General features: G+C 51.1%; 45 protein-coding genes and 4 tRNA genes (1 of these 49 running past the window's edge). 15 read left to right on the forward strand and 34 right to left on the reverse strand.

Annotation, left to right across the window (positions count from 1 at the left end):
• The 6 genes from ACIDE9_RS11015 to ACIDE9_RS11040 all read right to left on the reverse strand — a co-directional run.
• A protein-coding gene (locus ACIDE9_RS11015; protein WP_411994817.1) for a flagellar hook-length control protein FliK crosses the window boundary here: on the reverse strand, positions 1–39 show its 5' portion. 1,044 nt of this gene lie to the left of the window's left edge; only the first 39 of its 1,083 coding nucleotides appear in the window; it begins with the start codon at positions 37–39; the stop codon falls past the left edge of the window.
• Positions 40–96: 57 nt separating this feature from the next.
• The gene (locus ACIDE9_RS11020; protein WP_019882553.1) at positions 97–429 is read right to left on the reverse strand and encodes a flagellar protein FliT; all 333 of its coding nucleotides are present in this window, start codon (positions 427–429) and stop codon (positions 97–99) included.
• A 1-nt stretch (position 430) separates the two neighbouring features.
• Positions 431–934 carry a flagellar export chaperone FliS gene (gene fliS, locus ACIDE9_RS11025; protein WP_194754288.1) on the reverse strand — a complete coding sequence of 168 codons (504 nt, stop codon included), beginning with the start codon at positions 932–934 and terminating at the stop codon, positions 431–433.
• Positions 935–1,015: 81 nt separating this feature from the next.
• Complete coding sequence (fliD, locus tag ACIDE9_RS11030; protein ID WP_411994819.1) at positions 1,016–2,695, reverse strand: flagellar filament capping protein FliD; 1,680 nt, start codon at positions 2,693–2,695, stop codon at positions 1,016–1,018.
• 33 nt (positions 2,696–2,728) lie between these two features.
• The gene (locus ACIDE9_RS11035; RefSeq protein ID WP_194754286.1) at positions 2,729–3,073 is read right to left on the reverse strand and encodes a flagellar protein FlaG; all 345 of its coding nucleotides are present in this window, start codon (positions 3,071–3,073) and stop codon (positions 2,729–2,731) included.
• A 72-nt stretch (positions 3,074–3,145) separates the two neighbouring features.
• Positions 3,146–3,943, reverse strand: a complete 798-nt coding sequence (locus tag ACIDE9_RS11040; RefSeq protein WP_411994821.1) for a flagellin — start codon at positions 3,941–3,943, stop codon at positions 3,146–3,148.
• Positions 3,944–4,435: 492 nt separating this feature from the next.
• Here ACIDE9_RS11040 and aepX point away from each other — a divergent pair, with 492 nt between their 5' ends.
• From aepX to ACIDE9_RS11070, 6 genes are read left to right on the forward strand one after another with little or no spacing between them, the layout of a single operon-like run.
• Positions 4,436–5,734, forward strand: a complete 1,299-nt coding sequence (gene aepX / locus ACIDE9_RS11045) for a phosphoenolpyruvate mutase (protein WP_411994823.1) — start codon at positions 4,436–4,438, stop codon at positions 5,732–5,734.
• Between the two features lie 9 nt (positions 5,735–5,743).
• Positions 5,744–6,922, forward strand: a complete 1,179-nt coding sequence (gene aepY, locus ACIDE9_RS11050) for a phosphonopyruvate decarboxylase (protein ID WP_411994825.1) — start codon at positions 5,744–5,746, stop codon at positions 6,920–6,922.
• On the forward strand, positions 6,915–7,910 hold the full coding sequence (locus ACIDE9_RS11055) for an aminotransferase class V-fold PLP-dependent enzyme (RefSeq protein WP_194754283.1): 996 nt from the start codon (positions 6,915–6,917) through the stop codon (positions 7,908–7,910). The genes aepY and ACIDE9_RS11055 overlap by 8 nt, the downstream gene beginning before the upstream one ends.
• Entirely contained in the window at positions 7,907–8,320 is a 414-nt protein-coding gene (locus tag ACIDE9_RS11060; protein WP_194754282.1) for an adenylyltransferase/cytidyltransferase family protein, read from the forward strand. The genes ACIDE9_RS11055 and ACIDE9_RS11060 overlap by 4 nt, the downstream gene beginning before the upstream one ends.
• The gene (locus ACIDE9_RS11065) at positions 8,317–9,015 is read left to right on the forward strand and encodes a class I SAM-dependent methyltransferase (protein ID WP_411994826.1); all 699 of its coding nucleotides are present in this window, start codon (positions 8,317–8,319) and stop codon (positions 9,013–9,015) included. The genes ACIDE9_RS11060 and ACIDE9_RS11065 overlap by 4 nt, the downstream gene beginning before the upstream one ends.
• A gap of 6 nt (positions 9,016–9,021) precedes the next feature.
• On the forward strand, positions 9,022–10,413 hold the full coding sequence (locus tag ACIDE9_RS11070; protein ID WP_411994828.1) for a tetratricopeptide repeat protein: 1,392 nt from the start codon (positions 9,022–9,024) through the stop codon (positions 10,411–10,413).
• A gap of 168 nt (positions 10,414–10,581) precedes the next feature.
• Here ACIDE9_RS11070 and ACIDE9_RS11075 read toward each other — a convergent pair whose 3' ends face one another.
• Together ACIDE9_RS11075 and ACIDE9_RS11080 are read right to left on the reverse strand one after the other, a co-directional pair.
• On the reverse strand, positions 10,582–18,060 hold the full coding sequence (locus ACIDE9_RS11075) for a tetratricopeptide repeat protein (RefSeq protein ID WP_411994830.1): 7,479 nt from the start codon (positions 18,058–18,060) through the stop codon (positions 10,582–10,584).
• A gap of 288 nt (positions 18,061–18,348) precedes the next feature.
• Positions 18,349–18,597 (reverse strand): helix-turn-helix domain-containing protein, encoded by a 249-nt coding sequence (locus tag ACIDE9_RS11080; protein ID WP_194742221.1) that lies wholly within the window; start codon positions 18,595–18,597, stop codon positions 18,349–18,351.
• Positions 18,598–18,990: 393 nt separating this feature from the next.
• Here ACIDE9_RS11080 and ACIDE9_RS11085 point away from each other — a divergent pair, with 393 nt between their 5' ends.
• Entirely contained in the window at positions 18,991–19,191 is a 201-nt protein-coding gene (locus ACIDE9_RS11085; protein ID WP_194754279.1) for a hypothetical protein, read from the forward strand.
• Between the two features lie 4 nt (positions 19,192–19,195).
• Here ACIDE9_RS11085 and ACIDE9_RS11090 read toward each other — a convergent pair whose 3' ends face one another.
• From ACIDE9_RS11090 to ACIDE9_RS11135, 10 genes are all read right to left on the reverse strand, one after another.
• Positions 19,196–20,113: a YihY/virulence factor BrkB family protein gene (locus tag ACIDE9_RS11090; RefSeq protein ID WP_411994832.1), complete on the reverse strand. Its 918-nt coding sequence runs from the start codon at positions 20,111–20,113 to the stop codon at positions 19,196–19,198.
• A gap of 183 nt (positions 20,114–20,296) precedes the next feature.
• Positions 20,297–20,383, reverse strand: a tRNA-Leu gene (locus tag ACIDE9_RS11095).
• 77 nt (positions 20,384–20,460) lie between these two features.
• Positions 20,461–20,536, reverse strand: a tRNA-Gly gene (locus ACIDE9_RS11100).
• 18 nt (positions 20,537–20,554) lie between these two features.
• Positions 20,555–20,628: transfer RNA gene (locus tag ACIDE9_RS11105), tRNA-Cys, on the reverse strand.
• 61 nt (positions 20,629–20,689) lie between these two features.
• Positions 20,690–20,765 (reverse strand) — tRNA-Gly (locus ACIDE9_RS11110).
• Between the two features lie 106 nt (positions 20,766–20,871).
• Positions 20,872–21,453: a CDP-diacylglycerol--glycerol-3-phosphate 3-phosphatidyltransferase gene (gene pgsA / locus ACIDE9_RS11115; RefSeq protein ID WP_411994834.1), complete on the reverse strand. Its 582-nt coding sequence runs from the start codon at positions 21,451–21,453 to the stop codon at positions 20,872–20,874.
• A 43-nt stretch (positions 21,454–21,496) separates the two neighbouring features.
• Positions 21,497–23,296 carry an excinuclease ABC subunit UvrC gene (gene uvrC / locus ACIDE9_RS11120; protein ID WP_411994836.1) on the reverse strand — a complete coding sequence of 600 codons (1,800 nt, stop codon included), beginning with the start codon at positions 23,294–23,296 and terminating at the stop codon, positions 21,497–21,499.
• 90 nt (positions 23,297–23,386) lie between these two features.
• Complete coding sequence (locus ACIDE9_RS11125) at positions 23,387–23,743, reverse strand: hypothetical protein (protein ID WP_411994837.1); 357 nt, start codon at positions 23,741–23,743, stop codon at positions 23,387–23,389.
• 39 nt (positions 23,744–23,782) lie between these two features.
• Positions 23,783–23,962, reverse strand: a complete 180-nt coding sequence (locus ACIDE9_RS11130) for a tautomerase family protein (protein ID WP_411994838.1) — start codon at positions 23,960–23,962, stop codon at positions 23,783–23,785.
• 31 nt (positions 23,963–23,993) lie between these two features.
• Complete coding sequence (locus tag ACIDE9_RS11135; RefSeq protein WP_411994839.1) at positions 23,994–24,752, reverse strand: cation diffusion facilitator family transporter; 759 nt, start codon at positions 24,750–24,752, stop codon at positions 23,994–23,996.
• Positions 24,753–24,838: 86 nt separating this feature from the next.
• Here ACIDE9_RS11135 and ACIDE9_RS11140 point away from each other — a divergent pair, with 86 nt between their 5' ends.
• Positions 24,839–25,675 carry a 23S rRNA (adenine(2030)-N(6))-methyltransferase RlmJ gene (locus ACIDE9_RS11140; RefSeq protein WP_411994841.1) on the forward strand — a complete coding sequence of 279 codons (837 nt, stop codon included), beginning with the start codon at positions 24,839–24,841 and terminating at the stop codon, positions 25,673–25,675.
• Positions 25,676–25,682: 7 nt separating this feature from the next.
• On the opposite strand, the gene ACIDE9_RS11145 is transcribed toward ACIDE9_RS11140, so the two are convergent.
• Positions 25,683–26,801, reverse strand: a complete 1,119-nt coding sequence (locus tag ACIDE9_RS11145) for a DUF2914 domain-containing protein (protein WP_411994843.1) — start codon at positions 26,799–26,801, stop codon at positions 25,683–25,685.
• Between the two features lie 421 nt (positions 26,802–27,222).
• Between ACIDE9_RS11145 and ACIDE9_RS11150 the strand changes: the two genes are divergently transcribed.
• Positions 27,223–29,289: an ATP-binding protein gene (locus tag ACIDE9_RS11150; RefSeq protein ID WP_411994844.1), complete on the forward strand. Its 2,067-nt coding sequence runs from the start codon at positions 27,223–27,225 to the stop codon at positions 29,287–29,289.
• Between the two features lie 23 nt (positions 29,290–29,312).
• Here ACIDE9_RS11150 and ACIDE9_RS11155 read toward each other — a convergent pair whose 3' ends face one another.
• The 13 genes from ACIDE9_RS11155 to ACIDE9_RS11215 form a co-directional block, all read right to left on the reverse strand.
• Positions 29,313–30,281 carry a crotonase/enoyl-CoA hydratase family protein gene (locus ACIDE9_RS11155; protein ID WP_411994846.1) on the reverse strand — a complete coding sequence of 323 codons (969 nt, stop codon included), beginning with the start codon at positions 30,279–30,281 and terminating at the stop codon, positions 29,313–29,315.
• A gap of 218 nt (positions 30,282–30,499) precedes the next feature.
• On the reverse strand, positions 30,500–33,079 hold the full coding sequence (gene acnB, locus ACIDE9_RS11160; protein ID WP_411994847.1) for a bifunctional aconitate hydratase 2/2-methylisocitrate dehydratase: 2,580 nt from the start codon (positions 33,077–33,079) through the stop codon (positions 30,500–30,502).
• Positions 33,080–33,284: 205 nt separating this feature from the next.
• The gene (locus ACIDE9_RS11165; protein ID WP_411994849.1) at positions 33,285–33,608 is read right to left on the reverse strand and encodes a hypothetical protein; all 324 of its coding nucleotides are present in this window, start codon (positions 33,606–33,608) and stop codon (positions 33,285–33,287) included.
• Between the two features lie 90 nt (positions 33,609–33,698).
• Positions 33,699–35,204 carry a fumarate hydratase gene (locus ACIDE9_RS11170; RefSeq protein WP_411994851.1) on the reverse strand — a complete coding sequence of 502 codons (1,506 nt, stop codon included), beginning with the start codon at positions 35,202–35,204 and terminating at the stop codon, positions 33,699–33,701.
• Positions 35,205–35,229: 25 nt separating this feature from the next.
• A complete protein-coding gene (locus ACIDE9_RS11175) occupies positions 35,230–36,879 on the reverse strand; it encodes an acyl-CoA synthetase (RefSeq protein WP_411994853.1) in 1,650 nt (549 codons plus the stop codon).
• Positions 36,880–37,095: 216 nt separating this feature from the next.
• A complete protein-coding gene (locus ACIDE9_RS11180; protein ID WP_194742162.1) occupies positions 37,096–38,226 on the reverse strand; it encodes an HpcH/HpaI aldolase/citrate lyase family protein in 1,131 nt (376 codons plus the stop codon).
• Positions 38,223–38,510 carry a succinate dehydrogenase assembly factor 2 gene (locus ACIDE9_RS11185; protein ID WP_194754266.1) on the reverse strand — a complete coding sequence of 96 codons (288 nt, stop codon included), beginning with the start codon at positions 38,508–38,510 and terminating at the stop codon, positions 38,223–38,225. Before ACIDE9_RS11185 ends, ACIDE9_RS11180 begins: the two co-directional genes overlap by 4 nt.
• Before the next feature lie 9 nt (positions 38,511–38,519).
• On the reverse strand, positions 38,520–39,281 hold the full coding sequence (locus tag ACIDE9_RS11190; RefSeq protein WP_194754265.1) for a succinate dehydrogenase iron-sulfur subunit: 762 nt from the start codon (positions 39,279–39,281) through the stop codon (positions 38,520–38,522).
• A gap of 1 nt (position 39,282) precedes the next feature.
• The gene (gene sdhA, locus ACIDE9_RS11195; protein WP_411994856.1) at positions 39,283–41,073 is read right to left on the reverse strand and encodes a succinate dehydrogenase flavoprotein subunit; all 1,791 of its coding nucleotides are present in this window, start codon (positions 41,071–41,073) and stop codon (positions 39,283–39,285) included.
• Between the two features lie 10 nt (positions 41,074–41,083).
• Positions 41,084–41,437, reverse strand: a complete 354-nt coding sequence (gene sdhD / locus ACIDE9_RS11200) for a succinate dehydrogenase, hydrophobic membrane anchor protein (RefSeq protein ID WP_194754263.1) — start codon at positions 41,435–41,437, stop codon at positions 41,084–41,086.
• A 1-nt stretch (position 41,438) separates the two neighbouring features.
• Positions 41,439–41,837, reverse strand: coding sequence for a succinate dehydrogenase, cytochrome b556 subunit (gene sdhC, locus ACIDE9_RS11205; protein ID WP_411994858.1), 399 nt, complete (start codon positions 41,835–41,837; stop codon positions 41,439–41,441).
• 12 nt (positions 41,838–41,849) lie between these two features.
• On the reverse strand, positions 41,850–43,052 hold the full coding sequence (locus tag ACIDE9_RS11210) for a malic enzyme-like NAD(P)-binding protein (protein ID WP_411994859.1): 1,203 nt from the start codon (positions 43,050–43,052) through the stop codon (positions 41,850–41,852).
• Between the two features lie 146 nt (positions 43,053–43,198).
• Positions 43,199–43,933, reverse strand: coding sequence for a GntR family transcriptional regulator (locus ACIDE9_RS11215; RefSeq protein ID WP_194742225.1), 735 nt, complete (start codon positions 43,931–43,933; stop codon positions 43,199–43,201).
• A 185-nt stretch (positions 43,934–44,118) separates the two neighbouring features.
• Here ACIDE9_RS11215 and ACIDE9_RS11220 point away from each other — a divergent pair, with 185 nt between their 5' ends.
• From ACIDE9_RS11220 to ACIDE9_RS11245, 6 genes are all read left to right on the forward strand, one after another.
• Positions 44,119–45,000 carry an HpcH/HpaI aldolase/citrate lyase family protein gene (locus tag ACIDE9_RS11220; RefSeq protein ID WP_194754260.1) on the forward strand — a complete coding sequence of 294 codons (882 nt, stop codon included), beginning with the start codon at positions 44,119–44,121 and terminating at the stop codon, positions 44,998–45,000.
• Positions 45,001–45,011: 11 nt separating this feature from the next.
• Positions 45,012–46,070, forward strand: a complete 1,059-nt coding sequence (locus ACIDE9_RS11225) for a MaoC family dehydratase (RefSeq protein ID WP_411994861.1) — start codon at positions 45,012–45,014, stop codon at positions 46,068–46,070.
• Positions 46,071–46,072: 2 nt separating this feature from the next.
• A complete protein-coding gene (locus ACIDE9_RS11230) occupies positions 46,073–47,071 on the forward strand; it encodes an HpcH/HpaI aldolase/citrate lyase family protein (RefSeq protein WP_411994863.1) in 999 nt (332 codons plus the stop codon).
• A gap of 23 nt (positions 47,072–47,094) precedes the next feature.
• Entirely contained in the window at positions 47,095–47,970 is an 876-nt protein-coding gene (prpB, locus tag ACIDE9_RS11235; RefSeq protein WP_292780795.1) for a methylisocitrate lyase, read from the forward strand.
• Positions 47,971–48,004: 34 nt separating this feature from the next.
• Positions 48,005–49,174, forward strand: coding sequence for a 2-methylcitrate synthase (gene prpC, locus ACIDE9_RS11240; RefSeq protein WP_411994865.1), 1,170 nt, complete (start codon positions 48,005–48,007; stop codon positions 49,172–49,174).
• A 144-nt stretch (positions 49,175–49,318) separates the two neighbouring features.
• Positions 49,319–50,779, forward strand: a complete 1,461-nt coding sequence (locus ACIDE9_RS11245) for a bifunctional 2-methylcitrate dehydratase/aconitate hydratase (protein ID WP_411994866.1) — start codon at positions 49,319–49,321, stop codon at positions 50,777–50,779.
• Positions 50,780–50,823: 44 nt separating this feature from the next.
• On the opposite strand, the gene ACIDE9_RS11250 is transcribed toward ACIDE9_RS11245, so the two are convergent.
• Together ACIDE9_RS11250 and ACIDE9_RS11255 are read right to left on the reverse strand one after the other, a co-directional pair.
• The gene (locus ACIDE9_RS11250) at positions 50,824–53,787 is read right to left on the reverse strand and encodes a DUF6701 domain-containing protein (protein WP_411994868.1); all 2,964 of its coding nucleotides are present in this window, start codon (positions 53,785–53,787) and stop codon (positions 50,824–50,826) included.
• Between the two features lie 216 nt (positions 53,788–54,003).
• A partial coding sequence (locus ACIDE9_RS11255) for an Ig-like domain-containing protein (RefSeq protein ID WP_411994869.1) occupies positions 54,004–57,369 on the reverse strand: 3,366 nt, incomplete at its 5' end.

The following is a 57,369-nucleotide window of genomic DNA, read 5'->3' on the forward strand; positions in this document are numbered from 1 at the left end:
CGTGCCTTCGACCGGCATGATCGAAGAAACTGCACGCAAGCTCTCTGTTTCACTCGCGATAATACGTTGTGAGAGAACTTGCGGGATCGGTAACATCTATATCACGTCCGGGGGGATGCGTGCATGTAACTGCGCATCAAAGATCATGTCGGTGATGCGGTGCATCACCGGATAGAGCAAATTTCTGATTTCACCATCATCGGCCAAAATCTTCTGAACCAGTGCCTGCTTGCGTGCATTGAGTTCTGGCGTCAATGCCTGAGATTCGAGGCGCATGGTTTGCTCCAGGCTTTTAACCACTTCGAGTTTAAGCATATAAGACTGCTCCAGCTCGGTGACTTTTTCCCAGGCATCCTTGCGTGCCGCAATCAGCATCTGCTCCATCAATTTTGCGGCAGATTCGTAAGTATTAATCAGTGCTTGTGACATCTTAGGCTCCGGCTGTGGCCAAACGGTTAACTTGCCCCATCTGTTGCAATTCATTTGTTTTCTGGGCGACCATCTGGCCCAAAGACATATCCGCTTGCACTGGACGCGCCATTGCTGACTTTTCCAGTGTTTCCCACGCGCTCTTTAATTCCATCAGTAAATGTTGAATTTCTTGTACTTTTTTGACATCCTGACGCACGCTGGCTTCCATCAGCGTACGTGTCATGTATTGATAAAGCTGGTCAAGGTTTTGTGCGATGTTGCCACCCGCGCGCTTGTCCAGGCAGGCACGCAAGCCGCTATCGACGATGGTGACTGCTTGTGTCAGGTATTCGCCTTTTTTGGCAATATCGTGCTGAGCCATCGCTTGCTGGGCATGAATGCAGGCCGAAATTGCACCGTCATACAGCATGACGATCAGTTTCAATGGGCTGGCATCTACCACACCGGTTTCCAACCCTACGCTTGCATAAGCATTGACACCTAATTTTTTCATCCCGAACATTTTTGACTCCTGAATTCTGCTTTAAAGCGTATGGTTTACGATAATTTGCCAGCCGCTCGCTACAGACATCTACCGCTTCAACTAACTGTTAGCGCTAATCGCGGCCAGTTGTGAAGTCAGGTTACTGCTGGTGCTCTGTAAGCTACTGAGCAGTGCATCCAGTTTTGCATACTGGGCGCGGTAACGTGCTTCAATGGCGGGCAGCTTGGCACTTATATCATCGGCCTTTTTGTTCAAATCTTTAATGGAACTTGAAATACCATCTGTTTTTGTTGTCAATGCGCCATCGGTATCTAACCAGCCGTCCAGCAAGCTGCTGAGCTCGCCTGCCAGCCCTTTGCTAAAGGTGACAGTGCCACGACTGCCAGTCGCAGTCCCAGTGACGCTCAGTTGCAATCCATAGCTGCCATTGCCGATCACACCAGTAAGTACAGAACCAGTGGTATTGGCCGTCACACCGTTAATCGTACCAATCGCATTGACACCATTACCGCCCAGTTGCGAGATATTCACCGCATAGGTCCCAGAGGCCGTATCATCCTTGCTGCCTAGAAAAGTCACCTGCGGATCGGTAGAGGTCGCCGACGGCGAGAACAATTTGGCCACATCACCGACGTTGTTGGTAATGGCTTTTTGTAGTTTAGTGCTATCCAGCGATAACGACCCATCCGAGCCCATGCTGACGCCGATATCGCTCAGGGTTTTATAAGTGGTCGCTGTAGGCGAAGAAGCCGATAACATCGACTTTAACTTGACCATGATGTTGCGCGCCGTTGAATCGCCCAGCAAGGCACCATTGGAGGTCGACCCCGCCGACACAAACTTGGTCAGGTTGCGCATACTGGTATTCAGCGCGTTATAAGCATCGACAAAGCTTTGTACCGAGCTTTGTATGGTATCCGTGTCTGTCCCCACACTCAGCGTATTGCTGGCCGAGGTGACCGTCTTCAGCGTCAAAGTGACGCCCTGAATCACATCAGAGACCGTATTACTGGCCTTACTGATACTCATGCCATCGACCGTCAGCAAAGCGTTCTTCGCTGCGGTCATTTGTGTCATGTTATTGCTACTGGCCAGCGGATCATAGGCGAGCGCAGACAAGCCGCCAGTGTCGGTGTTGTTACCATCATCATCGGCTACCGATATTTTGAGGCTATTCACCTCGCCGGTATCTTTAGACGTAATCACCAGGCGATTACCGGTACCGTCATTAACAATAGAAGCCGAGACAGACGCATTTTTTGCATTGATCGCATCACGGATACCTGCCAGCGTATTGTTGCTGCTGGTGATGTCTATCGTGATATCGGACTTATCGGCATTCGCTGTAAATGAGGCAGGCGTGCCGCCATTGGCAGCAGTGTAAGTACCGAAAGAGATGGTGAGTTTGCCGGTGCCTACAATATCGGTCGCGCTGCTGTAAGCAGGCGATGCCAGTTTTTGTGAGGTCGCCAGTTGCGTGACTGACACACTATAGTTACCAAGCACGGCGGTGCCGTTGGCGGTGGCGCTGATACTGGTCGCATCACTCGCGGTCACCGATTGCGCATTAAACTTGGCAGCGGTGGCCAATTTGTCGACGGCCGTTTGAAACGTACTTAGCCCGCTCTTGAGCGTGCTATAGGCTGACAGCTTGGTATTGTAAGACGATATTTTGGTTTTAATATCGGTAATGGGTTGCTGTTCCGCCTGCATCTGGGCAGTGACCAATGAGTCAATAGGCAGGCCAGATGCGCCAGTAGAGGATACAATCGATGCCATTTCTTAATCTCCCAACCGAATTAAAACGCAATATCAGGCTGTCTGTCGTACCACCAGCCCACGTAATTTATCCAGCGTTTTACTGATGGCAAGGACTTCTTCATTGGGAATCTGGCGTAATACCTTTTGTGTTTCGGTATCCACCACTTTCACAATGATACGGTCACTGTCATCATCGATAGAAAACTCTATCGTTTGTAACGCTGGTGCTACATACTCATTTAACTTTTTGACTGCACCGCTAATCGCGGCTTTGTCATTCACATCGGCAGCAGCTTTATCAGCAGCTGATTCAGCATATTTCACCAGTTTCAAACTACTGGCTGCCTGTACACCCTGCAAACTACCGCCTACACCACTAACAAATGAATCACTCATGATGTTGCTCCTTTTACCTAGGCCAAATCCACAGGGTCTAGGCCTGTGGATTTAGCGTTACCGAATGATGTATTAGCCTCTCAGCAATGTCATCACTTGGTTAGGCAACTGGTTCGCTTGAGCCAGCATCGCAGTACCAGCTTGTTGCAGAATCTGTGCACGTGTCATCTTGGCTGTTTCTGAAGCGAAGTCAGCATCAGTGATACGTGACTTGGCAGCTGACATGTTCTCAGACGCTACACCCAGGTTGCTTACTACTGAAGCAAAACGGTTTTGGTAAGCACCCAATGTCGCACGGCTGGTGTTCACTGTGGTCAGTTGTGCGTCAATCGCTGTAATCGCAGATGATGCAGCAGCAGCTGAAGACAGGGAACCGGACAGAGAAGCCGCTGCAACAGAAGACACACTAATCGTATCGCCACTGTCAGCACCAATCTGGAAGTTGTAACCAGCACCGAATGCTGCCTGGCCGTTAAACTTGGTTGCAGTACCCAAACGAGTCAGTTCTGACTTCAGTTGTGAGAATTCTGTATCCAGGTTTGCACGGTCACCAGAGCTGTAGGAACCGTTAGCTGCTTGTACAGCCAGTTCACGCATACGTTGTAAGGCATCAGTTGCGCTGCTCAAGCCACCTTCTGCAGTTTGCAGGAAAGAAATCGCGTCGTTAGCGTTACGTGTTGCAACATCCATACCGCGAACTTGTGAGTCCATACGTGTTGCAATCGCCATACCAGCCGCGTCATCTTTAGCGCTGTTAATACGCAGACCAGAAGACAAACGTTGAATGGAAGTGTTCAGGCTGCTTTGTGAAGCGGTCAAGTTACGTTGTGCGTTCAAGGAAGCCAGGTTGGTGTTAATTACTGAAGCCATGTTAAATCTCCTTTAGAGTCGTATATCCAGTTAAGTGTCAAATCGTCATGTTACTTTCAACGTTGATCGCTATTTACCACTTAATGTTTGCTATCTAGCGTTGTTAGTTGTGTTATCGACCGCTTGCGAAATTTCTTTAATACTTATTGCAAATTTCTTTTTTCGATCAATCATGCACTTGAAACTATTTACGACCCCTCCACTAAAATCTTTAGCCTTTAATCAAGAACTGCACAAAATTGTTTACATCAATCTATTCTATAAAAGAATGTGCCTTCACCATTAACCGAGCTAAATAGAGAATCAGTCTTAATTCCGCTTTTAAAGCACACCGCTTCCAGGCCTTGTTCATGACCGCTCTATCACACAAGATATAAGGCCGGTTTTCCGCGTTTATCTGCAAATCATTCTTAGGCGTTGCCAACGATAATCAGGCTATCCAATTCGCATACCTTATATAAAGGTATTCAAAAGACTACGAAGGAGTTTTGCATGGCATCCGTTTATGTAGGTATGACTGTAGATATTCTGCACCATGGCCATATCAATATTATTGAACAAGCCAGAAAGTATGGCGACGTCACCATCGGTCTGTTATCCGACGCTGCAGTCGCGGACCATAAACGCCTGCCCTACCTCACCTACGAACAACGCAAACAGATTGTCAGCAATATCCGCGGTGTGGTGAATGTGGTGCCGCAGGAAGAATGGGACTACGCTCCCAACCTGCTCAAATACAAACCAGACATCATGGTGCATGGTGACGACTGGCTGGAAGGCCCATTGGTGCCCTACCGTGACCGTGCGCGTGCGGCACTGGCCGAATATGGCGGCCACCTGATCGAGATTCCTTATACACGTGGCGTATCTTCGAATGAAATGCTCGGCCAGATCCAGGCATTGGGTACCACACCGGATATCCGCCGCCGCACTTTGAAAAGATTGCTGACCGTCAAACCGATTTCACGTTTTATTGAAGCACACAACCCGATCTCGGCGCTGATTGCCGAGCATGTGACGGCACAACGTAATGGCAAGACCTGCCAGTTCGACGGCTTCTGGTCTAGCTCACTGACCGACTCTACCGCCCGCGGCAAACCCGATATTGAAGCGGTTGAGATCAACAGCCGCCTGTCTAATATTAATGACATCTTTGATGTCACCACCAAACCTTTAATTATGGATGCCGACACCGGCGGCAAACTGGAGCACTTTGAACTCAATGTGCGCAGCATGGAACGCCTGGGTATTTCCGCCACCATTATTGAAGACAAGATCGGTTTAAAAAAGAATTCCTTATTTGGCAACGAAGTGCCGCAATTGCAGGACGAGATTGAGCCTTTCTGCGAAAAAATCATGGCAGGCCGTGCTGCACGCGTCAGCGATGACTTTATGGTGATTGCACGTATTGAAAGCCTGATCCTGGAAAAAGGCATTGCCGATGCCGTCAAACGTGCACAAGCCTATGTCGGCGCTGGCGTCGATGGCATCATGATTCACAGCCGCCAGAAGGCCCCGGACGAAGTGTTCGAGTTTGCCAAAATCTTTAAATCAGAATTCCCGACTACTCCTTTAGTCTGCGTACCAACCAGCTACAACAAGGTGACAGAGGAAGAACTGGCCGCACACGGCTTTAACCTGGTGATTTATGCCAACCACATGATGCGTGCGGCTTACCCTGCCATGCAGAATGCCGCCATGGAAATCCTCAAAAATGGCAGGACAGCAGAAATCGAATCCAGCCTGATGTCGATTAACGACGTGCTGGAACTGATTCCAGGTACTAAATAAGCGGAGCACATGATGATTCATGCTGAAGACTTTTTAAGTGCATTGCAAACAGAACAAGTGCAATTTTTTGCCGGGGTGCCCGACTCATTACTTAAAGAATTGTGCGCCTGCTTTTCAGACAAGCTGGCAAAGGATCAACATGTGATTGCCGCCAATGAGGGTGGTGCGATTGGCCTGGCCATTGGCCACTACCTGGCAAGCCATCAACCTGCGCTGGTCTATATGCAAAATTCTGGCCTGGGCAATGTAGTCAACCCGATTGCGTCACTGGCGGATCCGCAGGTGTATGGCATTCCTATGTTATTGGTCATTGGCTGGCGCGGAGAACTGAATGCACATGGCGAACAGATCCATGATGAACCGCAGCATGTCAAACAAGGCCAGATTACCTTGTCACAACTTGACGTGCTGGGCTTGCCTTACCAGGTAATGGCTGATGACATAGACACCGCCCATGCGCAAATCCAAGCATTGTTGCAGCAGGCGATGACACGTCAGGGCCCTGTAGCACTGGTGGTGCGCAAACAAAGCTTTGCGCCGTATAAGCCAGTCAAAACAACAGCAGCCCCCGCCTCTGCCCTGGCAGGTAAATTGCCGGTGCTGGAAAGCCGTGAACACATGATTGGACAAATTGTGTCAGCCTTGCCACAAGACGCTGCCGTGGTGGCCACCACCGGCATGGCCTCACGTGAACTGTTTGAGCTACGCAAAGCGCAACAGGCCGGGCATGGCCGCGACTTTCTCACCGTGGGTGGCATGGGCCACGCCTCGCAAATTGCCTGTGGCATTGCGCTGGCACAACCAGACCGGCAAGTCGTCTGTATTGACGGCGATGGCGCCATGCTGATGCACATGGGTAGCCTGACCATCAGCGCCCAGCAAGCCAACTTGCTGCATATCGTATTGAATAATGGTGCGCATGACTCCGTGGGTGGGCAACCAACCGTCGCTGCGCAATTGGCATTGGCCGACATTGCCAGTGCCGCGGGCTATGCACAGGTCTACAGTGTGTCTGGCGCAAAACAACTAAACCAACTCATCCCACAAGTCCTGCGCAGTGGCAAAAGCTGCCTGATTGAAGTGCTGTGCCGCAAAGGTGCCCGTGCCGACCTGGGCCGACCTACCCGCACGCCAGCCCAAAACAAACAGGACTTTATGCAATTTTTAACCGAGGTGGAATATGCTTGAAGCAACCACCACCATACACGCGCATGTCGCGGCCCAAAACCAGCATAAAGTGCTGTTTACTGCGGGACCGGCCAGCTTGCTTGAAGAAAACCTGCTAGGCCTGCGCCCGTGCTTCGGGCGTGGTGACCTCGACTACAATCAGGTTGATCATGCGGTGCTGTCCGCCCTCAAGCACATGACTGGCCACGCGCAGATCGCGCGCCTGCAAGGCTCCGCCAGCCTGGCGCTGGAAATCGCCAGCCTGAACTTCTTGCATGGCAAGGTACTGGTGATAGACAGCGGCTATTACGCCCAGCGATTAGTCAGCTTTGCGCAACTGGCTCAGCGTACGGCTGGCCAGGTGTCACTGGTCACCGTCTGCGACTGGCAGCAACTGGCCAATATCAGCGGCCGTTTCGACTGGGTCGTCGCCTGCTATACCGAAACCAGTGCTGGCCTGTTGTTGCCAATTGCTGATTTGCGCGCATTGGCAGACCGTGTCGGCGCCCAGCTTATGCTGGATGCCACGGCTTCTATCGGCCTGGAAATAGATCATGGCCTGGCAGATGTGATTGCCTATAGCTCCTGCAAAGGCCTGTTTGGCCTCACAGGCGCCTCATTTATTGCATTTAACCAGTTACCAAAACACGAGGTCGACTCGTTTTACCTCAATCTGGCGACACATTTGGAACGCCGCATGACCGGCCCTTACCATGCCATGGCCTCGTTATATGAAGTGTTGCCCAAGCATGATGACTTGCGTGAAGCGGTGTTTATCAACAAAGCCCAGATGCTGAAAAAGATTGGCACTTATGCCACGCACCCCGTGCACTACCAGCCCGTGCTATGCACCTGGGTAGATGCCACGGTCAGCAGCCAGGATAGCCGCGCAGTGCTCTACCAGCCACGCGGGATCAGCCGTGGCAGCGTCGTCTGCCATCTGGGCGAAGCACACCTGGGCAGTGCAGCACGCGGCGCCATTCTCGATTTACTGGAGTTACAGCCATGACACAGCCATCCAAACGCATTATGGTCGATATGTCAGCGACCTTAATCCATCATGGTCATGTGCGCCTGTTAAAAGCGGCTAAACAGTTAGGTCATGTGGTAGTTGCACTGACCACCGACGAAGAAATTCGCGCCAAGAAAGGCTATGAGCCTGAGCTGGATTACGCGGCCCGTGCTGAAGTGTTACTGGCCATGCGCGATGTAGACGAGGTTGTGCCTAGCCCCTGGCTGCTTGATGAAGCCTTTATACAGCAACACAAGATTGACCTGCTGGTGCACGGCCACGATAACAGCAACCCGATTGCAGCCGAAAAATTACATATTTTGCCGCGCACAGAAGGCATCAGCAGCACCTTGTTGCGTGCCCGCGTGCTCAAAGCCGTCAGTCAAAAAATGGAAGCAAACACATGAGTAACCACTGGCAACAGATTTGGGAAAAGCGCAGCCTGCAACCGCAGCATGCCATCACATTGGAAACGCTGATTGCCCTGGATGGCTTTGATAGCGGTGCAGGCAAAATTGACCTCGCCGACTGGCAGGAATATACGCGCCGCATCAGTGACAAGCTGGGGATGCAGTCTGGTGACTCAGTCTTTGAGGTAGGTTGTGGCGCCGGGGCATTCTTGTATGCCCTACGCCAGCAGCATCCTTTAACTGTTGGTGGCCTGGATTATGCCGCCGGACTGATTGAAGCCGCGCAACAGGCCATGCCTGATGGTGATTTCCAGGCCATTCCTGCGCAATCGCTAGACACCAGCAAGGAATATGACTTTGTGATTGCCAACAGTGTATTTCATTATTTTGACGAAGCCATGGCCGCCGAAGTGCTCCAGGCCATGTGGCAAAAAGCCAAGGTTGGCATCGCAATCCTCGATATTCCGCATGCAGCCACCCGCGAAGCCTGCGAGCACGCACGCCGCGATGCGCTAACCGTTGCCGAATATGAAGAAAAATACCGTGGCTTGCACCACACCTATTACACCCCTGAGTGGTTTAGCCAGCAATTGCCGGAAAAACCACAGCAGGCATTTGAAAGCTGCGTACCCAATTACGCACAAAGCCAATACCGTTTTAGTGTCATTTTCTCTAAACGCTTGCATGGATAAGCCATCATGACGAATACCCCAGCATCACAGCCTGTGTTCACTTTCTTTTATACCGACAACTGCGAACGCCAGGCCCTGGCGCCAGTCGCCGACGAAATTGCGAGCAGAGGCTACCTCATTCAATGGAGTACAGACTCCAGGCAATATGCCGAAGTCGGTGTGTATTGTGAACACGCCTGCAAACCGAATGCCGGTTTTTCTGTCGTGCTGCTGCACGACCTGGCACAGCGCCATGATATCTGGCCACACTTCTGGCATCATGAACCATGGACCGCCTTTGATATGGGCATTGTGCCTGGCCCGGCCTGGGTCGAGCGCTGGCAGACACAAACTAACTTTAAACAGGCACGTCCTAAATTGGGTGTGTTTGACCTCGGTTGGCCCAAAGCCGACCTGGTTTACCGCAACCAGGAAACCTTTAAACAGGAAGCACAAAAGTTGCGCGAACAACTGGGCCTGAAATACGAACACTCCATCCTCTACGCACCGTCCTGGGAAAACCACGGCAAACAGGATGAATTTGTGCAAGCCCTGAAAGACCTGCCGGTCAACCTGTTGCTGAAACAGGCGCCCTGGTCAGACAAATACCGCTGGGTGCTGAACAATATCGACGCAATGGATGCGCTGCATAGAAACTGCGCCGACAATGTCTATGTCGTCGACCGCGAAGTCAGCATCATGTATTGCCTGGGCCTGGCGGATGTCATGGTATCGGATGAGTCCAGTGTGCTCACAGAAGCCTTGTTGCTGGATGTGCCTGGCATTGCGGTCACCGACTGGCTGATTCCAGATACTAACCCACCACGTCCGGCTAGCGTGCCTTATGACTATGTGATTAAAACTGTTAAAGCTGATCTGCGCCGTACGGTAGAGCACGTCTTAGAGAACGCCGCTGAATACCAGCAGCAAATCACGCAAAACAAACAGCATCAATTTGCCCATCTGGGCCAAAGTGCAACCTTGATTGCAGACAATATTCTTGCCGCCCTGGCTGGACACACACACTTACCCACCCCGGCGCTCAAGGCACAAGTAGACATAGACCGGACCACCTATCAGCAGGCCGAAAAACTGGCGGCTGAAGGTGATATGAAACTGTCTACGCAAATGATGCTGGAACTGATCAAGCAAGAAAGTAGTTGCTGGGAGCCCTATAATGACCTTGGCACCCTGCTGGTGAGCCAGGGGCAATTTGAGGATGCCGAACTGCTGCTGGAAAAAGCCGTATTACTGGCGCAAGAAAACCCTGCCATCCCACTCAGCAACCTGACAGAAGTTTATTGCCTGCAACAAAAGGCCGATAAAGCGCTGGCAACCCTGGCCAAACTGAGCAAATATACGCCTAACCCGGTCGGCTCTATCCCGCATATCCGCCGCTGCATGGAAACCATGTTTTAAGGCCATTCAATAGTTTTAAGACCATGGAATAGTTTTAAATAATGCCATACGGCATCTTAAAAATCCGGCCACGTGATAGTCGCCGGATTTTTATTGGCCGTCATTTCTGACAGGCAACAAAAAAGCATGCACATTGCTGTGCATGCTTTTGTATGCATACGTCCCGTATTACGTAAACAACTGACGTACAGGTAACTCCGCCCGTGTGAACTCTGCTGTGAGGCCATTCACCACATGCTCTGGTGCGCCTTGCGTCATGTTTTGCAGGCGGTTAAACACGCTGATCAACGCTTGCAACTGGTCATCGCGGTAATAGTATCCATTCTGCTCCAGCACAGCCAGCGTCAAGCTGCCAACATTGGTTGGCGTGCTGGCGTGTGGTTTACCGCAACTACGCACGCGGTGCAGCGTGAGGAACAGGCCGCGCAGGGCCACAAAAGCCACTGGCAGTGGAATCGCAAAGTCCCATTCCAGGTCAAAGAAATGGCCCTGCCCGGCTTTGCCCATCACAAAATTGGTCGGCGTCGCATCAAAATACTGAGAAGGCAGCAACGTGGAATACCCGGCAAATTCCGGCAAGGTTTTGCCACCAGTCTGGGCGGCGGCTTCCAGGCCTTGCAACCAAGGCGCAGCCCAAGCCGCCAAGTCTTCCACACGCCAGCCAGGGCGGTTCATCAACTGGGTCAGTTTGTCCATCCACAACTGGCCACCATGATAAGGCGCATGCTCCCAATCAGCTTGCAGCAATTGCGCCGTTTCGCCGGTATTGCGAGTGCGGGTTGCCAGGCCTTGTGCATCATGCACAAACTGGGTTTCCTTGCTGAACACCGCCTGGCGCTGGCAACCATAATGCGCTGCCAAGACATCCGGGTGCAGTTTGCCAGACTGGCGTTGCGGATAAGCCACGAACATAAATGAGTTGGCGACATCTTCCACCAGGTTGTTACGTGCAATCACCTGCCAGGCGTTTTCCAGTGAGAATGTCGGGTGACGTGGCGATTGTCTGTCATGCACCACCGAGCCTGCCGCCAAAGCGCCCACATCCCAGCCTGACGCACGATGCGCCTGGTTAAAACCTTCCGGGTAAATCACGCTGACGGGTGTTTTGTAATCTGGCAGCGGCACATACAACTCTGTGGTTTCAAAACCGGCGCTACGGATCAGGGCGTCCAGCTCTACACGGCCAAAGGTGATCGGGCTGGTAGTGCTATAGGAGTCATTAATCCCATACATGGCCTGCCCCATATGGTCTTCAGGCGCGCCGCAGAAATACTTGAGGCCTAGCTGGTTCTCAATCGCCACAATCAACATGCCATCTTCTTTAAGGAAAGACTTGGCGGTTTGCAGCAAGAAACGCAAAGGATCGGCTTCTTTCACATACACCTGCGCATATTCAAGCACGCCGATCAGGGTCACGACATCAAACTTTTCATCAGTTTCAAATGACTGGATCAGGTCAGAGTAAATTGTCACATTGTTGAGATCGGCACAACGCTGGCCGATCACACGCGCACGGTTCGGGCTGCCTTCCAATGCCACCACTTCGCCACCCAGCTCGCCGAGGAAGCGCGTAATCGCACCACAACCGGCGCCCAATTCCAGTACCTTACCGTTAGCAATTTTGTCCGCAAACGGGCGCAGCAAATTGGCGCGCTGCGAAGTCAGGTGGTAGTAGCTTGGCCAGTCCGTGGCTTTAGCTGCCAGTTCGCTGGAGAATACGCTTTTGTCACGTGACTGGCGGATCATGTCATACAGGCGTTGTTCGGCATTGCCCACATCCTGGTAGCCAAACGCCTCAGTCTGCGCGCGCTGGTAGAAGTTATCTTCAGTACGGTAGATATACGGCCCTTTGCGAACCACATCAGCGGCAGGCGCTGACTGGCTGTATTGGTGTTGCAGCGCATCGGCATCGGCGGCAGCCAGGCCATTCTGGCGGGCAAACGTGATGACATCCAGCACCTCATTTCTTGGCGCGGTGAGTGACAGCACTTCTATATATGCTTGCCAGTAGGCAGGTTGTTGCGGCGCTAGGATCACAGCTTGTTCTAGCAGTGGCAAAACTTCTTCGGCCTTGCCCGCTTGCTGCGCCAACAAGCCTAGCTGGAAATACGTTGCTGCGTGCTTGTCGTCTATGCGCAAGATTTCCTGATAAAAGCTCATCGCCTGCGCCAAGTCGCCTTTTTCTTGCATTTGCAGCGCCAGCTGAAACACTTCAGCAATCGAGTCGTGCAGTGTGTTAGCTTGTGGGTTAAGTGTTGTATTCATAGAGATACCTTTATCAGAGGGTTCAGTCGCGCCCGGCGCAACAGAAGGTTCTTTCAGCGTTAAAGAAGGAATAGCAAAACTGCTCGCAGCGTGCCCCTGGCACCAGCGTTGCCACATCTGCCGTAGTGCCTGTGACAGAGCCTGCGCCAAGGGTGCCGCTTGTGCCAGCGGAGACTGCGTAAAACGGGCGCGCATAGTGGCGCGTAAATCAGCCAGTGCCTGCAGGTCAGACAACACCTGCCCAGCCTGTTGTACATAGTGTGCCGGGCTTGCAGCAATATAGTCATTCAAGCCCAGATGCTGCATCAACGCCATGGCCCCACGGCTGGCCAGGCGGTCACCGGCCACACATAGCGTAGGCACGCCCATCCACAAAGCGTGGGCGGTGGTGGTCACGCCATTAGAGGGGAAAGTATCCAGGCAAATATCGACTAAATGATATTGCTGTAAATAACTCAGCATATCGGTGCGAGCATAAAACGATAAACGGCCTGCAGTAATGCCTGCGTCGGCAAACCATTGCTGCAGATGTTCGCAGGCGCCTGCTTCTGTCATACCGCCTAATACCATGCGGCTGCCCGGGCAAGCCTGCATCACAGCAGCCCATTGCTGCACGGTGGCCAGGGTAATTTTATTGGGGCGGTTAAAGCAGCCAAAAGTCACATAGCCATTGCTGAGTGCAGGCAAGGCATTGACGGCTGGTGCCTGTGGATGCGGCACAAATGGCGCATTCACCGGTAATTGCACCAGTTGCTCGGTAAACTGCTGGTCAAACTGCCCGGCTGGCAACAACGCTCTGTCAGCCAGGTAATAATCTATAGACGTCAGGCCTGTGGTATTCAAATAGCCTAACCAACTAGCCTGCACAGGTGCTGGTTTTCTAGCAAACGTCAGTAAGCGGTTGCCGGAAGTGTGCCCGGACAAATCGATCAGGACATCAATCTGATCTTGCCTGATGGTCTCTGCCAGTGCTTCATCGGATACGCTTGAAACCATGTGCCATTGTTTGAAATACTGACGCATCTCGGCAGTGACTTCGTCCTCCAGTGCGTAATTGGCATAGGCAAACAATTGCAATGTGCTGTCCTGCGCCAACGCAGGCAACAATGGCAACAGGAAATGCGCCACTGAATGTGCACGCAAATCGGCGGACACCAAGCCTACACGCAGCGGACGTGCTGCATCACGCGTATTGCTGTGCGGCTGCCAATTGGCTTTTAACGGCGCCTCATAGAGTGCGGCGTAAGCGGTATGCGCCTGTAACAAAGCCTCGTTATCCACGTGGGCGGCATGCGTCATGCAAAACAGCAGATTGCTGAAGCAATCGGCATATTGCGGCTGTAATATCAGCGCCTGTTTAAACTGCTTGATCGCTTCATTCACTTCACCCAGGTCTTTGAGCACAATCCCCAGATTGTTATACGCCGCGGCATAGTCTGGTTTCAGGTGTATGGCTTGGGCAAAGGCATCCGCTGCCGCAGTAAGATCATTTTGTGCCTTGAGCACCAAGCCATAGTAGCAATGCTCTTCAGCGCTTTGATGATTCAACGCAAGCGCCTTACCGGCCGCTACGCGGGCATCTTTCTTCTGGATCATCAATACGTCAGACAACATTTTCCAGCCACTTAACCAGGCAGGATATTGCTGCAATAGCGTGTGCAATTCGCTTTCCATTTGTGCATATTGCTGTTGTTCAAATAATGCCAGCAATGCCTGTTGTGCTTGATCTGATGGTTGCTCTGGCGCCAGCGATGGCAATTGCCAGTCTTGCATCAATGTTTGCAAGGCTTGTTGATGCTGGCCGCTGTTAACGGCTTGCGCCAATACCTGCTCCAACTCGGCTATCGCACCACTGTGTTTGAGTGCCGTCAGGTAGCTGCTTAACAACTGCCACTGTGCTGGGGCCAGCGCATACGCCTGCGCCAGCAAGCGCAATGCCTCTGCTGGCTGTTGGTTCTGCCAGTAAATCAGGCCCAAGTTATGAGTCGCAAGTGCATGCTGGGCATCTACCGCCAGAATCTCCTGGTAAAGCTGTGTGGCGGTTACAAAGTCACCCTGCTGCTGTGCGTGCAAAGCTAGGTCAAATACCTCGGACATGGCGGCCTGCATCGCTGGAGGCGTAGTCTGTGCTACTGGCGTTGCCTCCCATTTTTGGTGGTAACTCAAATAGGTTTCGCGCCAGCGTGCACTACCAAACGCGCCGCCACTTTGATGTGTCATGCGCACTGGCCACACGCCTAGTTTCAACCCGGCACGTGTCGCCGTGCGACAAAAATCCAGGTCATAAAAATGAAACTCAAACTGCTGGTCAAAACGCACACCGCTTTGTAATAAGGTTTGTTTATGCGCGGCCAGGAATACGCCATCCATGAGCTGGCATTCGCCAGACACATCGCCATAACTGGAGGCCGGACCAAAGGCATGCTGACCATGGCTGACGGCACCACGCAAGTATCTGGCATCATCCCAGGTGAATTGCAAATCGACAAAGCACCAGCCAGGCTGACCGGGCTGTATACGGGCATTACCCGCAATACCAATCACATCATAGTGATCCAGCCCGCGCTGTATGGTCTGGACAAAGGTGTTTTCATCCAGCCAGACATCGTCGTGGATCAATACCAGCAATGCCTGGTCCGGCGCAGCGGCAATCGCTTCGTTAAACACTTGCGACAAGCCGCGTGTATTTTCATAAGCCACCACTGGCATCAGGCGCTTGTCCTGCTGCATATGGCGCTTGAGAGAACGGCCAAGCGCTGAGTCACGCCAGAAAGCTTCTTCTGTCATGCGCGTGGCACTGACTACCCACACTGGTTGCTCACTGCTAAAAGCGTCCTGTACTGGCGATTCAGCCAGTAATTGTTGTGGCTTCAGCTGCAACAGTGCCTGTTGCCATAATTTGAATAGTAATTGCTCAAAGTCCTGGGCAAACTGCTCGGCATTCATCAATGGTGAAACCAACACTTGTTCACGCAGTTGCGCACGCAATATGGCCAGGGCATCCAGATCACTGGTCAAGGCAATCGCTTTGCTCACGTATTCCTCACAGCTGGTCGCTACCCAGTCAGCCAATCCCACGCAATGCATAAAGCTGGCACCCTGGCGGGCAATCAATGTGTCGCCCAGTAAGGTCAGTGTTGGGACGCCCATCCATAAGGCTTCACACGTCGTGGTACCACCTGTGAAAGGGAAAGTATCCAGAATCACATCAATCTGGTGATGGTTACGCAGGTATTCATCTCTGGGCACCATGCCATGCAAAGTGCAACGCTCAGCAGAAATGCCATATTGCTGCAATCTGGCAAGCGCTTCTGCACGCACCAGGCCATCATTAAAGGCTTTGCTTTGCCAGAACAGCTTGGCCGTTGGCAAGGCCTGCAAGACCTCGCCCCAACAAGACAGTACGTCATCGCTGACCTTGCTGTAGTTTTGAAAACAACCAAAAGTCACCACACCACTGGCCAACGCGGGCAAGTCATTCACAGCAATCTCAAACGGCGGTGCGGTAAAGCACATACGCGTATGTGGCAGGTGCACGACTTGCTCGGTGAACTGGGTCGCCACCTGCGCATCAATACTCACCGGATCAGCGATGACATAATCCATCACCGGTAAACCAGTGGTGCCCCAATACCCCAGCCAGGTGGCCTGCACAGGTGCAGGTTTATGGGCAAAGATCGGTAGGCGCGTGCCACCAGACAGGCCGGATAAATCGAGCAGGATATGTATCCCATCTTCACGAATCTGTTTGGCGGCCTGCGCATCGGTCAGCCCGGCCAGAGAGCGCCATTGGTTGCATAAGTCTTTCAGCTCGTGCGAAAACGCATCTTCACGGCCATCGGTCGAGTAGCCATAAACCTCAAGGCGGCTGGCATCAAATGCCTGCAACCAATGGTGCAGGAAATAGCCTACCGGATGTTTACGCAAATCAGCCGATACCAGGCCGATACGAATACGCTGCTCTTGCGCATGGACATTCCAGCTGTCGTACGGCGTCACTTCGTGCATCATGGCGGCACCTAACCTGTGGGCGTAGTCCAGGCTTTCTTCCGCAGGCAGGGTATTGCTGTAACTATTGGCAAACAGCAGGTTTCTGAGCGCCATCATATGGGTAGGCTCAATCTGCAAGGCTTGTTTCAAAGTTGCAATCGACGTTTCAATCTGCCCCATGTCCAAATAGACATTGGCCAGGTTGATATACCCAGGCATGAACTCAGGCTTGATGCGCAGTGTTTTTTCCAGGCAGGCAATTGCTTCGGTATACCGGCCCAGCATGCGCAAACTGATACTGTAATTGCTCAAGATACTTTCTGACTCAGGCAACTGCGCTAATGCCTGTTCACAATACACACACGCTTTGTCATAAGCGTTTCTGGCATTCTCAATCAAACCAAGATTGCCCAGCACATAAGGATTTTCCGGATCCAGCGCCAGCGCCTTCAGGCAATAATTCTCAGCCTCACCGTATAACTGCTGATTCAGCATCTCGGTGGCCAGGTTATTCAGCGTCTCCGCACTCACCTCTTGCGCCTGCATGATTTGATCAATATAGGCCTGGTACTCCCTGGTGCGGTGCGTCACGCGATAAAGTTTGGCCAGATTTTTAAGCAGTGATAACTCGGTTGGATTCAGTGCCATGCCCGCTAGCAACCACTGCTCAGCTTCTTCCACGTCACCATGCTTCAGGTATAAGGCACCCAGGTAGCTGTAGGCCTCAACATAGTCTTTTTGAATCGCAATCGTTTGCTGATAGGCAGCAATCGCTTCGGTCGTATTGCCAAGTTGATCCAGTGCCAACGCCATATTGAAAAAAATCACGGCATTGTCAGGCTCAATTGCCACCGCTTCGCGATAGTATTGAATCGCCTCCAGGGGTTTATCAGCCTCATGCAACAAGGTCGCCAGTTCAAAATTGACACGGCCATCCTGCTGGTGAATATTCAATCCCCGGCGCAGTAGCTTTTCCGCCTCTTTTACTTGCCCTGCTTGCTTGAGTACACTGGCCCAGTTGGCATAAGCCTGGCTAAAAACCGGGTTTAGTTTGAGCGTTTGGCGGTAATATTTGATCGCCTGCGTGGTGTCTTGTAATTGCGCATACACGTTGGCCAGGTTATACAACACCTCAGCATCTTTCTTTAATCGCTTGCTCGCTTGCAAGAAAGCATCGGCAGCCAGCGCCAGCGTATCTTGTTGTTGATAAAGGCTACCTAACAACTTCCAGGCCAAGCCCTCTTCAGGAAACTCACGGGTGATCTTCTGCGCCAGGGTCAAACACTGCTCCCAGGCACCCTGTTTCCAGGCCTGGGTCAGCGCTTGCATCCAATAGCTGCAATCCTGCGTATTCGCGGCAGTAGATTGCATATGGCCTGGCGAGAGTTTCATAAATAGAGAATTCCAAAAATTTTCTCTTATTATTCAAAACTCTCGCGCATTTGCATTGCTTAAAAAAAGCGGCAAAAACCAGCTATCTTCACTGTTCACTGAATGTATGAAACACACGTATTGCTTGCCAGCCCGCATAGATACTGGCATCGCAAGTCAATCCATGTTTTTTTGTGGCAATAGACTGGCAAAAAGATTTATTCAAGAATCAGGAAAGCATGCCGTAAACCTCACGCCAATAAAAAAACCTCCGGCAATAGCGGAGGTTTTTTCAGCGAAGATTGTTTCTTAGGCTACGTGCTCCTGCGGTACGGCAATATCAGGCTCCCAACGCACCAGGCTATATAAATCACACTGCAAATAAGCGCACAGCTTATTCAGGTGATCGGTGCTGGCATTATAGGATTGATCTTTTAACATGCGATGCAAGGTCATGCGGCTAATCCCGCTGGCATCTGCAATTTCAGTGATGGTAATGGTTCTGCCCCACTCCAATTGTTTTTTAAGAATAACCGTCTTTAACTCTACGTAAATCACACAACTTCCTGACTTCAATGGTAATACCTGCTCTACACGAGAGGCGAAACATCATCGACTCAGTGTAAAGATGGCTTTATTGCATGTGTTGATTGACATCAACCCTGGTTGAAAAGTGCTACCAGCCACACACAAGCAGATCATTATACAATTTTATAAAGTGTTGACCATGCGTGAAATGACGCAGACAAGGTAATTTTTAGGGGCACATTGCTAAACTTGGTTAACTTGCTAGGCGAGTATGCCAGCCGCATGTAGGATAAACCATACAAGTTTTATTCGCGCCGCAGGATGCAGCGCATGGCTTAAGTGGGCTATTGGCAGGGTAAAACCATTGAGATCATAATCAGCACATAATGATTAAAACAATCAAAAACATCTGGGGGTCACGTCATGGACTTAGATTTACTCAAAGGATACTTCTCGTTCTTTAGCACGGCTAAGCGGGCAGACGCAACCAATCACGCCCTAATGCAAAAATGCTATGACGAAGGCTTTCAAGCCTCTTCAGAAGGCTTGAAACACACAGAAAACCCCTATGCCGAAGGCAGCGAAGAAGCCCGCGCCTGGAGTCGCGGCTTCTGGGTGTGGTAAACGCTTATCTGGCGCCAACTTCATGCGCCGTTTGATTATTTGATAATGCCTTCGCTAAATCCCGTGGCGCATCTTGCTGCTTGCGTGAGCCAAACAGATGGGAATATGCCCAAGTAAATTCAGCGCCCATCAGGAATATCTGCGCGGAGTAATAAATCCAGATTAACAGCGCAAGCAAAGAGCCCGCAGGCCCATAGCCACTGGCAAACGCACTTCTGCCAATATAAATACCGATCAGCCATTTACCCACCGTAAATAATGCGGCAGTCATCGCGGCCCCAATCCAAACCTCGCTCCAGCGAATACTGACACGCGGCATGATTTTGTAGATCAACGCAAACATGCCAGTCGTCAATAAAAAGCCAAACACAACATTCACCACACCAGCAACGGCCAGCCATCCCGCAAAGACAGGCGACCACCATTTATTGATCGCAGATAAGCCCGCGCTAAAAACAAGCGAGACCATCAGCAAAAAGCCAATCCCCAGAATCATGCCAAATGACAACAATCTGGCATGTATCAAACTCCACACACCGTTGCTTATCCTGACCGGCGCCCTCCAGATACTATCCAGCGCAGTCTGCAATTCGCCAAAAACAGTGGTTGCCCCTACCAATAACAACACAATACCAATCGTGGTCGCAGTAATCCCCTCGGTTGGCTGGTTGGTGCTTTCTAGCAGATTTTGCACCACCAGTGCGCCCTGCTCACCTACCAGATGGGTCAATTGCGCATAAATTTCACCACGTGCCGCTTCCTGGCCAAAAATAATGCCGGCAAGGGAAATCACAATCAGCAATACCGGCGCAATGGAAAACATGGTGTAGTACGCTAAAGCAGCGCCCATACTTTGCGCACGGTCATCACGCCAGGCGGTAAAGGCGGCTTTACTTAATATCCAGAGTTGTTTGATTGTCATCTCGTTGCCCTGCTTTGTGAGCATTGTTCAATGATGATAAGGGTATAGGAATGGAACTGCTCTATACATCAGACGACACCGCACCATCCTGTCAGAAATCTCTGATCACAGGCGCTGGACTTCGAAGGAGTAGTTTGAAAGTGAAAAAATAAAAAACCAGCTTTTCAGCTGGTTTTTTTATTTTGGTGCCCGGAGCCGGAATCGAACCGGCACAGCCGTTAAGCCGAGGGATTTTAAGTCCCTTGTGTCTACCAGTTTCACCATCCGGGCGGCAGGTCAACAAGCTTTTTATTTTAACACTCTGTGCTACTTTGCGTAGCATCCAGAATGTGTGCTTGAGAGAAATTTGGAGCGGGAAACGAGTCTCGAACTCGCGACCTCAACCTTGGCAAGGTTGCGCTCTACCAACTGAGCTATTCCCGCATATTTGCTACATGAGACTGGAGGCGCGAGCCGGAGTCGAACCGGCCTAAACGGCTTTGCAGGCCGCGGCATAACCGCTTTGCTATCGCGCCAGAACCAACAACATAAAAACTTCTTATGTTAAAAAGGGAAAGCGGCGCTTTCCCCGAAATTTGGAGCGGGAAACGAGTCTCGAACTCGCGACCTCAACCTTGGCAAGGTTGCGCTCTACCAACTGAGCTATTCCCGCGTATTTCCTTACGTCATGTGTCGTAAAGAAGCTGGCATTTTAATGATTTTGAGACCGGTGTCAAGGACGATTTTGAAAATAATGTTTCTTTTTTATGATTGCTTTTTTAGATGGTTTCGCGTATCGCCGGCCAAGCTGCGCGCAAGTAGTAACCCATGGAAATCAGGGTCAGTAATGCGGCGATCACGATCAGCCATTCACCCAGCCATTGCACATCTAACCCAAACAAAGGGTCATACCAGAGCAATAAGGTAATCGCGACCATTTGCGCAGCCGTTTTGACCTTACCCACCATGGCCACGGCAACATTGGCACTTTTGCCTATGCTGGCCATCCATTCACGCAAGGCACTGATGGCAATTTCGCGACCAATAATAATCAGCGCAACCACCGCGCCTGCGCGATTTAACTCAACCAGTACAATCAAGGCCGCAGCGACCATGAGTTTGTCGGCCACAGGGTCTAAAAACGCGCCAAATTTGGACATCTGGTGATATTTGCGCGCCCAGTAGCCATCCAGCCAATCTGTGAATGCCGCCAGGATAAACACACTGGCAGCGGTTAAGTTGACCCAGTGGGCTGGCAGGCCATTAGCGGTGACAGCATTGGCAGGCAGGTAAAAGATACCGACAAACACCGGAATCATGCCGATGCGCAACAAGGTAAGTATATTTGGGATATTCCACATGTTTATTCGTCTATGGATGCATACAAGGGCCATTTACCCGCGATTAATGCAAGCGGTCGTAAATGGTTTGAGCCAAGGCCAGGCTAATGCCTTCGACTTGGGCAATCTCGTCTATGCTAGCACTTTTTATCCCATCCAGGCCACCAAATCGCGTCAGCAAGGCTTTGCGGCGCTTGGCGCCAACGCCTTCAATCTCTTCCAGGCTAGAGGTGATTCTGGCTTTGGCGCGTTTTGCACGATGCCCCGTGATGGCAAACCGGTGCGCCTCATCACGAATTTGTTGTAACAAGTGCAAGCCTGGATTATCGGTAGGCAAGTTCAGCATTTCACCAGTGTCAGAGAAAATCATGGTTTCCAGACCAGGTTTACGCTCCTCCCCTTTGGCAATACCGACCAATAAAATATCCTCCAGGCCGACCTCCTGCATCACTTCAATCGCCACGCCAAGCTGGCCTTTGCCACCATCAATAAAAATCAGGTCTGGCCGCTTACCCTCGCCTGCGGCCACTTTTTTATAGCGGCGCGTCAACACATCGCGCATGGCAGCGTAATCATCGCCTGGCGTGATGCCAGTGACGTTATAACGGCGGTATTCGCTATTCTGCATGTCACCACGGTCAAACACCACGCAACTGCCCACCGTGGCCTCGCCCATGGTATGACTGATATCAAAGCACTCAATGCGCTCGGTATTCTCTGCCAGCTTGAGCGCTTCGCGTAATGACAGCAAGCGTGCCTGTTGGCTGGCTGAGGTCGCCTGGCGCTGCTGCAAGGCCAGTTCGGCATTCGTTTGTGCCATTTTGAGCCAGACTTTTTTATCGCCGATGGCATTGGTCAGCACACGGATCTTGCGCCCGGATTGCTCGCTCAGCATGTCTTCAAATTCGGTTTTATCAATCTCGGCGCCACACACCAACAATGGCGGCGTATTTTGCGACAGGTAATACTGGGTGATAAACGCTTCTACGGTTTCAGCCAACTCGGCATCCTGGCTATTCTTCGGGAAAAAGCTCTTGTCACCCAAATGGCGGCCACCACGGATCATGACCAGGTTAATGCAATGCTGGCCTTGCACTTCTGCGCAGGCAATCACATCGGCATCACTGACGCTAAAGTCACTGACAAACTGTTTGGCCTGTACCTGACGCAACGCCTGGATACGATCACGCAAAATGGCCGCCTGCTCATACTCCATCGCCTCAGCCGCCACATTCATGCCATCTGCCAGTGAATCAATCACCTCACTGGTCTTACCTAACAGAAACATGGCGGCATGACGTACATCCCCGGCGTAATCGGCTTCAGAAATCAACTTGACGCAAGGCGCTGTACAGCGCGCAATCTGATATTGCAAACAGGGGCGCGAACGATTGGCAAACACAGTATTCTCACAGGTGCGTAGCTTAAATACCTTTTGCAGCAACTGGATGCTCTCGCGTACCGCTGGCGAACTCGGAAAAGGGCCGAAATACTGGCTGCCCTTGCGCTGCGACCCACGATGGAACGCCAACCTGGGATACGCATCGCCAGTCAACGCGATATAGGGATAAGACTTGTCATCGCGGAACAACACGTTGTAACGCGGCATCAAGCCTTTAATCAGGTTGTTCTCCAGCAACAGCGCTTCCGCTTCGGAACGCGTCACCGTGGTTTCGATATTGGCAATCTGCGATACCATCATCTTGGTGCGCGGACTGGCCAGGTTTTTATTAAAATAGCTGGAAACCCGTTTTTTCAGGTCTTTGGCCTTGCCAACATAAATCACGGTATTTTCCGCATTGAGCATGCGATAAACACCAGGTAAGTTAGGCAGGTTTTTGAGGATGGGCTTGGGGTCAAACATGACGGCATTTTAGCACCAGATGTTTGCTCAAGTGACTCCCGTCAGATGATCAAGCTTGAAAGAAACTGTCAGCCGTTAAACAGCTATTAATTAATCATCTAGTGGTTCCCATTTCTTTATCCATTGCTTAACGCTCTTTCCAGATTTGCTTAACGCCAGTGGATAAAATCGTCGTCGATATCTTTTGCCGTTGTATAAGACAACTTCCCTGCTCTGCGCATCTGGATATCTCTGATCTAAACTCTCTTCCAACAGTTCATGCGCTGTGAAAGGTAAAAGCCCGCGACGTTTAAGGTCTTCTTCAATGTGGCGAACTTTCTCTGCCGCCGCCTTAGCTTCCGCATCCAAAGGATTAGTGCAATTGACAGAATAGGCAGCCGACCATCGCTCGGCCACCTCATCAAGCGCTGCATTTGCCAGCCTCAAGTCTTCAATGGTGTGCATCATTTATCAACTTAATTGAAAAACTCGCTTATCAAGATTGAGCTAACCTAAAAGCTCGCCACCAATTGCCCAGTCTTCGTATTCCACCTCGTCAAATACAATGTAGGTGTAATTCGCCGGTTTCTGGGCGTGTTTTTGCAGGGTCTCGGTGATTTCCTTGGCAATCAGTTTCTTTTGCTCTTTGGTCACAGAGCCTGCAAGTTTGACATTGACGTAAGGCATATTGACGCTCCTTTAATGAATCAAAAATAAATTAGTGGTGATGGCCGGATTTACCGCGATAGATATCGCGGATAAGGTTGAGGGTCACCACTAATAACAGCAATGAAATCAGGATAGACAAAATCGGGTCTATGGTCATCCAGCCAGTAAAATAAATCACCACACCAGCGGCGACGGCAGTCACCGAACCGAGTAGATCACCCAGTACATGCAAAAATGCGGCGCGGTGGTTCAAGCTGGCATCGCCGCCGTGATGCTCGTGCTGGTGATGCATATGCTTGGCCACAAACAGGTTAATCAGCAAACCCACGAGCGCGATCACACTCACATAGCCACCAGCCACTGACACTGGATGTTTGAGGCGCTCGATGGCTTCGATGACAATGCCTGCTGTCACCAGCAACATGGAGACGGCATTAATCATAGACACACGGCGCTCGGTTTGCTTCGACGCCGGATGGCCGGTGCGCGCTCTGTGCGCGGCCCACATGGCTAAGCCGAGTGCCAGCACATCAAATAACATGTGCCAGGCATCACTGAGCAAAGCCAGCGACTGGGTCCAGATGCCGCCGACAAACTCTACAACCGTGAATAGTGCAATGGCCAGGAAAGGGATCCAGAAAGGATTGCCATGTGCATGGTCATCATGGCTATGGTCATCATGGCTATGGTCATCATGGCTATGGTCATCATGAGAGTGCTGGTCATGCGTAGCGTGATCGTGTGCGCAATCTTCATGTGAATGATTGTGCGCATGCGTGTGTTCGGTGTGTGTATGACTAGGTTTCATGCTTGCATGCTAATGCAAGTTACCCGGTTTTCACAAGAGCGCGCAGACTTTGTAGCTTATAATGGCGGCTTATTGAGAATATATGCATGCTAAGTTACCGTCACGCCTTTCACGCTGGCAACCACGCCGACGTCTTGAAACACTGGATTTACAGCCTGGTGCTGGATTATTTTAACCAGAAAGATAAAGCTTACTGGGTCATAGACACCCACGCGGGCGCGGGCCTTTATCGTCTCGATAGCGCGATAGCCAACAAAACCGCGGAATATGTGGATGGTATCCAGCGCCTGCAACAAGGCCAGCCGCCCGAAATTTTTGAGGGGTATTTGCAGGCAGTGGCAGATGCAGGCCAAGGTGACGCGAGTCTTTATCCTGGCTCGCCTTGCATTGCCAGCCAGTTTTTAAACCCAGCCGACAAATTACGTTTATTTGAGCTGCACCCGGCAGATGCTGCATTGCTGGAGCATCAGTTTTCGGCGCAGAAAAGACAAGTGTCTATCCAGCAAAAAGATGGCTTTGAAGGCATTAAAGCCTGCCTGCCGCCGCCCACCAAGCGCGGCATTGTGCTGATAGACCCGCCATATGAGGTGAAAGATGATTATGCGCGCGTGGTCGACTGTATTAAAGATAGCCTGAAACGTTTTGCGACCGGTACTTACCTGATCTGGTATCCGCGCCTGCAACGGCCAGAGCCACAGCAAATGATAGACAAGCTGCGCAGCCTGAATACAGATTATCTGCATGTGACGCTAGATGTGCAGCAACCGTCAGCGGATGGCTTTGGCATGTATGGCAGCGGCATGTGGGTGATTAACCCGCCATGGACGCTGCGGCAGTCTGTAGAGCCACATCTGCACTGGCTAGCAAACACCTTGGCACAGGATGCAGGCGCACAAGCGGCTTGTGAAGGCCAGCAACGCTGACTAGTCACTAGTAGCGGATACGCGTGCGCCGCTGCGGATCAGACTGATTATTGATGGTCACACTAAACGCGTTGACCGCAATCGTTTGCCGGGTAGCGGTCTGGATACGCACACGCCACTCACCCGCAGTGAGGTTGGTTTTGTAGGTATAACCGCGGTAGCCACTGTCGCGGCCGCCGGTGAGTGAAAAACCAGGCATGGAGACACTCACCCACTCACCCTTCACTTTCTTCTGCCAGTCATGCAGCAGCTTGGTGTGCAAGCCTTGCGGCGCAAACACTGCTGAAAAACACACCAGCTTTTGCCCAGGTTGTAGGTAAAAATGATCACTGTCCACCCGCCAGAACTGCCACCACGGCGATTTCTCAACGGTCATCCAGTAACCTTCAGGTGACTTTTCCAGGTCATAAGCGACAACTACGGCCTGCTTAACCAATGGCACAGGCGGAATCATGTCTGCGCGGTAAGCCAGCATCAGCAAACCGGCAATCACCCACACAGGCCAGATACGGCCTGCATGATGCGGCGCGCGCTGATACAGCACATAAGTCACGGTCGCGCCCAGCACGGTGCTCAAATAAAACCAGGCAGCATGCACGCTGCCAAACAAAAACGGAAAAGCAAAGTTACACCACAAAATCGTGCACAGACCAAACATGCTCCAGCACAAACTGAGGCGACGATATTCGCCCTCCATAAACTCATTGGCTACCAGCAACACACCCAAGACCAGTGTGACGACCCAGGCCAGGCCATAACTGGAGCTTTTAAAATAAAGGATGAACAAGGCGCTCAGCAGGCTGCCGAATAAAAACTGTAATATCCAGTAGGGCCAGTCCTGTACAGTCCAGCGTGAGAGTTTACTTTGTAACCACTGCCAGCTTAACAAACGCTCGCCCATACGCCTGACCGAAGAGGAAGGCTCAGCCAACTGGTACATCAGTAACGCGGCCAGTAATAAATACCCGGCAAAAATCGCCATGTCGGACAGCGCAACTTTTTTGCCTATGGTAATGGCATCCCAGACAAAGCCGCCGATAAAAAAGGAAATCGGCAACACCATGCGGCTACGCGCCAGCCAGCGCGACAATCTGGAAGGCTGTTCAGTCTCAATAGGGTGAGTCATGCAGATAAATCGATAAAAAGGTCAGAATATCGGCATTTTTATCACAGATGCAGTCAACCATACTATTATTTTGGGTTGCCAAAAGTAAACTTCCTTTGATAATCAAATCGAGCCTGCTAAAATTTAAGTTATCTTAAGAAAAGTCCGTTAACTATCAATATAGGTTAGATTCACCATATAGATTAGATTTTTCCTGCGCCAGTACCGAGTAAGCGTATAACCCTGAACATGATTGAGCATGCGAGATTTAGTTAGACAGTTAAAGCAGAAAGTGACAGAAATAAAGTCTATCAGTTATGAAACTGAGCAGGCTCTTATCCGTGTTGTTTTCGTTAGTTTTATCACACTCTACCTCCTGGTCAATCACAGCAGTTTTGAGCCCGTATTACTTTGCCTGATTTATCTGTGCCTAGGCTTTCTGATGTTATACAACATCCTGCAGAATCCGCAAAAAAATGAAAAGCGCCAGTGGACGGCGATGATCATGGACATCACCGCCACCTCGCTTGAACAGATGATTTCGGGTTCAATGGCTGGCGTGTTTATTGGCATTTACCTCTGGCTTATCATCGGCTATGGCTTGCGTTATGGCACCAAGTTTTTTAAAGGCTGTTATGTCTTCAGCCTGATTGGCTTTAGCCTGACCCTCTATTTAAATCCCTACTGGAACCAGCACCAGCATTTAGCTTATGGCTTTTTACTGACCTTGCTATTGATTCCGCCGCATGCCTTACGTCTGCTGGTTAGCTTAGAAAAAGCCACCAAGGAAGCAGGACAAGCCAGTGAGGCAAAAACCAATTTCCTGTCCAATATCAGCCATGAAATGCGCACCCCGCTGAACGGCATTATTGGTGCCAGTGAATTAATCGCCCAGACCAAGCTGGATAGCAAACAATCTGAACTGCTTAAAATGGTAGGCACCTCTGCCTCCAGCCTGAAAAAGCTGATTAATGACGTACTGGATATCAGCAAAATCGAAAAAGGCAAAGTGGAGCTGGAAGAAATCACCTTCTTCCTGCCGGACCTGATCCAGCGCCTGCAATTGATGTTCCAGATTGAGGTCGAACGCAAACAGTTATGGCTCAGATTTCACCTTGACCCGCTGGTCGAACGCCATTACGTGGGCAGCATGCATCACCTCGAGCAGGTGTTAACTAACCTGATTGCCAACGCCATTAAATTTACCCAGCACGGAGGGGTTGATGTTGTGGTTAGCGTGATGCAGGGGCATGCCGACATGAGCAAGCTCAGCTTCCGTATTCGCGATACCGGTATCGGCATTAAAAGCGACGCCTTGCCATTGATTTTTGATAGCTTCACCCAGGCAGACAGTAGCATTACCAGACGCTATGGTGGCACCGGTTTGGGCACGTCTATTGCCAAACAGCTGGTTGAAGTCATGGGCGGTAAAATAAGCGTCACCAGCCAGGAAAATGTTGGCACGACCTTTGTAGTGAGCCTGCCGTTGATACATGCAGTTGCGCCTGCGCCGCAGGCGGTCAACGAAATCAACCTGGATAGCCAGTCAAATGTGGTGCCATTAAGCAGCCACACTAAATTCCGTAAAAAAATTCGTGTGTTGATTGCGGATGACAATGTGGTCAACCGCTTGATCCTGAACGAAACCCTGCAAAGAATGCACTGCGTGGTCAAAGCAGTAGACAACGGTGATGCCGCGCTGGACGCATTGGAACATCATCAGTTCGACTTGATGATCCTCGATTACAACATGCCGGAAATGAACGGCCTTGAGGTGTTTAACATCCACAATGCCCTGCCTGGCAGCAAACCGATCAGGACCGTGATTCTGACGGCTGATGCGACTAAAACCACGCAAGACCGCTGTTTACGCGCCGGTGTGTATCAAGTATTGACCAAGCCTGTGGTTTCAAGACAAATCCAAAGCCTGATCGAAGCCATCGCCAGCACGATTGAAACTGAACAGGTCGCGCAAGTGGCGCCTATCAGACGTAGAAAACCTAAAAACACAGCCGCAGAGCCAGCAGCAGCCACGCCTGTGGCACCCGCATTTATTGAGTCAAGATCACCTGATTCGCCGATGAGGGCTGCCAAACCTGCCTCTACGCCTGGCCCCAAAATCGCCAGCATCAGCCCAACCGTTGAACCATTGCTGGATGATGACCGCATGGCACACCTGTTAAAACTGGGTGGCGGCGAAGCATTCCTGCACAAACTCATCACAGAGTTTATTGACTCCACCGACGTCTTGCTGCGCGCGCTGGGTAAAGCAAGCCTTGATTTAAACTTCGAGCAAGTTCATAAACTGGCGCATGAGTTGGCTGGTGAATCGGCCAACATGGGCCTGATTCCACTTAGCAAACTCAGCCGCCATTTACTGGGGTTGAGCATGGAAGATGCCCAGACTATTTCCGGCCTCTATCAGGCCGTCGCAGACTGCTACGAAGAGACGCGCACGCAACTGCAACAACATCGCAGCAAACTCTCTTCCAAACGTTCTCATAAATAGCCGGGCACCTGCGCTGCTACACACTACTGATTCACTGCCATATGATGGTCTATTGGCAATACCAGCGGCTGTTGTGGCGCAACGTCACTCAGTTGCGCTTCATTAGGGAACAAGCGTGACTGGGCGCGATAAAAGCGATCCATCACCTTCAAGTCTCGCTCTGTCAGCCGCAAGGCATTTTCCACCCACACATCAACAATATCCTTGAGCTCATCGTAAGTTAAAGGATTGATTCTCGCCTTGGCCTTCTGCGCCGACAAAAAGCCTTCTGCGCGTTTGTTATTTTTATGGATGAAGTCCTGCACAGCCTGCTCGCCTTCCCCCTCTTCAACCACGATGTCAATCAGCCCCATTTGCAGGCACTCTTCAGCCGTGTAACGCTCACAACCGAGAATCATTTTATCTGCCACTGCAATCCCCGCTTTACGTGCAATAAAGCTATAAGCACCCATGCCTGGAATCATGTTAAAAAATAGCTCTGGAAAGCAGAATACGGATTGTTTTTCAGCAATCAGCACGTCACTGGTCATCGCAGCTTCGATGCCAGCACCCAGCACCTCGCCTTGCAACAGTGAGATTTTAGTCACGTGATCCAGCTGAAAACGGAATGCACGCTGGGCTACCACATCAATACTCAGCTTGGCATAGGCCTGCAATTGTGCCCTATCCTGCTGACGGATCGCAGCAGCCATTTTTTGCAAATCACCGCCCATATTGAAATAGCCTGGCGTGGCGGATGCAAAGACAGAATAACGGATGGGCAACACGGTGTCGGCATCAGCCTGGACATAACCGCCACTGCGCTGGATATCAGCATGGTGCTCGTGTAAGTTCATGAGTAGCTCATGATTAATGCAGGGAATGCGCTGTGGTTGGTGTATATAACTCCATAATGCCTGTTGCTCTGCATCAAAACGGCAAAATACCTGACCGTAATCATGTGACAGCAAACGTTGTTGATAGTTAACCAAGCCTTGTTCGAACGGTTTCATGAACTTCTCCTTTGACATTGAAAATGTATTGAATGAATCAGTGGTATTGACGTGCCGGTAAAGCGAGTCGTTGACGTCAGCAAATACATCATAATCAAAACAGAAGGAGGCGGTGAGCAGGCCTCTCAGGTTTTACAGTTGCAAGGATATGTCCTGCCCTAAAAACAACAAAGGGGGCACACGCCCCCTTTGCTCTTTACTCAGGTGATTAACAACCGTTAGGCTGTTTCTTTAATTGGAATAATTTTTTTCACGTTTTCCAAAGAGCCAGCGTACTGCGTCATCTGGTTAAAGTTGAGATACTTGTAGATCTCAGCCGTATTGGTCAATTTGCTACCCAGGGTATCCATGTACTCTTGCATGGTCGGCATACGGCCCAGCTTGGCACATACGGCCGCCAGCTCGGCAGAGCCCAGGTAAACACGTGCGTCTTTACCCATACGGTTATCAAAGTTACGCGTAGAAGTCGAGAAGACGGTGGCCTTGTCTGCGACACGTGCCTGGTTACCCATGCACAAGGAGCAGCCTGGCACTTCAGTACGCGCGCCAGCAACGCCAAAGGTAGAGTAGACGCCTTCTGCACGCAGTTGTGCTTCATCCATACGGGTAGGCGGCGCAATCCACAAACGGGTCGGAATACCCCCGGCGCCTTCGAGCACTTTACCTGCGGCACGGTAATGACCGATATTGGTCATGCAGCTACCAATAAACACTTCATCAATTTTGTCACCGACTACCTCAGACAATGGCTTGATATCATCCGGGTCATTCGGGCAAGCCACCAGTGGCTCTTTAATATCGGCGAGATCAATTTCGATCACATGCGCATATTCGGCATCGGTGTCTGGTTGCAGCAACTCAGGTTTTTCCAGCCAGGCTTTCATGCTGGCAATACGGCGTTCCAGTGTCCGTGCATCGGCATAGCCATTTTCGATCATGTTCTGCATCAGCACGATGTTAGAGTTGAGGAACTCAATGACGGGCTCTTTATTCAGCAACACGGTACAACCGTTAGCTGAACGTTCGGCAGAGGCATCTGCCAGTTCAAATGCTTGCTCAACTTTCAAGTCAGGCAATCCTTCGATTTCAAGTACACGGCCGTTAAATACGTTTTTCTTGCCTTGTTTGCCGACGGTCAGCGTGCCTTCCTTGATCGCAGCATAAGGAATCGCATTGACCAAATCACGCAAGGTGATGCCAGGTTGCATTTCACCTTTAAAGCGCACCAAGACAGATTCCGGCATATCCAACGGCATAGCGCCGGTGGCTGCGGCAAACGCCACCAAGCCAGAACCTGCCGGGAAACTGATGCCGATCGGGAAACGAGTATGTGAGTCACCACCAGTGCCTACGGTATCAGGCAAGATCAGGCGGTTCAGCCAGGAGTGAATCACTCCATCACCGGCGCGCAAACTGACGCCACCGCGGCTGGACATAAACTCAGGCAGCTCATGTTGCAGCTTGATGTCGACTGGTTTCGGGTAAGCCGCCGTATGGCAGAAACTCTGCATGACCAAGTCAGCACTAAAGCCCAAGCAAGCCAACTCTTTCAGCTCGTCACGCGTCATGCCGCCAGTCGTATCCTGTGAACCAACCGTGGTCGCTTTGGGTTCGCAGTAAGTCCCAGGGCGCACCCCCACGCCTTCAGGCAGGCCACAGGCGCGACCGACCATTTTTTGTGCCAATGTGTAGCCCTTGCCAGTCTCTTTGGCCGGAACCGATTTGATAAAAGTATCGGTGTCGCCCAAGCCTAACGCCTTACGCGCATTAGCCGTCAGGCCACGGCCGATAATTAGCGGAATACGGCCACCCGCGCGTACTTCGTCTGGCAAGGTGACTGGGTTCATTTCAAACGTAGACAGCAACTCGCCTGCTTCATTGAATACCTTGCCTTCAAACGGCTTGATCACAATCACGTCGCCAGTATTCAATTTGGACACGTCGCACTGCAATGGCAAGGCACCAGAGTCTTCCGCCGTGTTGAAAAAGATAGGGGCAATTTTGCTACCGATGACCACGCCACCCGTCCGTTTGTTGGGGATAAACGGAATATCGTCGCCCATCCACCACTGCACGGAGTTAATCGCTGATTTACGGGAAGAGCCGGTACCGACCACGTCGCCGACATAAGCCAATGGCAAGCCTTTTTGCTTGAGGCTTTCGATAACGCTTAAACCGTCGGTCATGCGGTTGATCAGCATGGCTTTTGCGTGCAATGGAATATCCGGGCGGCTCCAGGCATCTTGCGCCGGGCTCAGGTCATCAGTGTTGGTTTCGCCATCCAGCTTGAATACAACAACTTTGATTTCTGCGGCCAGTGCTGGCTTGCTGGTAAACCATTCGGCATTCGCCCAGGCCGTCATCAAGGCTTTGGCGTGCGGGTTACCGGCTTTCACCTTGGCATCCACATCGTGGAAAGCATCAAACATCAGGATAGTGGTCGACAAGGCTTTGACCGCATGGGCTGCCATCGGCGTATCCAGCAAGGCCACTAAAGCCTGCACATTGTAGCCACCTAGCATGGTGCCCAGCAGTTCAACCGCCCGTTCTGCACTAACCAATGGCGAGCTGGCTTTTGCGTTGGCAACGTCTGCCAAAAATGCGGCTTTGACATACGCTGCCTGGTCAACGCCTGCCGGAATACGATTTTCAAGCAAATCGACCAGCAAGGCTTCCTGGCCCGCAGGCGGGGCTTTCAGCAATTCGACCAAGGCAGCGACCTGTTCTGCATTGAGGGGTAAAGGAGGCAGGTTTTGCGCAGCGCGCTCTTTAACGTGGGTATCGTATGCTTGTAACATGATGTGTAGGCTCTATCAATAAAACAAAGTCGGGGAATGGGCCAGTACTGTTTTCTGATTAAAAAACTAGCGATTGGCCGCGAGGATCTCTTCTCGCTTGATTATAATCCAGTCCACTCACCAGAATGTTAACTGCTTGTAACATTCCAGCAATTGATGAAAATGACAGCCGCCCACAGCAACAAAACAACACTGTCACGTGCGCTTAGCGCGTACTGTCTCCATATAACTCTTTGGCAAATGGCGTGCTGCAACTCTTACCGTAGGCAGACGATTCCCATTTATCCAGCAATTCTTTCTGGTAGCCTTTACCATGCTGTTTTTCCAGGTAGGCCCGTACTTCAAACACATCGGCAAAACCGTTGTGGTCGGTATCCATCAAGGCGACCTGATCTTCCAGCGTGGGCCCGCTATAGCGGCCGGTGCTATCCGTAAAATACTCCAGCGCAGACTCGGCATGCGCAGGCAAACTCAGACTCATGGCCAAACCAGCCACGAAACCCATTACCCCAGTGTTTATTTTTATCATACTCACTCCATTTTGACGCTTAGTAGTATGACGTATCTTTCACCAATTCGTGCGCAGTCTCAGTGATTGCACTCACATTACTGGCGGCGATTAAACAGCTTGCAAGGCAATGGTTTTCTTCCACTGTGCCGGGCCGGTCTGGTGCACAGATTCACCATCCGCGCTCACCGCCACCGTCACCGGCATATCGACCACCTCAAACTCATAGATGGCTTCCATACCTAATTCTTTAAAAGCCAATACACGTGACTTTTTAATCGCCTTGCTGACCAGGTAAGCAGCGCCACCAACAGCCATCAGGTACACTGACTTGTGTTTGGCGATCTCGACCAACGCCTCTTCGCCGCGTTCGGCTTTACCGATCGAGCCTAACATGCCGGTGTTCAGCATCATATCGGTATAGCTATCCATACGCGTTGCTGTCGTTGGGCCTGCTGGACCAACGGCCTCATCGCGCACCGCATCTACCGGGCCGACGTAGTAAATAAACTTGTTGGTGAAATCCACTGGCAAGGACTCACCGTTGGCCAGCATGGTTTGTATGCGTTTGTGCGCAGCATCACGGCCCGTCAATATCTTGCCAGTGAGCAACAAGGTATCGCCGGTTTTCCAGGTCTGCGTTTCTGCACGCGTCACGGTTTCCAGATTCACACGTTTGGCTTGTGGGCTGGGCGCCCAGTGCACATCAGGATACACATCAGGATTCGGTGGCGTCAGTTCAGCCACACCGGAACCATCCAGCGTAAAGTGCACATGCCGCGTGGCGGCACAGTTAGGGATAATCGCCACCGGCAAACTGGCGGCGTGAGTGGGATAGTCAAGAATTTTCACATCGAGCACGGTCGTTAAACCACCCAGTCCCTGCGCGCCTATGCCTAACTGATTGACCTTTTCATACAGCTCCAGCCGCAGCTCTTCTATACGATTTTGCGCGCCACGTGCCTGCAACTCCTGAATATCAATCGGCGCCATCAGCGACTCTTTGGCCAGCAGCATGGCTTTTTCCGCGCTACCACCTATACCTATGCCCAGCATGCCGGGCGGGCACCAGCCTGCGCCCATCTCCGGTACGACTTCCAACACCCAGTCGACGATGCTTTCATTAGGATTCAGCATTGCCAGTTTAGATTTATTCTCAGAGCCGCCACCTTTAGCCGCAATCTGGATATCGACGGTATCCCCGGCCACCATCTCAACATGGGTAATGGCTGGCGTATTATCGCGCGTATTTTTACGTGCCCCTGCCGGGTCGTTCACAATAGAGGCTCGCAGCATATTGTCTGGATGCAGGTAAGCGCGGCGTACGCCTTCATTGACCATCTCTTCCAGCGTCATATCGCCTTCAAAACGCACCTGCATGCCTACCTTGATAAAGGCCACCACAATGCCGGTATCCTGGCACAAGGGGCGCTTGCCTTCCGCGCACATACGCGAATTGGTCAGAATTTGGGCAATTGCATCCTTGGCGGCAGGAGAAGCTTCTTTTTCATAGGCAGCCGCCAACGCCTGGATATAGTCTTCCGGATGGTAGTAAGAGATGTATTGCAAGGCATCAGCAACACTCTCGATAAAGTCTTGGGTTTTAATCAGGGCCATTGTGTGTTCTTTAACGCGGCATCTTTCAACGGGCATTGCTTTTTAAATAGGCAATGGCGGGGCTTACATCTTTACGCAAGATTTTACCATTTTTGGTGCGTGGAAACTCTTTGGCCAGATACACAGTTTTAGGCGCCTTGTAAGCGGCCAGATGCTGTTTGCCAAACGCCATCAGTTCTTCCGGCGCAATCTCGGCATCCGGTTTGGGGATGACATAAATCACCACCAGCAATTTATCTTTTTCAAGCTCTTCGCCCACAGCCGCACAATCTGCCACAGCTGGGTGGCCTTTATACACGCGCTCAATCTCGTACGGCGACACGCGATAGCCAAAACTCTTGATAATGTCATCCTTGCGGCCCAGGAACCAGATATAACCATCGGCATCGTATTTGGCATAGTCGCCGGTAAAGAAATAGCCGTCGTGTTTATATTTGGCGGTTTCTTCCGGCAGGTTCCAATAGTTGAGAAACAAACCGGGGTCAGTGTCCGGCACACAGATCATGCCCTCTTCGCCTTCGGCCACAGGTTCGAGCGTCTCAGGGTTAAGCAGGACAATATCGTGCCCCGGTTGCGGGAAGCCTGCCGAACCGGCACGAATCGGCCGGAACACACTTTGCGACAAGTAGTATGAGAACTCACTCATGCCCACGGCTTCATAAATATCCAAGCCAAATCGTTCACGCCATTGCGTCAGCACTTCGTCGGACAAATGCTCACCGGCGCTCATAAAATGACGCACGCTGGGAATATCTGCTTGGGTCGCCTTGGTTTTTTGCAACAGTTGACGGTAAATCGTTGGCACACCAATAAAAATAGTGGCGCCATGTTTGGCGATTAGCTCCAGCCATTTTTGCGCATCGTTTTTACCCTCATGCACAATCACTGTTTTGCCCAGATATAAAGGATCCATGAGGCCAGTGCCCAGCACATAGGTCCAGTTAAACTTGCCAGAATGCATGATGCGGTCTTGCATAGTTTCGCTGTAGTTAAACCAGTATTGGGCAGCCGTTTGGCGCCCTAGCAACGCGCGGTGCGCATGTAATACACCTTTGGGATACCCGGTCGTACCGGAGGTATAGACCAGGTAGGCGGCATCTTCACCACGGGTAGCATAAGCAGGGGCAACGGTTTGCACGGCAGCCAATGCGGCCTCCAGGGACAACACATTAAACACCGTCGAATCCACCAGCTCGCCCTGCAATTGGGTCAATACGACATGCCTGAGGTTAGGAGTTTGTGAAATATTCTGCTGCATTTTGGCCGACATCCCGGCCCAGGCAGCGGCATCGGTCACCAGTACGACAGCACCAGAATCTTTCGCCAGGTAAGCCACCTCTTCTGCGGTGAGCAACGTAGACGTTGGCACCGAAATCGCCCCCGTCTTCATGGTACCCAAAAAGGCCGTCGGATAATCCAGGCTATTAGGCAAACGGATCAGGACACGGTCACCCGGCGCCACACCCAACTCACGTAATACCTGGGCAAAGCGGTCGGTACGGCTAGCCAGTTCGCCAAAAGTGATGGTGCTGGTACCAAAGGTATCATCTTCCACAATCATGGCGATTTCATCGGCTTTGGCCGTGCCTAAATGGCGATCACTACACGCCACCCCGATATTGAAAAATTCAGGGATTTCCCATTGCCATTGTGGATAAGGGGCTAACTGTGTCATGTTCAAACCTTTCCATTCGCTCTGTGCATGCATGGTTTATGCGATGCTGATTTTGCATTTCTTTTGAAAATGCTTTTTTTAAACTTCTCTCACCCTATCAATGAGCGAGCGGGATGAAGCACAAGGCGCACGGAACACAGAAACCGGAATGTACTTAAAGTACATGAGGATTTCGAGTACCGCGCAACGCCGTGATTCGCCCGCGCAGCCATTGATCTATAACAGGATGCCGTAGGGCCAGTTTTGTCGCACTACTTGTGCTGGCATCAACTGCAATACATGCAATGCAAATTCCATATCGCTGACTTTCAGTGCACGCAAGGCATGCGCACGCAGCAAGGTCTGCAAGGCTTTACCAAACATGGGCGGATCCAGCATTTCACCATCGAACTTGATCGCACCACCGAGCAAGGCATCGGCTTCAATCGCCGCTTTTAAAATCGCCACTTTCTGGTTAATTTCAGTCGGCGACGGTGTATAAGCGGTTTTACACAAATGGATATGACCAGGATGTATCACCTGCTTGCCGGTCAGGCCCATGGCAGCTTCCTGGCAGGCATGTTTATAGACCACACGCGACTCGTTATCGCCATGCAAATCCAGCCAGCGGCGCACATCGTGTGGCTCAACAAACTTGTCCGGCATGATGTTGCTGCCAATCAGAGTTTCCACACCGCCGATGACGCCTTTACCGGCGATCCTGGCTTCAAAAATCAATTGATTGATAAAGTAAAACAACTCTTCAATCCAGTGCTCGGGCGTGATGTGTATGCCCAGCGCTTTGGAAAAGTCATGAATCCCAAACACCACGTGTTTCACGGTATCGTATTGCATCAATTCCGGTGCGATTTTGAGCGATTTCGGGTGCTCGATAATCGGCTGTATGGTGATATGCGGATTGATACTGAGCAAAAAGCTGGACAGATCACGTACCTCAGCCGCGCCGTAAGACTCTCCAGCCTTGGCCAGCATGACAACGTCGATATACTCGCCCATGTCGCGCACCAGTTTCATATCCTCTTCGTACTCGTCGGTACGGAAAGAATTGGCACGAATGGCAATCGTCACGCGTTCATTCACCTTGCGCAGCTTGGGTAACTCCTGGCGCAGCAAAGTGCGGCTCATTTCTTTTTGTCGACAGCCGTCTTCCAGGTCAAAAATCAGCGTATGGGCATTGGTGAAATGCGCATGCTTGACCATGCGATTAGCCGCCTGCTCCATATCTTCATAAATGCCCAGGCTGGGCGCATATTTCACCGGCGGGTAATACAGCTGTATACCCGGCCAGTAATCCCCCAATGCGCTGGCATCCAGTGCAATTGGCTCTTCTCCCATATGCTGACTCATGCGGTTTCCTGTTCTGCCGTGGGACGGCTTGCTCTTAATTTTTCAAGGATGGCAGCGGCCTGTGTTGCCGCAGGTTGCGGATTCAGGCCCTGGATCAAATCCCAGAACACGTTGTCCGGTAGCTCGAGCAAGGCATCCAATTGTTCCATTTCAGCCAGGGTCAGCCCACTAAAGTGTTCGCTGACAAAACGCTGTAACACAATATCGAGCTCCAGCATGCCTCGGCGGCAACGCCAGGCCAGGCGTCGCTGCTCTGCTTCCCGTAAAATCTCAGCATTCAACATACGTCGCTCCTATAACACCTTGATACCAAAGATCTTCTTGCCAGGCCCATTTTTGCCAGACTTGGCTTCGTTATGCGCTTTGGCCTTTTCAATCTTGAGATCTTTAATTGCCGCAATCGCCGCATTCGGATTGAGTTTTTTCGGGCACACATCCGTACAGTTCATGATGTTATGGCAGCGATACAAACGATATGGATCTTCCAGGTTTTCCAGTCGTGCATCCTGTTCCTGATCACGGCTGTCGGCAATAAAGCGATAGGCCTGCATCAGCCCTGCAGGGCCGACAAACTTGTCCGGATTCCACCAAAAGCTCGGACAGGAGGTGGTACAGGCGCCACACAAAATACACTCATACAAACCATCCAGCTTGGCACGGTCTTCCGGACTTTGCAGACGTTCGGTGTCTGGCGGCGTGTCATGGTTTTGCAGGTAAGGCATCACTGAGTGATAGTTGTCAAAAAACTGCGTCATGTCGACAACCAGGTCACGGATCACTGGCAGGCCAGGCATAGGGCGTAACACCACAGGCTCTTGCAACTCACTGAGTTTGGTAATGCAGGCCAGGCCATTTTTACCGTTGATATTCATGGCATCACTGCCACAGACGCCTTCACGACAGGACTTACGCATGCTGAGCGACTCGTCCAGCTCTTTAATGCGCATCAAGGCATCCAGCAGCATCTGGTCACTGTCTTCCAGCGTGACGTCGTAATCCTGCATATAGGGCTTTTTGTCTACGTCCGGGTTAAAGCGGTAGATAGAGAAACGCATATCAATACACCCTTTTCTTCAACTCAAATGGTTCAACCGTCAATGGTTGCAGGCGCACGGGCTTGTAGGCCAGCTTTTGCTCATGGGCAAAATATAGTGAATGGCTGAGCCAGTGCGTGTCATCACGCTCAGGATAATCTTCACGCGCATGCGCGCCGCGGCTTTCCTGGCGAGCATGCGCCGCTTGCATGGTGGCCAATGCCACCTGCATCAGGTTATCCAATTCCAACGCTTCGACGCGCGCGGTATTAAAGACTTTGCTTTTGTCGGTAATTCTTAAGTGCTGTGCTTGCTGGGCAACTTGCTGAATCGCACTGACGCCCTCTTCAAGTAACTCGGGAAAGCGGAACACACCACAGTGTTTTTGCATGGTTTGGCGCATAGCCAGTCCAACCTCGGCCACTTTTTCACCGCTACTCTGACTTTCCAGGCGGTTCACGCGTGCCAGCGTGGCATCCGCAACATTGGCAGGTAAGGATTTATGCGCTTTGCTGGCGGCGATATCGGCTGCCATTTTGTCGCCCGCGGCTTTGCCAAACACCACCAAGTCCAGCAAAGAGTTCGAGCCCAAACGATTGGCCCCATGCACCGACACACAGGCGCACTCCCCCACTGCATACAAACCATTGACCACGCGTTCAGACTGGCCATCGTGTACCACCACCTGGCCATCGAGGTTGGTTGGAATGCCGCCCATCATGTAATGCGCTGTCGGCACCACCGGGATAGGGTCATTCGTCGGGTCAACGCCAGCAAAGGTTTTGGCGATTTCGCGGATGCCAGGCAAACGCTTGCTGATAATGTCTTCGCCTAAATGATCCAGCTTCAGGAACACCGCATCTTTATGTTTGCCGATGCCGCGGCCTTCTTTAATTTCAGTCGCCATGGCGCGCGACACTACGTCGCGGCTGGCCAAGTCTTTGGCACTGGGCGCATAACGCTCCATAAAGCGCTCGCCCTCACTATTGACCAGGTAACCGCCCTCACCACGCACGCCTTCAGTAATCAGCACCCCGGCATTCAATACACCGGTCGGGTGAAATTGCCAGAACTCCATATCCTGCAAAGGCAAACTGGCGCGTGCGGCCATGCCCAGGCCATCACCAGTATTGATATAAGCATTGGTGCTGGCCTGGAAAATACGGCCACCGCCACCTGTCGCCAACATCGTGGCTTTGGCGTGAATGACATGAATATCGCCAGTTTCAATTTCCAGCGCGATCACGCCCAGCACATCGCCGTCGCTATCGCGAATCAGGTCCAATGCAAACCATTCGATCAGAAATTGGGTATTGGCTTGCACGTTGCGCTGATACAGCGTGTGCAACATGGCATGGCCAGTACGGTCAGCCACAGCACAGGTGCGTGAAATCGGTTTTTCGCCAAAGTTGCGGGTCATGCCACCAAATGGGCGCTGGAAGATACGACCGTTTTCCAGACGGTCAAACGGCATGCCAAAGTGCTCCAGCTCAATAATGGCTTTGGCTGCATTGCGGCACATAAACTCAATCGCATCCTGGTCGCCAAGATAATCAGAGCCCTTGATGGTGTCATACATATGCCACAACCAGTTATCGTCAGACACATTGCCCAGGGCTGCCGCAATACCACCTTGCGCCGCCACGGTGTGTGAGCGGGTTGGAAACACCTTGGACAATACGGCCACATCGGCGCCGGACTCGGCCAGTTGCAGCGCTGCGCGCAGGCCTGCACCGCCACCGCCAATGATGACGGCATCTACCTGATGATGCTGAAGTTTGCTTGCACCGGTCGTATTGGCTGTATTGGTCATGCCACTCACCTTAAAAATCCATTCCAAATAAAATCCATATCACTGCCAGCGCATTGCCAAATACCGCAATATTCACCAGCCATTGCAACACGTTGCGGATGCCCAAATGCGGCACATAATCACGCAATACATCACGCACCCCTAACCAGGCATGTAACAGCATGCAGGCAAAAAACCATAGCGTGAGCAGGCGCCACCACAGTGGCGCAAACAAGGCTTGCCACTCACTAAAATTCTGTGGTGATAACCACATCACACGTAACCACAACAACAGCAACACCACCGCCATCGACAGCGCACACAAGCGCTGTGTCAGCCAGCGTCGCATGCCAGGGTATTTGGCCGTCAGTAACTCAAACAACATGCTAGCCTCTCACCCAAATCGCCCAGATCACAAACACCATGGTGACGGCGACCAGCCACAACACCACGCGGCTGGAGAAGCGTGCTTTTTGTAACGTCGTCATCCAGTGCACATCCATGGCCAGGTGGCGGATGCCCGCATAAAAATGGTGGAAGAAAGCACAGGCCAAGGCAGTAATCAACAACTTCACCGGCCATTGCGCGAGTTGCTTAGCCACAGTGGCGTAGCCCTGCGCACTGGACAAGGACAAATACAAGGCCCATAACAACAGCGGCTGAATCAGAAACAGCACCACCCCGCTGGCGCGGTGCAGAATCGACACCACGGCATTCACCGGCAGGCGGATCGTGAATAAATCCAGATTCTTGGGCCGCTGTTTTTTTTGCTTCTTTACAATCATGCTAAATAACTCTTACTCGCCTGCATTGGCCGCACGCGCAACGGCGCCAGCCACGTATTCCATCAAACGTGGATCAAATGGTTTAGGGATAATGTAGTCTTTGCCAAACGATAATGACTGTAACTGGTACGCCTCTAGCACCTGCGCAGGCACGGGCTCGCGCGCCAATTGGCTAAGTGCCTGTGCTGCGGCAACTTTCATCTGCTCGGTAATCTGTTTTGCCTGGGCATCCAGTGCGCCGCGGAACAGATAAGGAAAACACAAGGCATTATTGACCTGGTTAGGGAAATCACTGCGGCCGGTGGCCATAATCACGTCATCGCGCAAGGCAAATACCTGGCTGGGTAAAATTTCAGGGTCAGGATTGGCCAGGGCAAAAATCACCGGCTTGGCCGCCATACGGCTCACCAGTTCGGCCGGCAATCCATTTTTTGCCGAGACGCCAATAAACACATCGGCGCCTAGCATGGCATCCGCCAGCGTTTGAACGCCGCCTGCTGCGATGGCCAGTTCGCGGTTGTTGTCATGTAAATCATCACGACTGTGATCGAGCACCCCTTTGCGATCGACCATGGTGATGTTGGTGGCGCCCATTAACTTGAGCAGCTTGGCACAGGAACAACCCGCTGCACCCGCGCCTAAAAACACAATTTTGGCGCGGGGCAACGTTTTGCCTTGGAGATCAAGCGCATTCAACAAAGCGGCCGCCACAATCACAGCCGTGCCATGCTGATCGTCATGAAACACCGGGATATCCAGGCGTTTCTTTAACTCATTTTCAATATAAAAACAGTGCGGCGCAGCAATATCTTCGAGATTGATGCCGCCAAACGTCGGCGCAATATTCACCACAGTCTGGATAAACTCGTCCGGCGTCGCGGCATTGACTTCAATATCAAACACGTCAATATCCGCAAAGCGCTTGAACAACACACCCTTGCCCTCCATCACTGGCTTGCCTGCCAGCGCCCCCACATTGCCTAAACCCAGCACCGCAGTGCCATCGGTAATCACTGCCACCAGATTACCCTTATTCGTATACTTATAGGCATTGGCCGGATCTGCCTCGATTTCACGCACTGGCTCGGCCACGCCCGGCGTATAAGCCAGCGATAAATCCTGCTGTGTCGCACAAGGCTTGGACGACTCCACGCTCAGCTTCCCTGGCTTGGGAAACTGGTGGTAATCCAGCGCGCGTTGCTTTAAATCGTCCATTCATTAACCTCTTTCTTTATTGCGACAGTCTTTGCATCGACCAAGACTTTTCAAAATGTATTTTGGCTAGGCGGACGAGCGCAGACAGTACAATCAGTACGGCAAGCGAAGTCCAACAACGCGAAAATGCGTTTTCAAAAGTCGCCCTATTCCAATTCGCTCATGTAGTGGTGATCGTCAGTCAGACACAAACCCAGGCGCCACTCCATGGGCTTATCGCCATAAGTAAACGACACGCGCTCTATACTCAGCAGAGGGTAACCTTCCTTCAAGCCCAGCGCTTTAGCCACCTCTGCATCGGCAGCCACGGCTTTAATGCGTTCTTCGGCGCGGATCATGCGCACGCCAAACTGCGACTCATACATGCTATACATTGAGCCATTGCTTTCTTCCACCTTGGCGCGGTTCAAACCTTTAAAAGGTGCTGCAGGCACAATAATATGGTCATAAATCAATGGCCGCCCTGAAAAAGTCAGCAGGCGCTTGACGTCTATGGTGGTCGCACCTGCTTTGATTTCCAGCACCTTACCGATATGTACACTGGCCTTGCTTTTTACACAGGAAAGAAACTCGTTTTGCAACTGCTCTTTCTGCCCACTTTCTGCCGTTAAACGCAAAAAGCGCAATCTGACATCATCCTGGTTATGCGTTGCTACAAAGGTGCCCTTGCCTTGACGGCGAATCAGGATATTCTCCGTGGCCAGGCTATCAATCGCCTTGCGCACCGTGCCCTGACTGACCTTATAACGCTGAGCGAGATCAATTTCACTCGGAATCATATCTCCAGGACGCCACTCCCCTCCGATCAGACTTTGCGTAATCAGCACTTTGATCTGGTCATACAGCGGCCTGTAACTTGGCGACCCTAACTGCTTATCCATAGATTCGACTCCGTTCATGATTGGCACCATTTAATTGCACCTGAAATAAGTTTTTTAATTTATATCACAGGGTGTTTTTATTGTCCACTATTTTATATCTTATATAAGACATAAGATATTTGTTGACACAGTTTTTTTATTCATGAATAATGAATCCAATTTCTTGCCGCAACAAAGGAAACCCCATGTCATATGCACTCAGACCCAGACGCTCGATGCTATATGTTCCCGGCTGCAATCAGCATTATCTGGAACGTGCACGCACGCTTGCGGCAGACTCTGTCATTCTTGACCTGGGTGACCCTATTCTGGTCGACGCCAAAATCCAGTCTCGCCACAATGTGGTCAATGCAGTCAAAGAAGGTGGCTACGGCAAAAGAGAAGTGGTTGTACGCGTCAATGACTTGCACTCCATCTGGGGCCATGACGACATTAAAGCAGTGGCCAATATTGGTGCCGATGCCATCCTGTTCCCCAATATTGAGTCGCGTGAAGATGTATTGCAGGCGCAGCAGTTATTAGATGAAGCTGGCGGCAAAAATGTACCCATGATGGTCATGATTGAAAGTCCGCTGGCAGTATTAAACGCCAAGGAAATCGCTGCGGCCTCTGACCGTGTGATCTGTATGGTGATGGCAACCTCAGACCTGATTTCGCAACTGCACGCACGTGTGACGCACGAACGTTCAGCCATCTTGACCTCATTATCATTGGTGGTGCTGGCCGCACGCGCTTACGGCAAAGGTGTGATTGATGGTATTACGTCAGATTTCAAGAACATGCATTCGTTTGAATACGCCTGTCGTATAGGCCGAGACATCGGTATGGATGGTAAATCGCTGGTACATCCGGCACAAATTGCTTACTGCAACGACGCCTACACGCCACAGCGCGCAGAAGTTGAGCATGCACGGCTGATTATCAAAGCCCTTAAGGAAGCTAACGAGGGTGGGCGCGGCACGGTGGTGGTGAATGACAAACTGGTCGAACACCACCATATCAAAGCCGCACAACGCTTGATTCAACTGGCAGAGGCCATTGCCGAGCTGGAAGAAGAGTTTATATAAAGGAGTTGAAAATGAGCACAAAAATCAACACCGGACGTTTTTTCGAACATTTTGTACTGGGTGAGACCATCCAGCACGCCACGCCGCGCACCATCACGACAGGTGACACGGCGCTGTATATTGCGCTAACAGGCGCACGCAACCCCTTACATTGCAGCACGCCGCTAGCGCAATCGCTAGGTTACCCGCAGATGCCGGTTGATGACCTGCTGGCATTTCATATTGCCTTTGGCAAGACGGTCCCCGATATTTCAGTCAATGCCGTCGCCAACCTCGGCTACGCAGATGTACGGTTTATACAACCGGTATATGTGGGCGACACGCTGACGACCTCAAGCGAGGTCATTGGCCTGAAACAAAACTCCAATGGCAAAAGTGGCGTGGTCTGGGTACGTTCAACCACCCTCAACCAGCAACAACAACCGGTACTGAGCTGGGTACGCTGGGTGATGGTGCACAAGAAAAACCAGGAGGCGCCAGCGCCTGACACTGTTATCCCTGAGCTACCAGAGTTTGTCAGCCCTGAATCATTAGCTGTGCCAGCCCACTTCAAGCTAAATAACAGCCTGGGCACTGCCACAGCTGGTCAATACTGGTGGGACGATTACGAAGTGGGTGAATGCATGCGCCACCCTTCTGGCCTGACCATCAATGAAAGTGACCATACCATGGCCACGCACTTATACCAGAACAATGCGCGCCTGCACTTTGATGCGCACCTGATGAAAAGCACACCACAGGGCCAATGCCTGGTATATGGCGGCGTGGTGATCTCGGCCTGTCGTGCCCTCAGTTATGAAGGCCTGGAAAATGCCATTGCCATTCTGGCCATTAACGGTGGCACCCATGCCAATCCAAGTTATTCCGGCGATACCATTTATTGCCTGACCAAGGTACTGGATAAATGGGCCCTGCCCCATCCTGAGTTAGGCGCATTACGCTTACGCATGGTCGGCGTCAAAAATATGCCGCCAGCGACCCTGGAAAACATCAAAACCACGCAGGGCTACCACCCGCACGTGGTGCTCGATCTCGACTATACCGTTCTCATTCCACGCAAAGGAAACTAAACATGGCTGTTCATCCAAATCAGGCACTTTTTGGCGGTGAAAAACCGTTCCCGGTCATTCCGGCGTGTGAACATTTTGCCGGTAGCGAAAAGTTGATCCTGAAAGCCTTGTCACTCCAAGACCCGGCTACGCCTAATGCTGCAGGCCCGGTATTTGATATCACCTGTGATTGCGAAGATGGCGCAGCCAGTGGCCAGGAACAAGCACATGCACAAATGATCGTCCGCATACTGAATTCCGAAGCCAACAAATACAAAATGGCCGGGGCACGTATTCACGACTACACGCATCCGCACTGGAAACAAGACATCGACATCCTGGTCGGTGGCGCGGGTGAAGTGTTGAGCTATATCACCATCCCCAAATGTACCGATATCGCACAAGCGCGCGAAATGATCGCCTATATCCAGCAAGTGGCCAAACAACATGGCATTCGCCGGGAAATCCCGGTGCATATCCTGATTGAAACCCACGGTGCATTAAGACAAGTGCACGAGATTGCACAACTACCCTGGTTGCAAGTGCTGGACTTTGGCCTCATGGATTTTGTCAGTGCGCATCACGGAGCCATCCCGGCAACAGCCATGCGCAGCCCTGGCCAGTTTGATCACCGCTTGCTGGCACGCGCCAAAACTGAAGTGGTCTCAGCCGCACTGGCCAATGGTGTGGTGCCTGCGCACAATGTCACCCTAGACCTGAAAAACGTTGAAGTGACTTATAACGACGCCTCACGCGCACGCAATGAGTTTGGCTTTATGCGCATGTGGAGCATCTACCCGACCCAGATTCAAGCCATTGTCGACGCCATGAAACCGAACTATGACGAAGTGACGGATGCCGCCAATATCTTGCTGGCAGCGCAAGCAGCCGATTGGGGCCCGATTCAGTACGCAGGTGAGCTGCATGACCGCGCCACTTATCGTTACTTCTGGGAAGTATTGCAAAAAGCCAAGCAAACTGGCGTCACCATGCCGGAAGACGCTGAACACGCTTTCTTTTAACCGCCGATCAACAGGAAACAAATATGACGCAATCCAACACGCCAGGCGGTCGTTTCCGCGCAGCCTTGGCCGCTGAAAAACCATTACAGATCATCGGTGCCATCAATGCCTATCACGCCATGCTGGCCACACAATCCGGGTTTAAAGCCATTTACTTGTCCGGTGGTGGCGTGGCAGCAGGTTCTTTAGGCCTGCCTGACCTTGGTATTTCTGGCCTCGAAGACGTACTGGTCGATGTGCGCCGCATTACCGATGCAGTAGATACACCCTTGCTGGTCGATATCGATACCGGTTTTGGTGGCGCATTCAATATTGCACGTACGATTAAAAGTGTCGCCAAAGCAGGTGCGGCCGCGGTGCATATTGAAGACCAGGTCAGTGCCAAACGCTGCGGCCATCGCCCCAATAAAGCGATTGTCAGCCTGGATGAAATGGTAGACCGCGTCAAAGCCGCAGTGGATGCCAAACCAGATGATGACTTTGTCGTTATGGCGCGCACCGATGCTTTAGCTGTAGAAGGCCTGCAGTCGGCCATAGATCGCGCCTGCGCCTGTGTTGAAGCTGGCGCCGACATGATTTTTCCGGAGGCCATGACAGAGCTGGGCATGTACCAGCAGTTTGTTGATGCAGTGAAAGTGCCCGTACTGGCAAACATCACCGAATTCGGCTCTACACCGTTGTTTAGCGTAAGCGAACTGGCCACTGCTGGCGTAGGCATGGTGCTGTATCCCTTATCAGCCTTCCGCGCCATGAATCAGGCCGCGCTTAAAGTGTATCAAGGCGTGCGCCAGGATGGCACACAAAAGAATGTATTGGACCTGATGCAAACGCGTGCCGACCTGTATGAGCACCTGGGTTATCACGCTTTTGAACAAAAACTAGACGCGCTGTATAAATAATCAACACACGCGACCAGAAACAAGGAGGTTAGTTATGAACACCACCACTGATCCAACTATTGCAGCGACTGAAGCCCCCAAACGCAAAAAAGGCGTGGCACTGGCGGGTGTGGCTGCGGGCACCACGGCTATTTGTACCGTGGGCCACAGCGGTAATGACTTGCATTACCGTGGTTACGATATCATCGAGCTGGCTAAACATGCCACATTCGAAGAAGTCGCTTATTTGCTGATATACGGCGAGTTGCCCACCCAACCGCAACTCACCGCTTATCACCAAAAGCTCAAAAAGCTACGCGACCTGCCCAGTGCACTTAAAGCCGTACTGGAACAGATTCCTGCCAATGCGCATCCCATGGATGTGATGCGCACGGGTTGTTCAATGTTGGGGACACTAGAACCGGAGGCCGTTGACCGCAATACCGCTGGCGCACAGGCATTAGGTGACCGCCTGATTGCCTGTTTCGGTTCTATCCTCATTTACTGGTATCACTTTAGCCACCGTGGCGTACGCATCGATGTAGAAACCGATGACGATTCGATTGCCGCCCACTTCCTGCATATCCTGCATGGCAAAAAGCCGTCTGAGTTGCATATCAAGGCCATGAATACCTCACTGGTATTGTATGCAGAACACGAGTTCAACGCCTCAACCTTTACCTCACGCGTGATCGCGGGTACCTTGTCCGACCTGTACTCCTGCATCACCGGCGCGATTGGTGCCCTGCGCGGTCCCAAACATGGTGGTGCCAATGAAGCGGCAATGGAGATTATCGAACGCTACCAGACGCCGGATGACGCTGAAGCGGATATCAAAGCCAGGATGGCGCGCAAAGAGATCATTATTGGTTTTGGCCATCCGGTATACACGATTGCCGACCCGCGTAATGAATCGATTAAAGCTGTCAGTCAATCGCTGTGTGAAGATGCCGGCAATATGCAGCTATTTGATATCTCGGCCCGCATTGAGGAAATCATGTGGAACGAGAAAAAAATGTTCCCCAACCTTGATTGGTACAGTGCCTCCAGCTATCACATGATGGGCATCCCGACCGGCATGTTCACACCGATCTTTGTGATTTCACGCACCACCGGCTGGGTGGCTCATGCGATTGAGCAACGGATCGATAACAAAATTATTCGTCCGAATGCGGAATACAACGGCCCGGATAACAGAGCGTTTGTGCCAATCACTCAGCGCTAATCTACTGAATTTAAACACACCCTGCTCGTTACTCCATGCTTTGCAATGGCAAACATCAAGAGCGAGGTACGCCTAAATTCAGCCGTGAATGAGTTTTGAAGAAAACAGTAATTACTTTTTAACCTATTGATAAAGGTAACAAACATGTCAGCCCATATTTCTAACGTTCGCCCTGACCCGGACCAGGTGATTGTGGATATTGCCAACTACGTGGCAGATTTTGAAATCAACTCCAGCGAAGCTTATGACACCGCCCGTAACTGCCTGATGGATACCTTGGGCTGTGGTTTCGAAGCGCTGGATTACCCCGCCTGTACCAAACTGCTGGGGCCAGTCATTGCCGGGACTATCGTACCGAATGGCGCCAAAGTACCTGGCACCTCTTACCAGTTAGACCCTATCCTGGCGGCGTTTAACATCGGCGCCATGATCCGCTGGCTGGATTTTAATGACACCTGGCTGGCAGCAGAATGGGGCCACCCTTCTGACAACCTGGGCGGCATCCTGGCTTCTGCCGACTATATGTCACGCAAACACGTGGCTGAAGGCAAGGCGCCGTTGACCATGAAGGATGTGCTGACTGCGATGATCAAGGCGCATGAAATTCAGGGCGTACTGGCATTAGAAAACAGTTTTAACCGTGTGGGCCTGGATCACGTGATTCTGGTCAAGATTGCCTCGACAGCAGTGGTCACTAAATTACTGGGCGGCAATAAGCAGGACATCATCAATGCCGTGTCTAACGCCTTTGTAGACGGTCAAAGCTTGCGCACCTACCGCCATAGTCCGAATACCGGTTCCCGTAAGTCCTGGGCAGCAGGCGATGCCACCTCACGCGCGGTACGCCTGGCCTGGATGACATTGCAAGGTGAAATGGGCTATCCAAGCGCTTTAACGGCAAAAACCTGGGGCTTTTATGATGTGCTATTTAAAGGCAATGCCTTCAAGTTCCAGCGCCCTTATGGCAGCTATGTCATGGAGCAAGTATTGTTCAAAATCTCTTTCCCGGCCGAGTTTCATGCGCAAACCGCGGTGGAATCTGCATTCCAGCTGAACAAGGAAGTCGGCAATCGCCTGCAATCACTGGACGATATTGCCAATATCGACAAGATCGTCATCACCACCCATGAGTCGGCCATTCGCATTATCGACAAAACCGGCCCCATGAATAACCCTGCTGACCGCGACCACTGTATTCAATATATGGCTGCCGTAGGCTTGCTCAAAGGCAGTTTGACGGCGCTGGACTACGAAGATGAGGCTGCTGCCGACCCACGCATTGATGCCCTGCGTGACAAAATGACTTGTGTAGAGAAGTCAGAATACACACGTGACTACCTTGACCCGGAAAAACGCTCCATTGCCAACGCGATCCAGATTTTCTTTAAAGATGGGACCCAATCCAGCAATATCGCCGTGGAATACCCGATTGGCCACCGCCGCCGCCGTGGTGAAGGCATCCCGGAGCTGGTGAAAAAATTCAAGGTCAATCTGGCACGCCGTTTTGATGCAGGCAAACAAGCTGAGATTCTGGCCTTATGCCAGGACCAGGCCAAACTGGAAGCGACTTCCGTCAATCAGTTTGTGGATATGCTGATGGTTTAAACACGACGTGTACGCAGTCAATTGGCTGCGTACACAACCCGCGCTTAAAAACTTTCGCGCATATAGACGATAGGTGTTTTATAAATGCCGAATGTTGCCCGCGCAACAGGATCTACGGCCCCGAACCAGAGTAACACACCACTTATCGCAGGCACTTCTAATGGCGTAATGCAAGTCCGGTCTGCGTTTGCCGCAGCCCCCAGATTGACCTCCACATCCACACTCCCCGTATTCGGGATACCATTTTGCGCAACCCCAGGCGCACCGAGCCTCAGGTTTAGCAACCCACGACTCATGCTTGCACTGGTCGACAAGGTAGTTTCACAGGCCGTTAAATTGCCTTTGTAATTTTTAAGCACCACACTTAAAGATGGGATGAGCGTACAGCTGTCTGCCTGGTTTCTCACGTAAGCTGTGCCGTTCCAGTATTGTGCTTCCAACTGCACGGGCAAGGGCAAAAGTTCAGAGCCATGCGCATTATGCAGCGTCAATTTACCGTAACGATAAGCCAGATTCGAGGCCAGCAGCGTTGGTGTCGAAGAGACCAGCACGCCCGCCTCTGAATATTGCGGCTGTGCATAGACACTCATGCTCTGCGGCGTAACAGCTGCAGGAGGTCGACTGATAGATTGTTTGGCGGTGACGTTAGCAACGCCTGCACCCCAGCTACCACTCAATGACGAAGGAGCCGCACTCAACCCCAGCGTCGCCCCCACCTGAGGCGAGAGTGAAAAATGATAATTATCGACGTTGAGCAGATCAAAAATAGCAGAAAACGTCCCCGTAAAATTCCGGGTAGTGGCGTTGCCTGCATTTTGTGCTGTCAACGTAAATGTCGTGGTGATGGCTGGCAGTGTACTGCTGTCCTGGCCAAAATATGAAAAAGTACCGCAAGCATTGCTGGTTGAGTTAAGCAGGGTTAGCTGGAGGTGATCGGGCACAAAGCGCCCCATATAGACATTGGTACTCGGCGCATAGCCAAAAGCACAGGCTTGTTTATTATTGCTGGCAACAAAGCCCGGTGTGCAATCTGAGGTTGCATCAACCTGGGTAAACGTATCATCATAAATCCCCAGTGCATTAAATTTAAAATATCCAACTTCATCATAAATAAAGTCAGCGCCGGTACTCGCGCCATTGCTCGCCTGGCCAAATGTACCAGACAATGCGCCAGTGCGCAGTGCACCGGGATGCGCGGCAATCAGATTATTATCAATTTTGGCCGTGCCGTTATAGTTAGATAAGCCAGTAGCAATGGTCATCTCAAACCTGCCAATGCCTGCTTTAATCACCGGGCTGTTGCTGGTGCTGCTACCATTGGCAGCATCTGCATTGGCATTGCCTGAGCTCATACTGTTAAAACTAGCAGGCCGCACGGCAAAGTTATCCATAGACAGCGAAACCTGCTGGGTAGCATTGGCGTCTGTCACCTGGCAACGCAGATTTTTATAAGCATTTGTAATTGTTGTAGAAACACCCTTACGCCCTAGGTTACTACTGCTGAAAGTGACATTCTGCGTCAAGAGCGTTGTCCGGGTCCCGCCACAGGTTTGATTAATCAATACTGCAGGGTCACCACAATCAATCCATTTCACTTCAACCGTTTTACTGGCCTCCCCTACAGCCACGAAATCGGTATTCACACTGTTATCTGCCGCAAGGGCAACCACGTCGGCACTAAACGCACTGTTTGCTACCTGTGTGAACAAATGGCCATTGGCTGCATTCGGATTCGCCACAGAGGGATCAATACAGTTAAATTTAGCGGCTGGCGTAGTACATTTGCGCACAACATAGTTGAATGGGTTAAACACACAAGAACTTTGGGAGCATGTGCCATTATTGGCACAGCAAATCCCGCCCGTGTTTGAGTTAAACTCCATCTTGATTGCCCAGATATTATTGGCACTACTTTTTGCGCAGCCAGTAATCTTGCCATAGTTATCAATACCGCCGGTCACGGTGACCGAATTGTTAATCACTGATTGGCTATCAATATACACATTGTTATTGACTGAAGCTGTCAGCGCATTGGTATTCGTCACCTGCACGCTGCCATTAATGGTAGAGCCGCTATATAAAGACACACCCGAATCAATATCAGAGCGTACATTAACACTGCCTTGAACAACGGTCTGGTAAATGGTCATACTCGCATGCATTAAGCCGGTGGCGGTGACACTCACATCGCCTTGCACGGTCGTGCCATTGCCTAATGTGAGGTAGCCCGCCTGTACATTAATAGCGCCGTAATACGTGCTATTTTGTGATGAGCCACCATCTAGGCTACCGACACTGACATTGCCTGATAATGCGTTGCTCTGGCCATTCACAAACATATAACAACCAGCACAACTCACCCCATTTGTAATCGTGTTAAAGCCTGTGAGGTTGATGCTGCCTGTCGTCGTGCTCAGCATGCCATTGACTGCAACCGCCCGCGAGAGTGTGACCGGGCCGGTTCTGCCAGCAATATTGCCATTGACCACGGCATCTTGTGCCATAAAGATAGCGCCAAAACCACTACTGATTACATCCCCTTGTATCGTGCCAGCGGCATTGATTGAGCCATTTGAAATCAGCAGATTGCCACGAATATATGAGGCGCCATATACCGTCACCGCATTGATGCCTGCATTGATCGTTGCGTATAGGGTTGTAGTGTTCAATGTGACCGTACCATTACTGTAAAACGTAACATTAGCTGACTGCGATGCACTGCCTATGCGATAAGCGCCTATATTCAAAGCACCATTGACGGTAATTGAAACATTCCCAATATCAAGAAACTGTACCTGATCTTGAATATTAATGAATCCAGTACAGGTATATACACCTGCACTGCCACTACATCCTGGCGGCATTGGCGCACTTGGTGCAGCCGGAAAGGAATACATGGCCTCGACATAGCCACTGGCAAGCAATAGTAATACACCAATAACAATCTGGATGGTACGTACACAATAAACCCACTTTTTAACGCTGAAAACCAGGCCTGCCAAATGCATATAAGATAACCAAAACAAAACATTAGTTAACTTATTTTACCAATATTAAACTTAAAAACATAAATGTGTTAACAAATGTTTTTTCGCTTCTTATTACGATATGCGAGTCAATCAGGTCCAAGGAATATGAAACTGACGCCAGTGAGCATTTTGCTTAACCACTGCTAGAAAATAAAAAAGCGACCCGAAGGTCGCTTTTTTACAGACACCGATAAATTAATCAGTAATCAGTTTTTGCTGTGACAGCAAGTTGGAGATAATCGCTGCATCAGAGGTCTGACCTGTGGTCAGGTCCACACCACTCAGCACAATCTGCTGGGTCGTGTTACCGCTGCTGAAGCTACCGGACACGTTGTGCGCATCCGTTGCGAAACCACCATTAGAACTGATATGGATAATGGTATCGCTGCCGGATTTCTCAAAGTGCAGGTAGTTCACCAAGTTGCCCGCGTTCTCACCTTGCAGCAAGTCACGCACATCCAGGATATCGCCACCCTGGCTGACAGAGCTCTTGTTGAAATCGGTAATAGTGTCACGTGCTGGCGTACCGGCCACACCATCATCACCACGATCCCACTTGAATACGTCTACGCCAGCGCCACCAGTCAGGGTATCGTTACCTTTACCACCGATCAGGATGTCGTTGCCATCGCCGCCATTCAACTTATCGTTACCAGCACCACCACGCAGGATGTCATTACCAGCGCCACCATTCAAGGTATCGTTACCTGCGTAGCCGTAGATAATGTCATTGCCAGACGTACCATTCACTGTATTGTCAGCGCTATCGCCGCCAATAATTGGCGTACCCTTGTTGCTGTTCAACAAATCAATATTGATCAGGTTAGAGGCTGATTCGCTGTCCTGCAAGCCAGTGCTGTCGACGGCGGTGATCTTGAAGTTCTGGAACAGGCTCAAATCAACGGCTTGCTCATTGGTTTTAACCGTTGACAAGAACTCATTGAGCGCAAGGTTATCCACTGTGCCACCATCAGCAGCAGTGATCACCATTTTGCCATTAGCACCGATCAAGCCGAGGAAACCACTGCTTTGCGTGTAGCTCACATTCAGGCCCAACTCATTCGCAACGGCTTGTGAATAAGTCAAATAGGCCGTGCCTAATGTCACACCAATAAAGGTGTTATAGGCAATCGTCACAGAACTGATGTTGTTATTCACATCACTTGCCGTGAATGCCTGACGGCTTGAGAAGTTGAGCAAGTCGACATTCAACAAGCCTGGCAAGGTCAACAAGCCAGCGGCACCCATACCATTGCTGACTTCTGGCGCCACTTGTGGGATAGAGGTTACCTGTTTAGCCACATTCACAGTCAATGTTGCAGAGCTTGTATCACCATCATTGTCGCTTAATGTGTAATTAAACGAGCTGGTGCCAGAAACACTGGTGTTTTTCGGTGTGAATGAGAAGGACCCGTCATCCATATCGACCAACAAAGTGCCTTGTGCTGTGGTAATAATCAGTTTATGACTGCTGGAGTCATAAGTACTGTTATTAGTACCTGTCACAGTGATAGCACCGGTTGATGAGTTGAAGGTATAAGTAGAGCCATCCACTGCAATTGACTTCACATAACCGCCATCTGCACCAAAGCCACCACCAGAGGTCAAGCTACCGGTAATTGGGCTGCTCACAGTCTCATTCAGAACTGAGTCCAGCTGATTAAAGGACGTCACGCGAACGCCATCTGTATTGGTCCCTGTTTGGCCATCATAAGCGATCGGGTTCAATTCAGTGTTTGAAGTAACGCCAGAACCGATACCAATAGAATAAGACTTAATGTGATTGTTATTCAGGAATGTAATCCATTTAGCTTCTTCAGCTTGCTGAATGCCCGCGTCTGAATCGCTATTTCTGGACTCTGTACCAGTTAAGCTACCCGTACCCCCCACGCCACGGTTAGGTTGACCATCGGTAAAGAAGTAAGACACGTTTTGTGCATTATCCAGCTTACCGGATGTCTCGAACGCATTCATGGCCGTGTTCAAGGCAGAGTCATAGTTGGTATTACCATTGGCTGACAGGTTGTTCAGGTATGCCTTGGCTTCAGCAACAGTCAACCAGGTGCTGCCTAACTGTCTGGTTTGATCCAAACCAGCAAACACCACCAGTGAGACTTTCACGTCACCCATGTCGTCATATTTATCCAGCAAGTTCTTAATTGACTGAATAGCACTGGCCAAACGGGTCTGATTATTCACACCATCAGTGGTGGTCATACTGCCAGAAATATCCAGCGTAATCATAAGGTTGGTGTTGGCAGAATTAGTTGCCGTCACCGTTTGGTTAGTTGCTGTTGGCGCATCATCTGAAACGTTGACGGTAATAGAGCCTTTAGTCGTACTGTCGGCATCGTTGGCGTTCACACCAAACTTGATTGCCAAGGTATCTTCTTGACCAGCCACTGGATGATCAATCGGGCCTGACAACTGCACCGCATAGTCACCTTTGCTATCAATCGTGACACGAATCACTTCTTTGCCATTGGCAGAACCAATCAACGTGCCAGTATTGCTACCTGACCAGGTGATAGTCGTACCACCTGAGGTATAGGTCGTTGTTGGCTCTGTCAGGGTTACGCTCTTCAAGTCGCCATTTGGATCAGAAATGCCCATAGAACCGCTAGCGATCACATTAGAAGGACCAGAGTCCAGCAAACCGTTTGGCAGACCATCTTCAGACACTGAAGCAGACGCATCCAAGGTCACAAAGACTGGTGACTGATTGAGGGTGTATGCATAATTGTCGCTAGGCACACTGATGTTGCCTGCATTGTCAGTGGCAGTCACAGTGTAGTTGTGCAAACCCTTGGTAATGTCAGTCGTTGGCGTAAATGTCCACTTGCCGTCTTTATCAGCAACAGCTGTACCTACTTTAGTCGCACCATCATAGATAGTGACAGTACTACCCGCCTCTGCTTTACCGGTTAATGTTGGCGTTGCATCATCAGCCACACCGCCATTTGCCACGTTGCCCTTCACTGCACCAAAGTCATCGTAGATGTTATCGATAGTTGGTTTATTTGGCGCAACAATGTCCACAACATAGCTCAATTGTGTGGTTGCAGTACCTACGTTACCAGCGGTGTCTGTGGTCGAAACTTTAGCATCGATAGTTTTGTCAGAATCAGCCACCAACTCGGAACCAGGCACACTAACGACAAAGCCTAACTTACCATCAGTGCGGGTAATCACTGTCGTGTTGTAATCTTTACCGTTGATGGTCACCACCACTGGATCACCCAGTTTGGCTTCACCACCGACAGTACCTGTCACCGGTTGATTCACCCCTGGCTGAGATTCAGCGATATTGATAATACCGTCACCGCCGAAGTTAGCATCCAGGGCAATAGTGGCCACTGGTGGAGTCAAATCAAGGCTATATGTCAACTGAGTAGACTGGCTCGCTGTGTTACCAGCGTTGTCAGTCACAGTCACTTTTGCATCGATAGTCTTGTCTGAGTCAGCAGCCAGTTCGTTACCAGCTACATTGACGCTGAAGCCCAACTTGCCATCAGTACGGGTAATCACTGTCGTGTTGTAGTCTTTACCATTGATGGTCAC

The organism is Methylophilus sp. 'Pure River', from assembly GCF_046765995.1.
Taxonomy (GTDB): Bacteria; Pseudomonadota; Gammaproteobacteria; order Burkholderiales; family Methylophilaceae; genus Methylophilus.

Bases quoted from the DNA above. Each gene is read 5' to 3' on its own strand.
- ACIDE9_RS11020 (WP_019882553.1), bottom strand. From the start codon at position 429: ATGTCACAAGCACTGATTAATACTTACGAATCTGCCGCAAAATTGATG.
- fliS (WP_194754288.1), bottom strand. From the start codon at position 934: ATGTTCGGGATGAAAAAATTAGGTGTCAATGCTTATGCAAGCGTAGGG.
- fliD (WP_411994819.1), bottom strand. From the start codon at position 2,695: ATGGCATCGATTGTATCCTCTACTGGCGCATCTGGCCTGCCTATTGAC.
- ACIDE9_RS11035 (WP_194754286.1), bottom strand. From the start codon at position 3,073: ATGAGTGATTCATTTGTTAGTGGTGTAGGCGGTAGTTTGCAGGGTGTA.
- ACIDE9_RS11040 (WP_411994821.1), bottom strand. From the start codon at position 3,943: ATGGCTTCAGTAATTAACACCAACCTGGCTTCCTTGAACGCACAACGT.
- aepX (WP_411994823.1), top strand. From the start codon at position 4,436: ATGGCATCCGTTTATGTAGGTATGACTGTAGATATTCTGCACCATGGC.
- aepY (WP_411994825.1), top strand. From the start codon at position 5,744: ATGATGATTCATGCTGAAGACTTTTTAAGTGCATTGCAAACAGAACAA.
- ACIDE9_RS11055 (WP_194754283.1), top strand. From the start codon at position 6,915: ATGCTTGAAGCAACCACCACCATACACGCGCATGTCGCGGCCCAAAAC.
- ACIDE9_RS11060 (WP_194754282.1), top strand. From the start codon at position 7,907: ATGACACAGCCATCCAAACGCATTATGGTCGATATGTCAGCGACCTTA.
- ACIDE9_RS11065 (WP_411994826.1), top strand. From the start codon at position 8,317: ATGAGTAACCACTGGCAACAGATTTGGGAAAAGCGCAGCCTGCAACCG.
- ACIDE9_RS11070 (WP_411994828.1), top strand. From the start codon at position 9,022: ATGACGAATACCCCAGCATCACAGCCTGTGTTCACTTTCTTTTATACC.
- ACIDE9_RS11075 (WP_411994830.1), bottom strand. From the start codon at position 18,060: ATGAAACTCTCGCCAGGCCATATGCAATCTACTGCCGCGAATACGCAG.
- ACIDE9_RS11085 (WP_194754279.1), top strand. From the start codon at position 18,991: ATGGACTTAGATTTACTCAAAGGATACTTCTCGTTCTTTAGCACGGCT.
- ACIDE9_RS11090 (WP_411994832.1), bottom strand. From the start codon at position 20,113: ATGACAATCAAACAACTCTGGATATTAAGTAAAGCCGCCTTTACCGCC.
- pgsA (WP_411994834.1), bottom strand. From the start codon at position 21,453: ATGTGGAATATCCCAAATATACTTACCTTGTTGCGCATCGGCATGATT.
- uvrC (WP_411994836.1), bottom strand. From the start codon at position 23,296: ATGTTTGACCCCAAGCCCATCCTCAAAAACCTGCCTAACTTACCTGGT.
- ACIDE9_RS11125 (WP_411994837.1), bottom strand. From the start codon at position 23,743: ATGATGCACACCATTGAAGACTTGAGGCTGGCAAATGCAGCGCTTGAT.
- ACIDE9_RS11130 (WP_411994838.1), bottom strand. From the start codon at position 23,962: ATGCCTTACGTCAATGTCAAACTTGCAGGCTCTGTGACCAAAGAGCAA.
- ACIDE9_RS11135 (WP_411994839.1), bottom strand. From the start codon at position 24,752: ATGAAACCTAGTCATACACACACCGAACACACGCATGCGCACAATCAT.
- ACIDE9_RS11140 (WP_411994841.1), top strand. From the start codon at position 24,839: ATGCTAAGTTACCGTCACGCCTTTCACGCTGGCAACCACGCCGACGTC.
- ACIDE9_RS11145 (WP_411994843.1), bottom strand. From the start codon at position 26,801: ATGACTCACCCTATTGAGACTGAACAGCCTTCCAGATTGTCGCGCTGG.
- ACIDE9_RS11150 (WP_411994844.1), top strand. From the start codon at position 27,223: ATGTTATACAACATCCTGCAGAATCCGCAAAAAAATGAAAAGCGCCAG.
- ACIDE9_RS11155 (WP_411994846.1), bottom strand. From the start codon at position 30,281: ATGAAACCGTTCGAACAAGGCTTGGTTAACTATCAACAACGTTTGCTG.
- acnB (WP_411994847.1), bottom strand. From the start codon at position 33,079: ATGTTACAAGCATACGATACCCACGTTAAAGAGCGCGCTGCGCAAAAC.
- ACIDE9_RS11165 (WP_411994849.1), bottom strand. From the start codon at position 33,608: ATGATAAAAATAAACACTGGGGTAATGGGTTTCGTGGCTGGTTTGGCC.
- ACIDE9_RS11170 (WP_411994851.1), bottom strand. From the start codon at position 35,204: ATGGCCCTGATTAAAACCCAAGACTTTATCGAGAGTGTTGCTGATGCC.
- ACIDE9_RS11175 (WP_411994853.1), bottom strand. From the start codon at position 36,879: ATGACACAGTTAGCCCCTTATCCACAATGGCAATGGGAAATCCCTGAA.
- ACIDE9_RS11180 (WP_194742162.1), bottom strand. From the start codon at position 38,226: ATGAGTCAGCATATGGGAGAAGAGCCAATTGCACTGGATGCCAGCGCA.
- ACIDE9_RS11185 (WP_194754266.1), bottom strand. From the start codon at position 38,510: ATGTTGAATGCTGAGATTTTACGGGAAGCAGAGCAGCGACGCCTGGCC.
- ACIDE9_RS11190 (WP_194754265.1), bottom strand. From the start codon at position 39,281: ATGCGTTTCTCTATCTACCGCTTTAACCCGGACGTAGACAAAAAGCCC.
- sdhA (WP_411994856.1), bottom strand. From the start codon at position 41,073: ATGACCAATACAGCCAATACGACCGGTGCAAGCAAACTTCAGCATCAT.
- sdhD (WP_194754263.1), bottom strand. From the start codon at position 41,437: ATGTTGTTTGAGTTACTGACGGCCAAATACCCTGGCATGCGACGCTGG.
- sdhC (WP_411994858.1), bottom strand. From the start codon at position 41,837: ATGATTGTAAAGAAGCAAAAAAAACAGCGGCCCAAGAATCTGGATTTA.
- ACIDE9_RS11210 (WP_411994859.1), bottom strand. From the start codon at position 43,052: ATGGACGATTTAAAGCAACGCGCGCTGGATTACCACCAGTTTCCCAAG.
- ACIDE9_RS11215 (WP_194742225.1), bottom strand. From the start codon at position 43,933: ATGGATAAGCAGTTAGGGTCGCCAAGTTACAGGCCGCTGTATGACCAG.
- ACIDE9_RS11220 (WP_194754260.1), top strand. From the start codon at position 44,119: ATGTCATATGCACTCAGACCCAGACGCTCGATGCTATATGTTCCCGGC.
- ACIDE9_RS11225 (WP_411994861.1), top strand. From the start codon at position 45,012: ATGAGCACAAAAATCAACACCGGACGTTTTTTCGAACATTTTGTACTG.
- ACIDE9_RS11230 (WP_411994863.1), top strand. From the start codon at position 46,073: ATGGCTGTTCATCCAAATCAGGCACTTTTTGGCGGTGAAAAACCGTTC.
- prpB (WP_292780795.1), top strand. From the start codon at position 47,095: ATGACGCAATCCAACACGCCAGGCGGTCGTTTCCGCGCAGCCTTGGCC.
- prpC (WP_411994865.1), top strand. From the start codon at position 48,005: ATGAACACCACCACTGATCCAACTATTGCAGCGACTGAAGCCCCCAAA.
- ACIDE9_RS11245 (WP_411994866.1), top strand. From the start codon at position 49,319: ATGTCAGCCCATATTTCTAACGTTCGCCCTGACCCGGACCAGGTGATT.
- ACIDE9_RS11250 (WP_411994868.1), bottom strand. From the start codon at position 53,787: ATGCATTTGGCAGGCCTGGTTTTCAGCGTTAAAAAGTGGGTTTATTGT.